The following is a 56337-nucleotide window of genomic DNA, read 5'->3' on the forward strand; positions in this document are numbered from 1 at the left end:
ACGATCGAACCCACGCCCAGGTGAACGACGTCCCCCGGCACGAGGTGGGTCACCTCGACGCTCACCTCAGCACCGTCGCGGGTCGTCGCGACCTCGTGCCGGATGCCCGAGTGCATCGCCTCGGCCGCGCGTTCGGCCCGGTACTCGTTGGCGAACCCCAGGCCCACCGAGGCCGCCACGATCGCCCCGATGATGGCGGCGTCGAGCCCCTCGCCCACCACCCCTGACACGAGCGCGGCGCCGAGCAGCAGCCACAGCAGCGGGCTGCGCAGCTGGCGGGCGAGCACCGACCAACCGCTCGCGTGGTGGGAGCGCACGGCGTTCGGGCCGAAGATCGCCGACCGGGAGGCGACCTCGGCCGAGGTCAGCCCTGCCCACCCGGAAGCCAGCGCGTGGAGTGCCGCGTCCGGTGCGAGCGCCGCGGCGACCTCGATCGACGGCGAGCGGGCCGGGTCCAGCGACGACGGGAGCGCGGCCACCGCCGGGCGCCGGGCGGTCACCGAAGGTACCGGCGCGCGCCCGCGAACTCGGCGGCATACGGGCGCGTCGTCACGGGGATGGTCTGGACGCTCTGACCGGTCGCCGGCGCCTGCACCATCTGGCCGGAGCCGGCATACAGCGACACGTGGCGCACGTAGCCCGAGGCCGTGGCGTAGAAGAGCAGGTCTCCCGGCGCTGTCGCACCCGACGGCACCCGGCTGCCCCTGGCGAACTGCGCGTCGGCGTCGCGGGGGATCACCACACCGTGCACCCGGTAGACGAGCGAGGTCAGCCCCGAGCAGTCGAACCCGAAGCCGGAGCGCCCAGCCCACAGGTAGGGCAAACCCGTGAACGACTTCGCAGACTGCACGATCGACACCCCGGTGGCTCGCAACGCGGGCGACGCCACGGCGGTCCTGACCACCGCGGAGAGGTCCACCCGCCGCACGATACCGCCGGGGAGCCCCACCCGCAGCCAGCCGTCGAGCCGTCCGAGCACCGGCAGCCGCGTGCCGTAGCTGACCTCGACCACCCTGGCCGCAGTAGCCGTGTCGGCTCGCAGCCAGGTGGTCCTGGCCACGACGGTCGCGACCGTCGTGGCCGAGGGTGCCGCGGCCGCGGTGAGCTGTCGCAGGGGCACCCATCCCGGGTACCCGCGCGGATCCAGCGGCGTCGGCTGGTCGGGGACGACGACCTTGGCCCACGTGCCGCGGACTGCCGTCACCAGCACCCGGTCACCCAGGAGGGCCTGGGTGTCGGCGCGTCCCTGCAGGCCGCGCCGGTCGGCCAGCGTCATCGTGCCGAGCCAGGAGCGTATGCCGGCCGGTGAGCGCAGCGCTGGAGCGTCGACCGCGCGTGGGGAGGACGACGAACGCCAGATCGTGGCGACCGAGACGGTGACCCAGGCGGGGCGACCGGGGCGAGGCACGGCTCCCGAGGGGGCCGGAGGCGTCGAGGGTACCCGCGTCGTCGGGCCGGCGCTCGTCGGCGCCGCAGTCGCCGGGCCGGTGCTCGTCGGCCCCGACGTCGGCGGCCCCGTGGTCGGCGGCCGCGTGGTCAGGGTCGGAGTTCGCGTGGTGGACGTCGTGGCGGAGGTGGTGCTGCCCGCGGTCGTCTGCGGTGACCGCGGTGGAGATCCCGCGCAGCCCGACAACAGCAGGGCCGTGGCGACGACGGCAGACGCAGCGACCTCCAGGCTCACGGCCCCACGGTGTCGCCGGTGCCGATCCCGCGACAGTGCCAGAGGTCCCGGTTCGCCCGCGACGTCAGGCGCGTCCGCGTCGACGGCAGGATTGGGGTTGACGGCGGGTCGAGGTCGACGGCAGGGTCGAGGTCGGCACCCGGTCAGGCGGGCTCGACCGGCTGGCGCAGGATGGTGCGCAGCCGCTCGGGCGCGGACCGCCGAGGGTCGCCCAGGTACACCTCGTGGTGCCGCCCCCGCGGGCGCAGGTGGGCCGCCGCGATCGCATCGTGGAGCTGGCGCAGCGAAGGCGCCTCCGCGGCATACGGGCCCACGTGCAGCAGCTGGGCACACCGGCCCTCCTCCCACTGCTGGAAGGTGAGCCGGTCCAGTGCGGCCAGGTCCTTCGTGCGGGCCTGCGCGAGGGCTTCGGCGAAGACGGTCGCATCGATCGGTTCGGGTTGCAGCATCATGGCCTGCCAGTGCCACCGGTCGCGGTCGGTCTCAGCCATGGTGCCCATCCCGCGCACCACCCCCTCGACCCCGGACTGCTGGTCGTCATCGACCCACCACAGGGCCTCGAGCGGCATGACCCTCGGCGCGTCGCCGAACGCCTTGCGCACGAGGAAGTGCGCGCCGTAGCTCACGGCGTAGAGCGCCTGGATCGCCTCCGCGAACTCCGGCCCCTCGGGCGCCCCCTGACCCGGGACGATGAGGAAGTCCATGGCCGGCACGTCGACGAACTCGACCCGGCCGCGAGGTGGTCGGTACAGCGTGTCGATCGGAAAGGCTGTCGTGGTCACGGGACCAGCCTCGTCCGCGGGGTGGCTGCCCGCCTGAGTCGAACGTCCCGTGACTGCGGGTCGAGGGTTCGGCTGAGAGCGTTCCGGGTCGGGACCGAGTGTTCGAGTGGGTTTCCACCAGCGAATGCAGCAAACTCGCTGTGTGCAGGAACCACAGTCCGGAGAGCTGGTGGGCGCCCCCGCGTCTTCCAGCACAGGCAGCCTCCGGGACGCCCCCAGGCCCCGGGACCTGGGCGACCTCGGCGACCCCAGCCGCCTCGGCGACCTCAGCCGGTGGCTCGTCGAGGCTTCCCCCGACGGCCTCTGGGTCTTCGACGACGAGGGTCACACGGTGCTGGCCAACGCCCGCATGGCGCAGCTGCTGGGCCGCACTCCCGACGAGATGCCGGGGCTGTCGGTCTTCGAGACGCTCGACGACGAGGGCCAGGCGCAGTTCGCCCTCCACCTGCACGACCTCGAGACCAGTCGCGAGAGCGGCAGCAACCTCGAGTGCAGCCTGCTGCGCAAGGACGGCGAACGATTCTGGGCCCTGGTCAGCCACACCCCCATCAACGACGACGACGGCCGCCACGTCGCCTGGCTGCACCGGGTCACCGAATACAGCGAACAGCGCCGCCTGATCAACACCCTGCAGCGACGCGAGACCCAGCTCGCCGAGGCCCAGCGGATCGCCAAGATCGGCAGCTGGGAGTGGGACGTCGTCAACGACGTCGTGACGTGGTCCGACGAGCTCTACCGGATCTACGGCGTGACGCCGGACGAGGGGTTCGCCCCCAACTACCAGGGCTTCCTCGACCGCATGCACCCCGACGACCGCGACGTCGCCGCCCGGGCCGTGCAACGGGCCCTGGAGGGAGACGGCGAGTTCGAGTTCGACGCCAGGATCTTCCGGTCAGACGGGTCGATCGCGTGGATCCGTGGCCGGGGCCAGGTCGGCACCGACGACACCGGCGCGATCGTCCGGATGGGCGGCACGTCGCAGGACGTCACGGCCACCAAGGACGCCGAACAGGCCCTGGCCCTGCTGACCGCCATGGCCACGGCCGCGAACGAGGCGACCACCCTGGCCGAGGTCATCCCCCAGATCATGGAGCTGGTCACGACCCACACGGGGTGGCAGTCCGTGGCCGCGTGGGTGGTGGACCCGGACGACAACCTGGTGCCCGTGCCGGCCGACACCCGTCCCGTCCCGGACGAGGACCTCGTGGAGGCCCAACGGCTGGCCCACGAGGCCGTCAGCAGCCGGTCGCCGCAGGCCTCGCTGACGACCGAGGGCACCAGCCTCGTGGCCGCCCCCGTGGTCGCGGAGGGCCGGGCCGCCTGCGTCATCGTCATGGACACCCGGGCCAACACACCGCCGACCGAGACCGACGGCCTCACCGTGGCCCGGGCGACGGCGATCTTCGGCCGGGTCGCCGAGCGTGAGCTCGCCGCCGAGAAGCTGCGCCAGGCGCGCGACAACGCCGAGAGCGCGTCGCTGGCCAAGTCGGAGTTCCTGGCGACCATGAGCCACGAGATCCGCACCCCGCTCAACGGCGTGATCGGCCTGTCGGAGCTGCTCGGCCGCACGGAGCTGACCACCCACCAACGCCGGCTCGCCGACGGCATCGACGGGGCAGGTCGAGCGTTGCTCGCCCTGGTCAACGACATCCTCGACCTGTCGAAGATCGAGGCCGGGCGGCTCGAGCTCGAGGCGGTCGACTTCGACCCGCGGGCGATCGTGGAGCAGAGCACCACGCTGATGGCCGAGCGCGCCCGGGCCAAGGACCTCGAGCTCGCCGTGACCTGCCTGCCCGACGTGCCCCGCGCGGTCTGTGGCGACCCGGTGCGCTTCGGGCAGGTCATCTCCAACCTCACCTCCAACGCCGTGAAGTTCACCTCCAGCGGCGAGGTCGTGGTGCGGGCCAGCGTGGAGTCCACCGACGACGACGGCAGCACCACGATCCGCGTCGAGGTGAGCGACACCGGCAGCGGCATGACGCCCGAGGTCAAGGAGCGGCTCTTCACGGCGTTCTCCCAGGGCGACAGCTCGACCACCCGCGAGTACGGCGGCACCGGCCTCGGGTTGGCCATCAGCCGACAGATCGTCGAGAAGATGCACGGCGAGATCGGGGTCAACAGCGAGTCCGGCTACGGGAGCACCTTCTGGTTCACCGCGCGGTTCGAGGCTGCGCAGGAGGTCGAGGACAACCCGTCTCCGCTGCCGGACGTCGCGGGGCTGCGGATCCTCGTCGTCGACGACAACGAGACCAACCGCTTCATCCTCGAGGAGCAGCTGGCCGGGTGGAACATCGAGGCTGCCATCGCCGCCTCCGGTGTCGAGGGCCTCGGCCTGCTCGACGACGCCCACCGGCGCAACGTGCCCTTCGACATCGTGCTGCTCGACTACGTCATGCCCGGTGTCAACGGCGAGCAGTTCGCGCGGATGGTGCGCGGCGACGGCCGCTTCGCCGACACCCGGATCATCCTGCTCACCTCGGCGATGGACCTCGACCCCGCGGTGTTGTCGTCGGCCGGGATCGACGTGTCCCTGACCAAGCCGGTCCTGCCGTCCAGCCTCCTCGACACCTTGGCCAACGTCGCCGGCGACCGCGCCGAGGCCCATGGGGGCGACGGCGCCGAGGGCGCCCAGGCCCGCGCCGGCGCCCGCCCGTCGGCGGGCTCCCGGGGGCACGTGCTCGTCGTCGAGGACAACGAGGTCAACCAGCTGGTGGCCGTCGGCATCCTCGAGAGCCTCGGGTATGCCGTGACCGTCGCCGAGAACGGCCTGGCCGGCTACTACGCCTTCCAGTCGGCCGACGGCAGCTTCGACGCGGTGTTGATGGACTGCCAGATGCCGCAGATGGACGGCTACGACTCGACCCGCATGATCCGGTCGTTCGAGGACGGGCAGTACCACACGCCGATCATCGCGATGACGGCAGCAGCGATCGCCGGGGAGCGCGAGCGGTGCCTCGAGTCGGGCATGGACGACTTCCTCACCAAGCCGGTCGACGTGACCCTGCTGCGCGAGACCCTCGACCGCTGGGTCCCCACGTCTGGGGAGACCCACGTCGACGAGGGCGCCCCCGACACCCGCCGGCTCGCGGCCCTGGCCGACACCACGGTGCTCGACCCCGACAGGCTCGAGGAGCTGCTCGACCTCGACCCGGGCGACCCCTCGATGCTGTTGCGGTTCATCGACCGCTTCGGACCCAACGCGCGGGGCACCCTGGCGGGGATGCGAGAGGCTCGCGAGGCCGGGACCCCCCACGAGCTCGGCCGGTTCGCGCACGCGCTCAAGGGCAGCGCGGCGAACCTCGGGGCGACCCACCTCGCGGCGCTCTGCAAGGAGGTCGAGGACCTCGGCGAGGACGGTGTCGTGGTCGAGCAGCCCGCCCTCGTGGGCGTCGAGCGGGCCCTCGATGCCGCGGTGAAGGCCCTCGAGGCCTTTGCCGTGGTGCTGCGCCGCCAGTCCTGAGCCGCTCGGATCCCCACCAACCCGCAGTCTTTGAGCGATCCGGTGGACCAGGACCCGTCGGATCGCTCAAAGACTCGGGGACAGGACGAAGCCGCCGGTCACAGGGGGAGTGACCGGCGGCTTCGCTGAAAGGGACTTACTCGTGCTGCCAGGTTCCCGTCTGGCTCATGGGCGGGTCTGGGTCCTGCATCGACGGATCACCTTGGGGGTTGGCGACCCGACGTCTCTCAGGCCGACTGGGCGGTGTCCAGACCCACCTGCTGGCCGGCGCTGGTGAGGTACTGACCGGTGCGGGCACCGAGCGCCAGGCGACGGCGCACCTCGCGCATCAGCTCGTCGTTGGTGGCCAGCATCACGGCCTCGTTGTGGTCGATGCCACCCAGCACCGAGAGTCCGCAGCCCTCGGCGGCGCGCAGCGTGATCTCCCGGACGGAGACGCACAGGGCGCGGGACAGGGCCAGCATGTCGTCGGGCTGCGGCCACTCCGGGAGCACCGGGGAGTCGAGGATGCCCTCGAGGGTCCACTCGTCCAGACCGGTCCGCGTGGCCAGCGTCGCGCGGCTCCATCCGAGGACGCGGAGCTGCTCCTGCAGGAACGTGCCGAGGCTGTTGATCACGATGGCTCCAATGGGGGTTGTGAGGGCTACCCCCTGATAGAAGCGTGAAATCGACCCCCGAAACCGTTTTTTTGCCATCCCTTGACCATTGTCTCCTCCGTTCGGCGGAAGGTGCCTCCCCCTAACGTGTCAGCCCCAGCTCTCCTTCTACTGCGTCGGTATGAGCCCCGGGATCTGTGGCGGGTGAGCCTGCAGTGGTGGGAGTGGCCGAGAAGCGGGGCGCCGGGGCCGGTTGGACCAGCGGCGAGCCGGGCACGGCGGCATACACACCCCGCGCGGACAGGTGGGGGTCGGTGCGCGCCTCCTGCACGGTGAGCACGGGCGCGACGCAGGCATCGAGGTCGGCGAAGACCGCCACCCACTCCGAGAGTGACCTGGTCGCGATGCGCTCGCCGAACAACGCCGCCACCCGGGGCCAGTGGGCCGCGTCGAGCTGAGCCGCCCCCACGTCGGAGCCGTCCAGTCCGAGTCCGCGCAGGAACCGGTCGTAGAAGACCGGTTCGATCGCGGCGACAGCGAGCCACCGGTCGTCGGCCGTGCGGTAGCAGCGGTAGAACGGCGCGCCGCCGTCGAACAGGTTGGCCCCCCGCGCTCCCGTCCACAGCCCGGCACCCAGCATCGACTGGTGCATCGACGTCATCGCGGCCACGCCGTCCACGATCGCGGCGTCCACCACCTGGCCCGCCCCCGACTCGCGGGCGTGCCACAACGCGGAGACCACCCCGAGGGCCAGCAGCATGCCGCCACCCCCGAAGTCGCCCAACAGGTTGAGCGGCGGCACGGGGCGGCCGTCGGCCCCCGCGAACGCCTCGAGCACCCCGGCGACGGCGAGGTAGGTGAGGTCGTGACCGGCCAACGCGGCATACGGCCCGTCCTGGCCCCACCCGGTCATCCGGCCGTAGACGAGCCGGGGGTTGCGCTCGAGCGCGACGGACGGCCCGAAGCCGAGCCGCTCGGCGACACCGGGGCGGAACCCCTCGATGAGGATGTCGGCGCGGTCGACGAGCGCGAGCACGAGGGCCAGGCCCTCGGCGGACTTGAGGTCGGCCACGACGGACCGCCGGCCCCTCAGCAGCACGGCATGAGTGGGCCTGAGGTCCTCCTCGGGCCGGTCCACGCGCACGACGTCGGCACCCAGGTCGGACAGCATCATGGCCGCGAACGGGCCCGGTCCGATGCCACCGACCTCGACCACGCGGACTCCCGCGAGGGGGCCCRGACGGCGCGACGAATCGGCCCTCGAATCCATGGGACCGACCGTACCGTCGCTCACTGCCTGAGAATGCGCGCCGGGCCCTGCTCCCGACGCGCCCCCTCGGTCAGAGGACGTCTGAGAGCAGTGCGCGAACCTCGACTTCGCGGTAGCGGCGGTGGCCGCCGAGCGTGCGGATGGAGTTGAGCTTCCCTGCCTTCGCCCAACGCGTGACTGTCTTGGGATCGACCCGGAACAGCGACGCCACCTCCGCGGGGGTGAGCAACTTCTCGACCTCAGTGGTGCGAGTAACCATGACATAACTCCTAGTGCAGGGGACGTCCTCCAATAATCGGACAAGCAGGACGCTTTGGGAACATTCCCAACGGGTCATCCGATATGGCCCGTTGGGACTAGTCACAGGACCACCCTGTGACCGGGCGGGGAGGAATCAGAGGGGCATACGCTTGACCTGGCGCGCGATCCGCGCCACACCCCCGGCCAAACACCCCGAGCTCAAGGAGTCACCACCGTGACCGCGTCCTCGTCGCCCTCCCCCAGCCTGACCATGCCCCCACCGGCCTCTCCCCACCTGTCGCCGACCGACACGTCCGCGCACGAGCAGGTCGTCTTCTGCCACGACCGGCACACCGGCCTCCGCGCCATCATCGGCATCTACTCCACGGCCCTCGGGCCGGCCCTGGGCGGCACGCGGTTCTACCCCTACGAGAGCGAGGACGCCGCCCTGGCCGACGTCCTGCGCCTCTCCAAGGGCATGGCCTACAAGAACGCCGTGGCGGGCCTCGACCTGGGCGGCGGCAAGGCCGTCATCATCGGCGATCCCGCCACCGACAAGACCCCCGACCTCCTGCGCGCCTACGGACGCTTCGTCGAGTCCCTGGGCGGGCGTTACGTCACCGCCTGCGACGTGGGCACCTACGTGGCCGACATGGACGTCGTGAGCGAGACCACGCGGTTCGCGACCGGTCGGTCCGAGGCCAACGGCGGCGCCGGCGACTCCTCCGTGCTGACCGCCTTCGGGGTGTTCCAGGGCCAGCGCGCGGCGGCCCAGCACCGGTGGGGGCAGCCCACCCTCAAGGGACGCACCGTGGGCATCGCTGGGGTCGGCAAGGTCGGCCGCATCCTCGCGGGCCACCTGCTCGACGACGGCGCCCACGTCGTGGTCACCGACGTCAACGAACAGGCCCTGGCAGCCCTCACGGAGCAGTACCCCCAGATCGACGTGGTCGCCGACACGGCCACCCTCGTCACCTCCGACATCGACGTCTACGCGCCCTGCGCACTCGGGGGGGCCCTCGACGACACGACCGTCGAGGCCCTGCGCGCCACCGTCGTCTGCGGCGGCGCCAACAACCAGCTCGTCACGGAGGGCGTGGGCGGCACGGCAGACCGGCTGCGCGAGCGCGGCATCACCTATGCCCCTGACTTCCTGGTCAACGCCGGTGGGGTCATCCAGGTCAGCGACGAGCTGCACGGTTTCGACTTCGAGCGGGCCAAGAAGGGCGCGGCGGCGATCTTCGACCACACCCTCGAGGTGCTCCGGACGGCCGACGAGCGCGGCATCACCCCGGCTGCGGCGGCGGACCACATCGCCGAGGAGCGGATGGCGGCGCGGGAGTCGGCCGGGATCTGGCTGCCCGCACGCTGACCGCGTGGCGCGGGGTCGGTCTGGCGCTGGGTCGCCTGGCGCCGGGTCGTCTGGCGCCGGGTCGTCTGGCGCCGGGTCGTCTGGCGCTGGGCAGTCTGGCACCGGGTCCCTCCGGGAGCTCGGCCCGCGCCGAAAACGGGGTCTTTCGGCGAGGTGAGACGTGGGTCTCGCCACAGAACTTGCGCCGCTCATGTAGCGTTGACCCCACGACATATACACGATTCCCGGGACCGCTCCGCGGAGCCGAGGCACCGACGAGGTGACTCGACGAGGCGATGCCGTCCCGGCAGACGCATGAGGGGGTCACGCCATGGGGCGCGGCCGGGCTAAAGCCAAGCAGACCAAGGTGGCACGGGAGCTGAAGTACTTCTCTCCCAACACCGACCTGACGGCGCTTGAGCGAGAACTGCACGGGTCCTCCTACGCGGAGCCGGAACCTGTTTCCGACAGCTCCGTGGGCGAGGACGAGTACGACGAGTACGGGAAGTGGGCCGCGGGTCAGCAATGACCCGACGACCTGACTGACCACCACCTCATGCGCGGGCCCTCGGGCTCGTGTGTCACCACCGCCGCGCCGCGGCGTGCGGCCATGTCCGTATGCCGCGGCGCTGYGGTCTACGCTCGCGTCATGAGCACTGACACGCGCGCCGAGACGCAGCGCCTGGGTGTGGAGACCACCGGCATCGAGATCATCGACGAGGCCGCGCGCACGGCCCGTCCGAAGGACCTCTTCTGGCCGTGGTTCGCGGCCAACGTCTCCGTCTTCGGGATCAGCTACGCCGGGTTCGTGCTGGGGTTCGGCATCTCCTTCTGGCAGGCCGTCCTGGTCACCGTCGTCGGCGTCGTCGTGTCGTTCCTGCTGTGCGGGCTGATCGCGATCGCCGGCAAGCGGGGCTCCGCGCCGACCATGATCCTGTCGCGCTCGGCCTTCGGCGTCACCGGCCAGAAGGTGCCCGGTGTCATCTCCTGGCTCACCTCGATCGGGTGGGAGACCTTCCTCGCGATCCTCGCCACGCTGGCCACCGCCACGATCTTCAAGCAGCTCGGTTGGGGCGGGGGCACCGGCACCAAGGTGGTGGCCTGCGTCGTCGTGGCCGCGCTGATCGTGGCGGCGTCCGTGGCGGGCTACCACATCATCATGAAGATGCAGTCGTACCTCACGTGGATCACGGGCATCGCGACGATCGTCTACATCGCCCTCACCGTCGACCACGTGAACCTGTCGGCGGTCAACGCCCTCCCGAGCGGCTCCACCGGTGCGGTGGTCGGCGCCCTCGTCCTCGTCATGACCGGCTTCGGCCTCGGCTGGATCAACATCGCCGCCGACTGGTCGCGCTACCAGCGCCGCGACGCCTCGGGCGCCTCGATCGCCGCCTGGAACACCTTCGGCGGCGCGCTCGCCCCGACGGTCCTGGTCATCTACGGGCTCCTGCTGGCCGGTTCCGACCAGAAGCTCCGGGACGGCATCCAGGCCGACCCGATCGGCACCCTCGCGACGATCCTGCCCACCTGGTTCCTCCTGCCCTTCCTCGTGGCGGCGATCCTGGCCCTGGTGAGCGGCGCAGTGCTCGGCATCTACTCCTCCGGCCTGACCCTGCTGTCGCTCGGTGTCCGGATCGCCCGACCGCGGGCCGCCCTCATCGACGGCGTCATCCTCACCGTGGGCACGATCTGGGTGGTGTTCTTCGCCGAGAGCTTCATCAACCCGTTCCAGTCGTTCCTCATCACGCTCGGCGTCCCGCTCGCGTCGTGGGCGGGCATCATGCTCTCCGACCTCGTCCTGCGGCGGCGCGACTACGACGACGACGCCCTGTTCGACGCGCACGGCCGCTACGGGTCGTGGGACTGGATCTCGATCGGCACCATGGTGGTGACCACGGTGCTCGGCTGGGGGCTGGTCATCAACCTGTTCGCCGACGACGCCTCGTGGAACAACTGGCAGGGCTACCTCCTCGGACCGCTCGGGCTCGGCGGCAAGGACGGCAGCTGGGCCTACGCCAACCTGGGCGTGCTGGCCGCGCTGGTGCTCTCCTTCCTGGTGACCCTCGTCGCGCGGCGCGGCACCGTGCGACGCCAGGAGCTCGGTACGTGACCGAGCGCCCGTGGCTCGTGGCGATCGACCTCCAGCGCGTCTTCGGCGACCCGTCGAGCCCCTGGCGCGCTCCGCGGTATGCCGCCGCGGCAGCCAACGTCGTGCGGCTCACCGACGGCTTCGGTGACCACACGGTCTTCACCCGGTTCGTCGCCCCGACCAGCCCCACCGGGGCCTGGGTGCCGTACTACGAGGAGTTCCCCTGGGCACTCGAGCCGCCGGACAGCCGGCTCTACGAGCTGACCGACGACGTCGCGGCGCTGGCCACCCGCACCGTGGTCGCGACCACCTTCGGCAAGTGGACCGACGACCTGCGCCGGGTCGTCGGCGACCAGCCCCCACTCGTCGTGGCCGGGGTGGCGACGGACTGCTGCGTCATCTCGACGGTCCTGGCCGCCGCCGACGCGGGCGCGTCGGTCACGGTCGTGACCGACGCCTGCGCGGGCTCGACCAATGACAACCACCAGAAGGCGTTGGACGTGATGGCGCTCTACGCGCCGTTGGTCAAGCTCGCGACCACCGACGAGGTGCTCGGCTAGAAGCCGCCACCGCCGGCTCCCACGCCGGTCTGCGCGCCGTGGACGCGGGCGAGCTCCCTCGCGGCGTTCACCTGCACCCCCAAGGTCTCCCGGGCGCCGGTACCGCCATGGTCCACACCCACGTCCCGTGGCTGGGGATCGGCACCGTCCCACGCGGCATACCCGGAGAAGAGGCCGAAGGCCGCTTCGGCCAGGTTCACCGCGTCGGCGAGCGCGTGCAGCGCCGCGGGGTCGCACGCGTCGAGGAAGGCTCGCGGGTCGCGGCGCTCACCGATGCTGACGAGTCGCGCGATCGCGCCGGTGTCACCCGGCGCGAGGCGCTGACCCGCCACCAGACCGTCCCGGACGGCGGCCAGGACCAACGCGCGTTGGCGCTCGTCGAGGTGGTCGAGCGCCTCGTGGTGGGCGGCCTGCAGGGCGTCGAGCGACGCCGTGCGCAACAGGTAGCGGTACTGCCTGACGCTCTGGTCCTCGGCGCGCTGAGCTGTCCCCATGCCTGATGCTAAGGGCTGGCGAGGCTCCGTGGGGCCCCCACGGGGGTCGGCTGCGATGTCACGACGATGACCGGGCTGGTGGCGCTGCTCGACTGACGCAGCGGCTCCGGGTCGGAGCCGTCCCACCTGGAGTAGCCCTCGAGGAGCGGTCCGGCGTCGGGGTGGGTGATCACCCGGTGGGCCAGCCGTTCGAGGGCGGCGTCCGTCAGGGCGGAGACGATGATGCCGGGGGTCTGCACCTCGCCGGTGCAGAGCAGGTGTGCGAGCCCGGAGACGTCGTCCACGGTGAGCTCTCGGCCGCTGAGGGTGCGGTCCTGGGACGTGCGGAGGATGTGGGCGCGGATCAGGACGTCGAGCGAGGCCAGGGCGTCACGGTGCACGCCTTCGAGGGAGCGGAGGTCGGCCGTGCGGAGCAGGTAGCGGTACTGGCGGACCTGCGGACGCTCGACCGGGCCGCTCGGCTCGGCCGCAGTGCGACGCTTGAAGATGCTCACCTCTCAGACGGTAGGCAGCGCGGGTCCGGACCGGCTCACCCAGAATGCGCTCTCGGACTCCACCAGAAGGATGAGGCGGTCGGGGCGTTCTGGTGCAGAGTGGACACCCCAATCGGTGACAAACCAGTGCGAGGGGGGGCGACCCGCCCTCAATGACCTCCGAAGGCCGTGTCCGGCGAGCTCGGCCCACCCACGAAGTTGCGGTAGCTCACCCGGTTCATCAGCACGTCGTGCCAGTGCTCGCCGAAGCCACCGTCGGCCCACTCCCCCACCTCGGCGAGCTCGGGGTCGCGACCGTCCCACGCGGCATACCCGCCGAACCGGCCGAACATCGCCTCACTGAGGATGACCGCCCCGGCGAGCGGGGTCAGCACCGCGGGCGGACAGGCGCGCAGGAAGTCACCCGGCCGGCGGCGCTCACCCAACGCCACGAGGTGCGCGATCGGGCCCACGTCGTCGGGGTCGAGCCGCGCCCCGGCAACCAGGCCCTCCTGGACGGCCCGCAGCACCACCGAGCGCCGCGAGCGCCACATCGGCGTCAACGCCTCGACGTGCGCGGCCTCGAGTGCGTCGAGCGGTGCGGTGCGCAACAGGAACCGGTACTGGCGCACCGTCTGGTCCTCGTCATCGGGCGACCACACAGCCCGACGGTAACCCCGGCGCAGCTCCTCGGGGAAGTCGCCGCCAGGGTTTGCCGGGGAGCCCACCATTCGTGCTCGGAGTCCCCGCCGGGCGGCGTTCAGACCGGGGTGAAACCCAAGACGATCGCGAAGACGGCCGCGCCCGCGGCCGCGCCGAGCAGGCCCACCGCCAACCCGGCCAGCCAGCGCGGCGTCAGGCCGTCGGGGCTGCCCGCGAGGACCCATCCTCCACCGCCGGCGACCGCGAGGCACAACGCCATCGACACACCCGTCACGACCCAGATGTCAGTGCTCGAGGTCGGGTCCGACGGCGCGTGGCCCAGCGCGTCCAGCGCCGCGGACGCGACCTCCACCACGAGGGTGAGCGCCAGCCCGGCCACCCCGATGGCGAGCGCGCCGAGCCACCCGACGCCGAGGGACCACGCGATCGTGCTGCTGGAACGTCTGGCCATGGCGTCGAGTGTGGCGCCCGGCCGACACCCGCCGCATGAGGTGGGGTACTCAGCCGGCGGGGTGGTCTCCCACCAGCTGCACGGCACCGCCCTCGACACCCTTGGCGCCCCGGACCACCTCGTGCGCGGCGTCGATGGTGGCGTCCTCGGCCGCGGACACCTCACCAATCGTCCAGGCCGGTATGCCGCGCGCCTCGAGCTCGCGGGTGGCCGCGTCGACCTGGTCGGCCGGGAGCATCGCGACGAAGCCGACTCCCATGTTGAGGGTGCGCTCGAGGTCGGCCCGCGGCACCTGGCCCAGCGACCCGATCGTGGAGAACACCGCGGGCGGTGTCCACGTGGAGCGGTCGAGCCGGGCGAAGACCGTCGGCGGGAGGACCCGCGCGAGGTTGGCCACGAGGCCCCCACCGGTCACGTGCGACAGTGCGTGGACGTCGATCCCGTCGGTGCGGATGAGGTCGAGCAGGTCGGCCGAGTAGACCCGCGTCGGGGTGAGCAGCTCCTCGCCGAGGGTCTGACCGAAGTCGTCCACGTGACGGTCCAGCTGCCAGCCGGCCGAGCCGATCACCTTGCGCACCAACGAATATCCGTTCGAGTGCAGGCCGCTCGAACCGAGCGCGAGCACCACGTCGCCGGGCACGACGCGATCGGGACCCAGCACGTCGGCATACTCCACCACGCCGGTCGCAGCACCCGCCACGTCGTACTCGTCGGGCTCGAGCAGACCGGGGTGCTCGGCGGTCTCGCCGCCCACGAGGGCCACTCGCGCCTGCTCGCACGCAGCGGCGATGCCGGTGACGATCGCGGCGATGCGCTCAGGGACGACCTTGCCGGTGGCGATGTAGTCGGTCATGAACAGCGGCTCGGCACCGCAGACGACGATGTCGTCGACGACCATGCCGACCAGGTCGAAGCCGATCGTGTCGTGCTTGTCGAGGGCCTGCGCGATCGCGACCTTGGTGCCCACGCCGTCGGTGCTGGTGGCCAGCACGGGGCGCGTCATGCGAGCGATCGCCGACGCGTCGAACAGGCCCGCGAAACCACCCAGGCCACCGAGCACCTCCGGGCGGGTGGCTCGGCGGACGCTGGCCTTCATCAGCTCCACGGCCTTGTCACCGGCCTCGACGTCGACTCCGGCGGAGGCATAGGTGATCGGCTCGCTCACGCCGCCCAGCCTAGTGCGCGGGGGCTGACGTATCAGACGCGGCCGTGGGATCCTCCTCATCAGTGGTGCAGGGACCGTTCTCACGAGGGGATAGGCCATGTCCACGACCTACCAGTTCGACCTCTTGCGCACGTACCGCTACCTGCGGCTGGCCATGGTGCTGCTGGTGGTGCTGCTGTTCATCTCCGTGACGATGTACATCAACTCGGCGAACGGTCAGATGCTCCAGTCGATCAGTGCGTCCTACTACACGCCGGTGCGCGCGGTCTTCGTGTCGAGCCTGTGCGCGGTCGGGACCTGCCTGATCGTCTACCAGGGCAACACCGACGTCGAGGACGTGCTGCTCAACGGGTCGGGGTTCTTCGCCTTCATCGTGGGGTTCGTGCCGACGCGGCCCGAGAAGGTCTGCGTGGCCAGCGCGATCCCGCGCGACGTGCGAGACGCGATCAGCAACAACGTGACAGCGCTGATGTCGGTCGCCGTGATCGCCTTCGTCATCGTCATGGGGATCCAGCTGTTCGCGACCCCCGCCTCGGAGAAGGCGCTCTCCAAGGGTGCTGGCGCCGCACTCGCCTTCTCGGTCGTGGCGTTCCTGGGACTCGCGGGCTTCTACGTCGTCAACCGGGGTGCCTTCATGTGCCACGGCCACAACACCGCCGCCATCCTGCTCTTCATCGGGATCGTCGCGGTGGTCTTCGTGAGCGCCCGGGGGCTGGCCTTCAAGCAGGCGAAGGAGGACGGCCGGCCGCCGCGGGCCCACTTCTGGAACCGGTACTTCCTGGGCTTCGTGCTGATGGTGGCCTCGATCGCCGTCATCGCAGTCACCGGGCCGTGGCTGGGCTGGCTCGACCACTGGGTGTTCTGGCTCGAGGCCGTGCTGATCGCGCAGTTCGGGACGTTCTGGCTGACCCAGACCATCGAGCTGTGGCGTGAGCCACGGCGCGAGGACGCCCCCGTCGCCGGTGCGTGACCGCTCCCTCCGCCCTCTCCTCGGGTCGATGTAAACGCGCCGGGAAACCCCGGCGGGTTCACATCGAATCAGCCTGCTCGGCGGCGGGCGAACCTCGAATGCGCAGCGCAGACCTGGTCCATGAACCGGTCTGGCTCCAGGCGCAGCCCCATGAGGGTCATCCGCAGGACCCGGTCGCCGCTGATGACCAGCGCGTTCTGGCGGAACTGGTCGTCCGTCGACGCGACGCCCCACTGGTGCTGCGAGCCGTCGATCTCGACGACGAGTCCGATCTCCTCCCAGGCGACGTCGAGGTAGGCCCGAGTTGCGCCGACCGTCCGGACGGCCTGTCGGGTGGGTTCTGGCAAGCCCCGCCGGCGGCACATCGTCGCGAAGTCGAGCTCTCCCAGGCTCTGCGCACCATCGGCGATGTCCCTGGCCACGGCCGGGATGAACGCTCGACGGGTCCGCCCACGGACGCTCTGGGTGGCGGCCACCAGCTGTGCGCCGGTGACGAGCCGTTGCTGCACAGGCATCACCAGCAGCAGGGCGGCCTGTCGGTCGCTGACCGCCCAGTGGGCGGCCCGCACCGCGGCGATCGCCGGGCCGGTGCGCGGGATCCCCGCAGGAGCGAGCTCGCCGTCGATCCGTCGGACCACCTTGTGCAGGACGAGGTCGTCCACGGGTGGCACGTGCGCATTGTGTTTCACCGACAGGTGGATCCGGTCGTCCTGGAAGCCCGAGAGCCCGGCGATGTGCAGGGCCGTGACGCCGTCGAGCGCGGCAACGCGGATGCCGACCTCCCAGAGCGCACGCCACCGACGGGCCCCGGTGCTGAGGGTGGTCGTGTGGAGGGCCACCGTCTGCCGACCGTGGAGCGCCCACCGCCCGGCGGCGACCTGACGCGCGACGGCATCGCGGTCCCAGCCGTGGCCCCGCAGGTCGGCGCGGGACATCACGCCGTCCGGGGCCGCCAGCCGGAGGCCCTGGAGGTCGGTCCGGGAGCGCCTGTCCATCCCAGGATGGTGCCGAGTTGACCCACCGGGGCCGGGAGTTCTCCACAGGCTCCCCGGCTGTCGATGTAAACGCGCCGGGGATCACCGGCGGGTTTACATCGAACCGGGGGGCTACGGGCGGGTGAGGGCGTCCTCGGCGCCACCGGCGACGCCGAGTGACACCCCGTCCACGTCGACATCGAGGGGCAGCGTCTCGAAGAGGTTCTTGCCGAGCCGGCTCGCGTCCGGCAGCTCCAACGGGTAGGTGCCGGTGAAGCAGGCGGTGCAGAGGGAGTTGCCGGGCTGCTCCGTGGCCGCGACCATGCCCTCCTCGGAGATGTAGCCCAGGGAGTCGGCACCGATCGACGTGCAGACCTCCTCGACCCCGATGCCCGTGGCGATCAGCTCGGCGCGGGTCGCGAAGTCGATGCCGTAGAAGCAGGGCCAGCGCACCGGCGGCGACGAGATGCGCACGTGGACCTCGGCGGCCCCGGCCTCGCGGAGCATCCGCACCAGCGCGCGCTGCGTGTTGCCGCGCACGATGGAGTCGTCGACCACCACGAGGCGCTTGCCCTTGATGACCTCACGCAGCGGGTTGAGCTTGAGCCGGATGCCGAGCTGACGGATCGTCTGCGAGGGTGCGATGAAGGTGCGACCGACGTAGGAGTTCTTGACCAGGCCCTGGCCGTAGGGGATGCCCGACTCCTGGGCGTAACCGATGGCGGCTGGCGTGCCCGACTCGGGGGTCGGCATGACCAGGTCGGCCTCGACGGGGTGCTCCCGGGCCAGCGTGCGGCCCATCTCGACCCGCGACTCGTGCACGCCACGGCCGTTGATGGTCGTGTCAGGTCGCGCCAGGTAGACGTACTCGAAGACGCAGCCCTTGCGGTCGGTCTCGGCGAAGCGCTGGGAGCGCAGGCCGTCCTCGTCGATGACGATCAGCTCGCCCGGCTCCACCTCGCGGATCAGCGAGGCCCCCACGATGTCGAGGGCGGCCGTCTCGGAGGCCACCACCCAGCCGCGCTCGAGGCGACCCAGCACGAGGGGACGGATCCCCTGGGGGTCGCGGGCGGCATACAGGCTGTGCTCGTCCATGAAGACGAAGCAGAAGGCGCCGCGCAGCTTGGGCAGCAGGTCGAGGGCGGCTGCCTCGAGCGAGCGGTCGGGGTCGTCGGCCAGCAGCGCGGTGACCAGCGCCGTGTCGGTGGTGTTGCCGCGTCCGAGCTCGCCGCCCTCGGCGCCGTAACCCTCGGCCCGGCGTTCCTGCACCATCTCGCGCAGCTCGGCGGAGTTGATCAGGTTGCCGTTGTGCGCCAGCGCGACGGTCGACTCCGCGTGCCCGCCGAGGGTGGGCTGGGCGTTCTCCCACGTCGAGCCACCGGTGGTCGAGTAGCGGCAGTGCCCCACCGCCAGGTGGCCCCGGAGCGAGGCGAGGGACCGCTCGTCGAACACCTGGGAGACCAGGCCCATGTCCTTGTAGACGAGGATCGAACGACCGTCGGAGGTCGCGATGCCGGCCGACTCCTGCCCGCGGTGCTGCAGGGCGTAGAGGCCGTAGTAGGTCAGCTTGGCGACGTCCTCGCCGGGAGCCCAGACACCGAAGACCCCGCAGGCGTCCTGCGGGCCCTTCTCGCCGGGAAGCAGATCATGCGAGAGCTGTCCGTCGCCGCGTGCCACGTGGCCCAGTCTCCCACAGTCCCCGGCAGGGACGACCGCCCGTCCGGGCGCGCCGCGACGGGATCAGCTGCGTCGGTCCAGGAGCACGGCCACGACCGCCGCCAGCAGCGCGAAGAGGGCCGCGCCCGTCACGCCGAGGAAGAGCACGGCGCTGGTCACGCTGTAGTCGTGGCCGTAGGTGTTCGCGTCGTCGCCGAAGTAGGCGATCGCCGACCCGGCGATGAAGCCGAGGATGGCGCCGGTGGCGATGAAGGCGACGAAGTTCGGGTAGCGACGAGTGGGTGGCACGCGCTCACGCTACCTGCGCGACGGTCGCGCGACCGGGTCGGGCACCCCATCCGGGACGGGTGCGAGTACGAATAGCAATCATGGAACCCATCTCACGACCACCCGGCACCAAGAGCCAGCGCGCGATGTATGCCGTCAGCGGCGTGCTCGCGGCGGCAGCCGGTATGGCGGTGGGTCACCTCGTCGCCGCGTTCGTGAACCCGGCCGCCTCGCCGGTGCTGGCCGTGGGCTCGACCGTCATCGACGCGACGCCCACGCCGGTCAAGGAGTGGGCGGTCCAGAACTTCGGCACGGCCGACAAGCCGATCCTGCTCGGGAGCGTCACCCTCGTGGTGGTGCTCGCCGCAGCGGCGATCGGGCTGGTGTCGCGCACGAAGCCGAGCCTGGCCAACATCCTCGTCGTCGGCCTGGCCTCGCTGGCCGGCCTCGCCGCGTGGTTCCGGCCCGCCTCCGCGCCGTTCGACATCGTGCCGGCGTTCGTGACGGCCATCGTCGGTGTCCTCACGATCACCGGCCTGCGCTCCCTCATCCCGAACCTGCCCACCCCAGGCGCGGTCACCCACTCGTCCGAGAGCCCTGCGCCCGCCCGCAGGGGTGAGGCGAAGCCCGAGTCGCCGCTGGACCACACGGCATACGCGAAGGGGGAGGCCGGCTCGCCCGCGCGACGCAACTTCCTCCTCGGCGCCGCCGGCGTCACCGTGGGCGCTGCCGCGCTCGGAGCGCTCGGCCAGAAGCTCGCCGCTCCCGCCACGCTGCCGTCGTCGGTGGCGCTGCCGACGCCGCAGAACACCCTCCAGCCGCTGCCCACCGGGCTCGAGGGCAAGGTCAAGGGCATCAGCCGGTTCCGCACGCCGGCCAACGACTTCTACCGCGTGGACACCGCCCTGGTCATCCCGCGGATCGACGTCGACAACTGGAAGCTCGAGATCGTGGGCAAGGTCGACAACAAGCTCACGATCACCTTCGACGAGCTGCTGAAGATGCCGATGATCGAGAAGGACATCACCCTCAACTGCGTCAGCAACGAGGTCGGCGGTCCCTACATCTCCTCGACCCGCTGGCTCGGCGTGCGGGTGCGCGACCTGCTCGAGCGCGCCGGCATCCAGGACGGGGTCGACCAGATCCTCAGCGAGTCCACCGACGGCATGACGATCTCGACGCCGATCGAGGCGCTGACCGACGACCGCGACGCCCTCATCGCGGTGGCCATGGACGGCGAGCCGCTCCCTGCGCGGCACGGGTTCCCGGCGCGCATGGTGACGCCGGGCCTCTACGGCTTCGTGGGCGCCACCAAGTGGGTGACCAAGCTGACCGCGACCACGTATGCCGCGGAGCAGGCCTACTGGACCAAGCGCGACTGGTTGACCGACGGCACCGTCAAGACCCAGGCACGGATCGACACGCCCGCTGGCCTGGCGACCTACCCGGCCGGCAGGATCGCCGTCGGTGGGGTGGCCTGGGCCCAGCGACGCGGAATCACCGAGGTCGAGGTGCGCGTGGACGAGGGCCCGTGGCAGAAGGCCACCCTCGGTCCCGACGGGGGTACCGACTACTGGCGTCAGTGGTTCTGGGTGTGGGATGCCACGCCGGGCCGGCACGACCTGACGGTCCGCGCGAAGGACGGCACGGGTGAGTTCCAGACCGAGAAGCGGGCCGACCCGTTCCCCGGCGGCGCCTCCGGGTGGCACTCGGTCGTCGTCATCATCTCCTGACCCGCCTCCCCCAAGCCCCTGCGGGCGGGACGTGCACGCGCAGCCCCGCCCGCAGGCTCCTGGCTCCCGCTGTCGCACGTCTGGTCGTGCGACGCCGGGAGCCTTCGTGCCCGACCCGGCCGCAGCTCCAGGCCGGGTCGTGACTGTTTGGTCGGCACGAATCCCGTTCGGAGAGAAAAACTTTCGCGTCGTCCAATCCACCCCGTGGGCAGGTCCGAATACCGGGTGTCAGACAGTCCACACCAAGGAGCCACCATCATGCGACTCGCACGCCGCAGCACCATTGCTGCCCTCAGCCTTGCCCTTCCGCTCAGCCTCGCCGCCTGTGGGAACTCCGGTTCCGACACCGCAGCGTCGTCCACCTCGTCCTCCCCGATGTCGTCGTCGAGCTCGTCCTCGACCACGACCGAGGACATGGCGGCCAAGCCCTTCGGCGCCGGCTGCTCCGCGGTCCCCGCCGACGGCAAGGGTTCCTTCTCCGGCATGGCCACCGACCCGGTCGCCACCGCCGCCAGCAACAACCCCGTCCTGTCGACCCTCGTCACCGCGGTGACCGAGGCCGGTCTCGGCGAGACCCTGAACTCGGCCAAGGACATCACCGTCTTCGCCCCGACGAACGACGCCTTCGCCGCCGTTCCGAAGGCCACGTTGGACGCCGCGATGAAGGACCCCAAGGGTCTGCTCACCAAGGTGCTCACGAACCACGTGGTCCCCGGCAAGCTCACCCCCGAGATGCTCGCGGGCGAGCACAAGACCCTCGGCGGCGGCACCATCACGGTGACCGGCTCCGGTGAGTCGTTCAAGGTCGGCCAGGCCAACGTGATCTGCGGCAACGTGCAGACCGCGAACGCCACGGTCTACATCATCGACGGCGTTCTCCTCCCCGGCTGAGGCTGAATCAGCGATGATGGTGCCCATGGCAGCTACCCCCTCAGGCCCTCAACCGTCCTGGGGAGGCGCTGCCGTGGGCACCGACCTCGCCGGCCTCCTCCGAGCGAGCGCCCTGGGTGACGAGAACGCCTTCGCCCAGCTGTACGACGCGGTGTCGGCCCGGATCTACGGGCTGGTGCTCCGCGTGGTGCGGGACCCGGCGCAGTCGGAGGAAGTGGCCCAGGAGGCCTTGCTGGACATCTGGCGCACCAGCGCCCGGTTCGACCCCACGCGGGGCAGCGCGGTGAGCTGGATGCTCACCATCGCCCACCGCAAGGCGGTCGACCGGGTGCGGTCCGCGCAGGCGTCCACCGACCGTGAGGACACCTACGGCTCGCGGAACCAGGAACGCACCTACGACGAGACCGCCGAGACGGTCGAACGTCGCCTGGACGCCCAACGAGTGCGCCACGCCCTGGACTCGCTTACACCGACCCAGCGCAGCGCGGTCGAGCTCGCCTACCTCGGCGGCTACACGCACACCGAGGTGGCCTCCCTCCTGGAAGTGCCCTTGGGCACCGCCAAGACCCGAATACGTGACGGACTTATCCGCCTGAGAGACACCCTGGGGGTGCAGTCATGAGTGCCGACATCCACGGACTGGTCGGCGCCTATGCAGTCGACGCCATCGACGAGCAGGAGCGCAGCGACTTCGAGCTGCACCTCGCCGAGTGCCCAGAGTGCCAGGCGGAGGTGGCCTCGCTGCAAGAGGCCGCGACCCAGCTCGCCCTGATGAGCGAGACCGCACCTCCCTCGTCGATGCGCGAATCCGTGCTGGCCGGCATCAAGATGGTCCGCCCGCTCCCCCCTCTCGAGGCGCAGTCCCGTGGCCCAGTCGCCTCTGGACCCGTTGGCGGATCCTCGTCCACGGCTGATGCGCCGACCCGGGCTGACTCCACCGTCGTGCAGTTCCGGCCGCGGCGTCGGGTGACCGCCTGGCTCGCCAGTGCGGCTGCAGCGGCCGTCCTGCTCGTCGGGGGCATCGCGTGGAGCCCGTGGGACAACAACGGCGGCGGCAACGTCAGTGCCACCGAGCAGGTGCTCGAGGCCAAGGACGCCCAGCGCTACGAGAAGGTCATCGGCGGCGCCAGGGCGACGATCGTGCGCAGCGCCTCCCTCGGCAAGGCCGTGATCATCGCCGACCACATGCCGGCGGCGCCCGACGGCAAGGACTTCCAGCTCTGGTTCGACCAGCCCAACCGCGGCATGGTCAGCGCCGGCGTCATGCCCCACGGGTCGGCCGACACCGTGACGGTGCTGCTCGACGGAGACGCTGCGACGGCCACCGGCGCGGGGATCACCATGGAACCGGCCGGCGGCTCGAGCGCACCGACCACCGCACCACTGGCCCTCTTCAGCTTCTCCTGACTCATCCCACTTCTGGCCACCCGTGCCGCACCCAGGGCCGATCCGGCCCCTCAGGTGCGAGACGGGTGGCCAGAAGTGCAGGTGGGGGAGCTCATCGGAGGCCGGGGAGTCTCCCGGCCACGTCCTCCAGCACCGACTCACTGCCCGCGTAGACACCGTCCGGTCGGGGCCAGTGCGTCACGACGTCGGTGAAGCCCAGCTCCCCGGCGCGCCCGACGAGCTCGACGAAGAGCTCCGCGCTCTCCAGCGAGAACCGCGGCGCCCCGTCGAGCGACAGGTAGCGGTCGAGGGGGGTGGTCCTGGCCGTCTCGGCCTCGACCGTGTCGAGCCGGTCGGCGAGCTCGCGGATCCCGTCCCACCAGGCCTCCAGCGTGTCGCCGCCCTTGCCGTACGTCACCCAGCCCTGGCCGAGCCGGGCCGCGAGCCGGAGCGACCGCGGCCCGTTCGCCGCGACGACGAACGGCACTCGCGGTTGCTGCAGCGGCCCAGGCAGGGTGCGCGCGTCGACGGTGCGGTAGTGGGCACCGTCATGGTCGACGTGGTCCTCGCGGAAGAGCCGGTCGAGCACCTCGACGAACTCGTGGAACCGGTCGACACGCTCCTTCACGGTCTGTTCCTCGCCGAGGATCCGTGCGTCGAGGTCACCTCCAGTCCCCAGGCCGCAGAGCAGCCGACCCGCCGAGATGTCATCCAGGGCAAGGAGATCCCGCAGGAACACGTAGGGGTGGCGGTAGTTCGGTGAGCTGACGAAGGTGCCCAGCTTGATCGTCGAGGTAACCGTCGCGGCAGCCGTGAGCGTGGGCAGCGCACCGAACCACGGCGCGTCCGGCAACCCGGCCCACACCAGGTGGTCGTAGGTCCAGGCGTGGTCGAAGCCGTACTCCTCCGCCCGCCGCCACAGCGGGGCGGCGTCGGTCCAGCGGAGCTCAGGGAGGATCGTGATGCCGAAGCGCATGCGGCGAGCGTATGCCGCGTGGTGACCACGCGGCATACCGTGCGCAGGCCCTGCGGCCGGCTCGGTGCGCCGTCGCGGCGCCTAGTGGAGCGGAAGACGGTAGACGACGTTGATGTCGTGGGCGGAGACCCACACCGCCTCGTCGTCCGCCGCCACGCTCCCGCTGCCGCCGGGCGGTCCGTACCTCGCGACCACCGTGTCGGTCGCCGGGTCGATCTTCGCCACGAGCGCGTCGCTGACCCGCGCCCAGACGAACCCGCCGCCCACGGCGAGGTCACCACCGTCGACCGGCCCGCTGTCGACCTTGATCGTCGCCGTCACCGCATTGGTCGCTGGGTCGACGCGGGAGACCGTGCCGTCGAGGTTGTTCTGCACCCAGACCGCTCCCTCACCCACCGCGAAGAAGCGGGCGCCGGCGCCCACCTTCACGGTGGCCACCGTCTTCTGGGTGCGCGGGTCGAGCCGCAGGAGCACCCCGAGGGTCGGGTCGGTCAACCACAGGCCGCCGAGGCCGGCGCGCGCCGCGACCACCGTCTCGGGAAGGTGCGTCATCGACACCACCCGGTTGGTCTTCGGGTCGATGCGCAGCAGCTGGCGATCGGGCGCGCTCCCGACCACCCAGACCGCTCCTTCGCCGCTGGCCACCGACCCCTCCTCCGCAATCACGAAGCCGGGCAACAGGATCTGCGCCACGACCTTCCCGGTGGCGGGGTCGATCCGCAGCAGCTTCGACGGTGACGAGCAGACGCCTACCCACAACGACTCGTGCCCCACGTCCATGGCCGTGCAGGTCGCCCCGACCACCTTGACGCCCGCCAGCTCCTTGCCCGTCCGGCCATCGAGCTGTTGGACGACGCCTGAGCCCAGAGTGGTCCACGCGTGACCGTCGACCACCTGCACCCAGTCGGCGTCGTAGACGGGGAGAGCCGAGCCGCCGGACTTGGTGATGTCCGTGACCGGCGGCCACCCCGGGGTCGTGGGTGGCTTGGCACTCGCAGAACCGGTGCTCACCCGGCTCGACGGCGTGGCGCCTTCCGCGGCGCACCCGGTGGCCACGAGACAGGCTGCGACGATCCCCGCGGCGGTCCGGAGACGGCCGCCTCTCGGTCGTGAACCCCAACGCATGGTGGCCTCCTCCGGCGTGCGGGCCGATGCCTCCACTCTCGCGGACGCCAGGAGACGCGGCATCCGTGAAACCGCGTAGTGACGAAGCCCCGGGAGGTCCGGCAACGACCGTCGCCGCGCGCCCACCACGCGGCACCCCTCTCCGGCCCGCGTGGGAGGCTGGGGACCATGAAGGCCACCATCCTCAACGCCCCTCGCGACATCCGCGTCGACGACGTCCCCGACCCGACGATCATCAAGCCCACCGACGCCGTGGTGCGGGTGACCGCCGCCTGCGTGTGTGGCAGCGACCTGTGGCCGTACCGAGGCATCAACGACGTGACCGAGCCGACGCGGATCGGTCACGAGTTCGTGGGCATCGTCGAGGAGGTCGGCGCCGAGGTGCGCAGCATCCGCCCGGGCGACTTCGTCGTGGCGCCGTTCATGTACTCCGACAACACCTGTCCGCACTGCCGGGTCGGCATCCAGTCGCGGTGCTCGGCGGGCGGGTTCTGGGGCGGGAACGACCGCGACGGCGCGATGGTGGACGGCGGGCAGGGCGAGTACGTGCGCGTCCCCCTGGCCGACGGCACGCTCGTCTCCACCCGGGAGGTGCCGGACGACAGCCTCGTGCCCAGCCTGCTGAGCCTGTCTGACGTCATGGGCACGGGCTGGCACGCCGCCGTGGCCGCCCGCGTGCAGGAGGGCGACACCGTCGTCGTCGTGGGCGACGGAGCCGTCGGGCTCAGCGGGGTCCTGGCCGCGGCCCGGATGGGCGCCGAGCGCATCATCGCGATGTCACGCCACGAGCCGCGGCAACGGATCGCCCGCGAGTTCGGGGCCACCGACGTCGTCGAGGTCCGCGGGGACGACGCGGTCACCGCCGTCAAGGAGCTCACCGAGGGGGTCGGCGCCGACGCGGTGCTGGAGTGCGTCGGCACCAACGAGTCGATGTCCACGGCCATCGCGGCCGCCCGCCCGGGCGCGACCGTGGGCTACGTCGGGGTGCCGCACGGCATCGAGTACCCGGTGCGGGACCTGTTCGTGCGCAACGTCGGCATCGCCGGCGGCATCGCCCCGGCCCGGCAGTACCTGCCGCAGCTGCGCGACGACGTCCTCTCCGGGGCGATCAACCCCGGGCTCGTGTTCGACCTCGAGGTGCCGCTGTCCGAGGTGGCGGAGGCCTACGCGGCCATGGACGAGCGCCGGGCGATCAAGTCCCTGGTGCGTCCCTGACGCCGTGCAGGACTTCCGGATCGAGGTCGACGAGCACGGCGGGAGCACCGTCCTCGTCGACGGCTACCCGCAGTCCTACGTCAGCCTCGATGACCCCGAGCTGCTCGTCTTCGGCTACGTCCAGCACCTCGGCGCCGTCCTCGACTCCCTGCCCGACGGGCCCGTCGCGGTGACCCACGTCGGTGGCGCTGYGATGACGCTGCCGCGGTACGTGCAGGCCACCCGACCGGGCTCCCCCCAGATCGTGCTCGAGCCGGATGCCCCGCTGACGGAGCAGGTGCGTCGGGAACTGCCGCTCCCGCGCGGGCACCGGATCCGCGTGCGCCCCCAGCCGGGACGCGAGGGAGTGGCAGCGCTCAAGGACTCGAGCGCTGACGCCGTCGTCGTCGACGCGTATGCCGAGAGCCAGGTGCCCGCCGACCTCACCAGCTCGGAGTGGTTCGCCGACGTGGCACGGGTGTTGCGGCCCGGCGGGGTGCTCGTGATGAACACCGCCGACGAGCCCGACCACCGACACGCAGCGCGGGTGCTGGCCGGTCTGTCCCAGCACCTGCCCCACACTGCCGCCCTCGCCCAGGTGGACATCTGGAAGCGACGGCGGTTCGGCAACCTCGTGCTCGTCGGTTCACGGCAACCGTTGCTCCTGGGTTCGATCATCCGCAGCGTCGCCCGTGGGGCCTTCCCCAGCACCGTGCTGGAGGGAGCTGCCCTGACACGGGCGCTGGGGTCGGGACGGCCGTTCACCGACGCGGACGCCGTGCCGAGCCCCCGACCGCCGACCGCGCCCGGCGAGTGGCGACTGCGCTGACACCTGATGGGACGACCCGTGCGCAACCCGCTCCGAGCGCCGATGATGGGCCGGTGCCCCCACTGACGCTGCCTTCCCCCCGCACCCCTGATCCGCGCGACGCCCCACCCCTGCGCTGGGGCATCCTGGCACCCGGCGGGATCGCCCACTCCTTCGCCACGGCGCTGCGGGCAGCGTCGGGCCAGCAGCTCCAGGCGGTCGCCTCCCGAAGCCTGGACCGCGCACAGGGCTTCGCCGACGAGTTCCGGGTCGCCAAGGCCTACGGGTCGTACGACGAGCTGGTCGCCGACCCGGACGTCGACGTGGTCTACGTCGCCTCCCCCCACTCCGAGCACCGCGCCCAGGCGATGCTCGCGACCGCGGCCGGCAAGCCGGTGCTCGTCGAGAAGGCCTTCGCGCGCAACGCCACCGAGTCACGCGAGATCATCGAATCTGCCTCTGCTGCAGGCGTTTTCGCGATGGAGGCGATGTGGACCCGGTTCCTTCCGCACATGGACGTGGTCCGCCGGTGTCTCGAGGACGGTCTGCTCGGCGAGGCGCACACCGTGCACGCCGACCACGGGCAGCGCCTCTACCCCAACGGACCGGCACGGCTGTCGGAGCCGTCGCTGGCCGGCGGGGCCATGCTCGACCTCGGGATCTACCCGGTGTCCTTCGCACACTTCGTGCTGGGCGACTTCGTCGACGTGACCGCCAGCGGTCGGCGCACCGACAAGGGGGTGGACTCGCAGGCCTCGATCGGGGTCACCAGCAGCAGTGGCGCGATGGGCGTGCTCGGGACGACGATGCTCACCGCCACCCCGACGACGGCAGCGGTGTGCGGCACGCAGGCACGGCTCGAGATCGACGGCCCGTTCTACGGCCCGAGCGCCGTGGTCCGGCTGGTGGCCCCCGACGGCACCGAGCTCGACCGCTTCACCAACGCCGACACCCGGCACGGGCTGCACTTCGAGGCGGCAGAGGTGGCCCGGCAGGTCACCTCAGGGGCCCTCGAGTCACCCTTGATGCCGCTCGGCGAGACCCTGACCATCATGGACGCGCTCGACGACGTCCGCGCCCAGATCGGGGTCCGCTTCCCCGGCGAGTGAGCCGGCTCAGTTGAGCCGTTCGCGGTCGCGGGTGTGTCGCAGGTACCTGCTGAGGAACCAGGCCACCTCGCCCGCACTCACCACCAGGACGGCCAGGAACACCCAGAACTCGACTCCCGACTCGGAGTCCGTCTTCAGGAGCAGGACCAGGGCCACGAGCCCGACCAGTGCGCTCACCCCCAGCTGGAGGAGGAGGTGCTGGCGCTGCTGGTCTGGTGTCGGCGTCGTCATGGGGCTAGAACGTATCGCCCCGGCGCCAGGCCATCTCCTGCAGCTCGAAGGAGTTGCCGTCGGGGTCGGCGTACTCCGCACCCTTGACGCCGCCGCCGAAATCGTGGACCTCGCTCACGTCCACCCCCCGGCTGACGAGCTCGGCCCGCGCCGCCTCGATGTCTTCCACCACGAGGTGCAGCCCCCGGATGCTCCCGGGCTCCCCCTGGTAGACCTCGAGTCCCGTCCCGAAGCCGATCGAGCAGCCCGACCCCGGCGCCGTCAGCTGGACGATGCGCACGCCCTCGGCGGGCTGCACGTCGACGTCCTTCGTGAAGCCGAGCGTGTCGGCGTAGAACGCGATGGACCGCTCGACGTCGGCGACGGGTAGCGGGACCAGCTCGAGCTTCATCTGCATGCGGATCGGACTCCTTGGGTCGGGTGGTGGTCAGGCGAGTGGGAGGTATGCCGCGAGGTCGGCCCGGTGGCCGCTCACCCGGAGCGTGCCGGACTCCCAGGCGGCGTCCCAGGTCAGCGCGCCCGTCGCCACCGCGAGCCAGGTGTGGGCGTCGGTCTCGATGACGTTGGGCGGCGTGCCCCTGGTGTGGGTGGTGCCGCTGATGCACTGGACCGCCCCGAACGGCGGGACCCGCACCTCGACGCTGCGCCCCGGGGCGACGACGGACAGCTCCTCCAGCGTGTAGCGCACGGCCGTCGCGAGGTCCGGCCGCGCGGTGGCCTCCCCCTGCGAGCGCCAGACCTCCACCGCGGCACGCCCGGCGGCGACGGGAACTCGGCGACGCGGCGGCATACCGGCATCGTCGCACGGCCCACCCACACCCGGTGACGGCACCGCGTCCACCCGTTCGGTGGAGGAGAATGGGTCCTTCTACCCATTGGCGCTGTCAGATCCCCGACGTACTGTTCAAGGCGGGGACACCCAGGGGTCGGACGGCCCGGACGCGCGGGGGATGCGCGACCGGGCCGCTCGCATGTCCGGGTGGTTCAGGCGTGGTCGGGCAGGATCGCCCAGACGCTCGCCCCGCCGAGTGGCGAGGTGTCAATGCCCATCCGACCGCCGTGGGCCGCGACGATCCGCTGGCACGTGCTCAGGCCGATGCCCAGCCCTTCGACGTGGTCCTGGCTGCCGCGCTCCATGAGGCCGAAGACCCGGTCGCGCTGCTCCGGGGGCACGCCGGGGCCGTCGTCGTCGACGGCGAGGCGCCACCCGCCCGTGACGGGCTCGACGGTGATCGCGATGCGCGCCGCACGCCCACCGGCCGAGCTGAACTTCACGGCGTTGGCGACGAGGTTCTGGACCAGCGCCCGCAGCAGGGTCTGGTCGGCGGTGACGACCGGCACCTCACCCACCTCGACAATGGCGCCCGCTGCGCGCACCTGGGCGCTGAGGTCGTCGAGGACGTCGGCGACGAGCAGGCCGACGTCGACCTGGGTGGGGCGGAGCCGGCCGCCGACCTGCGCGTAGTCGAGCAGGTCGGAGATGAGGTGCTTCATCCGTTGCGCCGACAGCTCGGCCCGTCCGAGGGCCTGGGCGACCTCGGACTCCCTGTCGAGGGACTCGCTGTCGGCAGCCATCTCGAGGAACCCCGAGAGGGCAGCCAGGGGGTTGGCGAGGTCATGGCTGACCTGCCCGGCGAACTGGGCCAGCTGCTCGTTCGACCGGGCCAGCTCGCGGGCCGTGCGCCGCAGCTCGAGGACGTCGACGACCTGACGGGCGAGCACGTCCAACCCGTGCGCAGCCTGTGCGCCCAGCTCACCGGTCGAGTCGTCGAACACGCAGAGCGTGCCGATGACGACGCCGTCGGGGGTGATCAGCGGGCTGGACGCGTAGAAGCGCACCTTGGCGACCTCACCGGTGACGAACGGGTTGTCGGCGAAGCGTGCGTCATCACGGGCGTCGAACACTTCGATGCGGCGCGCCTGGTCGAGGACGACCGCGCACATGGAGTCCTCCCGCGCACAGACGCCGGGCGAGAACCCCACCGCGGCGATCTGGTGCTGGGACCGGTCGTCGATGATGTTGACGACCGCCGTGGGCACGCCGCAGAGGATGGCCGCCAGCTCGACGAGCCCCTGCAGGTCCGGCTCGGCGGCAGCGCCCAGCACGTCGTACTGCTCGATGACCTGGCGTCGCGCCAGGTCGCCGACTGATCTCACGCCCTGCTCCTCGTGTTCGCCCCCGAGAGGACCAAGCCTACCCAGCGCAGCGAACCAGGCTGGGGTGCTTGGCCTTTCACCCGCCGAAGACCGACCGAAGAGTGGAGGTGTGTGCAGTGCGGAGCTCGTCGAGCGACACCGAGAACTGGCCCTGGACGTCGAGGCCGTCGGTCTCGTCGTCCACCACTCCGATGCGGGCGTGCACCTGGCCGCGGGCAGTGCACATGTCGGTGAACCGCACCTCCTCCGAGCGGGGCACCGACACGACGACGCGGGCGGTGGACTCGCTGAAGAGGGCGGTGAAGACGTCGATGCCGTCGCGTTCGCAGACCGCGTCGAGCCAGATCCGGGCCCCGGTGCCGTAGCGCATCGTCGCCTCGGCCAGCGCGATCGCCAGTCCGCCGTCGGACAGGTCGTGGGCCGCGTCGACCAGGCCGTCACGGCTGGCGTTGACGAGGATCTCGCCGAGCAGCTGCTCCGCCGCCAGGTCGACCTTCGGCGGCAGGCCCCCGAGGTGGCCGTGCACGACGTGCGCCCACTCGCCACCGGCCAGCTCGTTGCCGGTGGTGCCGAGCAGGTAGATGACCTGGCCCGGGGTCTTCCACCCGGAGGGCGTGCGGCGGGCGACGTCGTCCATCACCCCGAGCACGCCGATGACCGGCGTGGGGTGGATCGCGACGTCACCGGTCTGGTTGTAGAAGCTGACGTTGCCGCCGGTCACGGGGATGCCGAGGGCCTTGCACCCTTCGGCGATGCCCTTGACCGCCTCGCGGAACTGCCACATCACGCCCGGGTCCTCCGGAGAGCCGAAGTTGAGGCAGTCGGTCACGGCCAGCGGCGTCGCCCCGGCGGTCGCCACGTTGCGGTAGGACTCCGCGAGCGCGAGCTGCGCGCCGGCATACGGGTCGAGCTTGGCGAACCGGCCGTTGCAGTCGGTCGAGACCGCGACGCCACGACCGGTCTCCTCGTCGACGCGCACCACTCCCGCGTCGTCGGGCATCGCGAGCGCGGTGTTGCCGAGCACGTAGCGGTCGTACTGGTCGGTGACCCACGACTTGTCGCACAGGTTCGGGGAGGCCAGCAGGGTGAGCAGGTCGGACTTGAGTCCGGAGCCGTCCACCGGGCGCCCGAGCGTGTCAGTGCCGTTGCCCTGCAACGCATCGAGGTATGCCGGCCGCTCGAGTGGGCGGTGGTAGGTCGGCCCCTCGTGGGCGACCGACCGCGGCGGGACGTCGACGATGACCTCGCCGTGCCACGTGATGACGAGGTGGTCGCCATCCGTGACCTCACCGAGCACGGTGGCCTCGACGTCCCAGCGATCGGTGATCGCCATGAACTCGTCGAGCTTGCCGGGCTCGACGACCGCCATCATGCGTTCCTGGCTCTCCGACATGAGGATCTCCTCAGGCCGCAGCGACGCGTCGCGCAGGGGCACGCGGTCGAGCTCGATCTGCATGCCGCCGTCGCCGTTGGAGGCCAGCTCGCTCGTCGCGCAGGACAGGCCGGCCCCGCCGAGGTCCTGGATCCCGTCGACCACGTGCGCGGCATACAGGTCGAGGCAGCACTCGATGAGCACCTTCTCGGCGAACGGGTCGCCCACCTGGACGGCAGGTCGCTTGGTGGGGCCACCCTCGTCGAACGTCTCGGAGGCGAGCACCGAGACGCCGCCGATGCCGTCGCCGCCGGTCTTGGCGCCGAAGAGGATCACCTTGTTGCCGACCCCGGACGCCTTCGCAAGGTGGATGTCCTCGATCCGCATCGCCCCCACGCAGAGGGCGTTGACCAGGGGGTTGCCCTGGTAGCAGTCGTCGAAGACGACCTCGCCGCCGATGTTCGGCAGGCCGATGCAGTTGCCGTAGCCCCCGACGCCCGCGACGACCCCGGGCAGCACCCGCTGGGTGTCGGGGTGGTTGAGGTTGCCGAACCGCAGCGGGTCCATGATCGCGATCGGGCGCGCCCCCATCGACATGATGTCGCGGATGATGCCGCCGACCCCGGTCGCGGCGCCCTGGTAGGGCTCGACGTAGGACGGGTGGTTGTGGGACTCGACCTTGAAGGTCACCGCCCAGCCGTCGCCGATGTCGACGACGCCGGCGTTCTCGCCGATGCCGACGAGCAGCTTCTCGCGCATCTCGTCGGTGGTGTTCTCGCCCCAGAGGGAGAAGTGCACCTTGGAGGACTTGTAGGAGCAGTGCTCCGACCACATCACGGAGTACATCGCCAGCTCGGCGCTGGTGGGGCGTCGGCCCACGATCTCGCGGATGTTCGCGTACTCGTCGGCCTTCAGGCCGAGCTCGACCCACGGCTGGTCGACGTCGGGGGTCTGCGCCGCGTGGGCGACGGTGTCGAGGACGGGCTTGTCGACCGGGGCGGTCGTGGGGTGCGCGGTCATGCGGTGGCCAGTGCCTTCAGGACGGAGGTGAAGAACGGGAGCCCGTCGGTCGAGGGGCCGTAGCCCTCCTCGATGCAGTGCTCGGGGTGGGGCATCAGCCCCACGATGGTGCCGCGGTCGTTGGTGATGCCCGCGATGGCGCGGTAGGAGCCGTTGGGGTTGTCACCGGCATACCGGAAGACGACGCGCCCCTCGCCCTCGAGCTCGTCGAGCGTGCGCTCGTCGGCCACGAAGCCACCCTCGCCGTTCTTGAGGACGATGGTGATCTCCTGACCCGCCTCGAAGTCGGAGGTCCAGGCCGTCGAGGCGTTCTCGACGACGAGGCGCTGGTCGACGCAGTTGAACTTGCGGTGGTCGTTGCGGATCAGCGCGCCGGGGAGCAGGTGCGACTCGCACAGCACCTGGAACCCGTTGCAGATCCCGATCACGGGCAGGCCACCCTGGGCGGCGGGGATGAGCGCGTCCATGACGGGCGCGAAGCGGGCGATGGCACCGCAGCGGAGGTAGTCGCCGTAGGAGAAGCCGCCCGGGAGGATGACCGCGTCGACCCCCTTGAGGTCGGCGTCGCCGTGCCAGAGGGTGACCGCCTCGGCACCGACAGCCCGCACGGCGCGGGCCGCGTCACGGTCGTCGAGCGAGCCCGGGAACGTGACGACCCCGACCTTCACTGGTCGGGGTCCTCTGCCGCACGCACGCTGACGACGTCCTCGATCACCGGGTTCGAGAGCAGCTTCTCGGCTGCTTCCGCCGCGGCCGCGAGGTGCTCGTCAGTCACCTCGCCGTCGACGGTGAGGACGAACCGCTTGCCCTGCCTCACGTCGGTGAACTGCTCGAAGCCGAGCCGGGGGAGCGCCCCGTTCACGGCCTGCCCCTGGGGGTCGAGGATCTCTGGCTTCAACATGACGTCGATGACGACGTGGCCCATTCGGGTGTCTCCTGGGTTGCAGCGGGGTGGTGCAGGGGAAGGAAGCACGCGCAGTCTATCCGCGCCCACGCCGTGCGTATGCCGCGCGGTCACCCGGCGGACGTCCCTCCCGTCGTGAGCAGCGGAACCTTCTCAAGCGGGTCGCCACGCGGGACACTCGTGCCATGTCGATGGCCCAATGGTCCACCCGCATCGGCGCCGCGATGTACCGGCGGCTGAACGGTCGCGCCATGGGCGGCACGAAGGACGCCCCGGTGGTCATGCTGACCACCCCCGGTCGCCGCAGCGGCACGCCGCGCTCGACCTGTGTCAGGGCGATCCGCCAGCCTGACGGCTACCTCGTGTGGGGCACCGCGTCGGGCAGCCCGCGCGACCCCGACTGGTTCCGCAACCTGCGGGCAGCCGGCGCGACCGACCTGCAGGTGCGCGACGAACGCGTGCGCGCGTCGGCCCGCGAGCTGCACGGCTCCGAGCGGGACGCGGCCTGGAACGACGTCATCCTCGCCAAGCTCCCGGGGGTGGCGAAGTACGGCCGCAAGGCCGGCCGAACCATCCCCGTGGCACTGCTGACACCCCGCTGACCGTCCTGCGGCTGCCACACCTGGGCCGTGGCGGGTGCCGGCTCACCCAGCCGTGAAGGTGCGCCCCGTCAGCCGCTCGTAGGCCTCCACGTACTTGGCGCGGGTGCGTTCGAGCACGTCGTCGGGCAGCGGCGGCGGGGCCTGGCCGGAGGCCTTGTCCCACCCGCTCGCCGGGGAGGTCAGCCACTCGCGGACGAACTCCTTGTCGAAGGACGGCTGGGTGTGGCCGGGCTCCCACTGGTCGGCCGGCCAGAACCTCGACGAGTCAGGGGTCAGGACCTCGTCGGCCAGGACGAGCTCGTCGCCCTCGAGGCCGAACTCCACCTTGGTGTCGGCGATGAGGATGCCACGCGCGGCGGCGATCTCGTTGCCCCGGGCCAGGATGCGAGTGGTCAGGTCGCTGGCGCGCTGGGCGGTGCGCTCGCCGACGGCGGCCACCACGTCGGCATACGGCATCGGCTGGTCGTGCTCCCCCACGGGCGCCTTCGTCGACGGCGTGAAGACCGGCTCAGGGAGCCGCGACCCGTCGACGAGCCCCTCAGGGAGCCGCACGCCGCTCACGTGACCGTCGGCCTGGTACTCCCGCAGCCCACCACCGGTGAGGTAGGCGCGGGCGACGCACTCGACCGGGAGCATCTCCAGGCGTCGCACCAGCACGGCCCGCCCGGCGACCTCAGCCGGCACCTCGGTCGAGACGACGTGGTTGGGCACGAGGTCCTCGAGCTGCTCGAACCACCACAGCGACAGCTGGGTCAGGACCGCGCCCTTGTCGGGAATCGGCGTCTCGAGGATGAAGTCGAAGGCCGAGAGCCGGTCGCTGGCGACGAGCAGCAGCTGGTCGTCGCGAGCCGCGCCCGAGGGGTCGAGTGGGGCGTAGAGGTCGCGGACCTTGCCCGAGTAGACGTGGGCGTAGCCGGGAAGGTCGACGGGCACGTCGGGCTGGGAGGACGTCATGGCCGACATCCTCCCAGCCGTTGAACCCACGCGGTGCCCCCAGGTCGTCACTCCAGCCTGGTTTGGAGGCCACCCGACCACCGCAGAGCAACGAGTGGGCAAGGTTGGTCGGCTTGACTTGAAGTGTACTTGAACTTCCACACTCGTGCCCATGCCCATCGCCACCCCCGACGCCGCAGACACAGACACCCCCGCACGCGCCGCCTCCCTGCTGGACCGGGCCCACCTCCCCTTCGCCCTGGGAGCGGTCGCACTGGTCACCCTGGGGGCGTTCGAGAACCGCGCCACCATGACGGTCCTGCCCACCGTCGCCCGCGACCTGGACGGGCTGTGGTTGTTCGGGGCGGCGAGCGCCGCCCCCCTCGTGTCCTTCGTCGTGGTGACGGTGGTCGCCGGGGCGTGGGCCGACCACCGAGGACCGGTGCGACCCCTACAGGCCGGGATKCTGGTCTTCGCCGCGTCGCAGGTCGCGATGGCCCTCGCCCCGGGGATGGCCGTCTTCGCCCTGGGCCGGTTCGGGTCGGGGATCGCCGAGGCGCTGATGGACGTCTCGCTCACCGTCCTGCTCGCGCGCACCATGCCCGAGGAGCTGCGGGCCAAGGTGTTCGCGGCGTTCGCCGCGGCGTGGGTGCTCCCGTCGCTGGTCGGCTCGCCGATTGCCGGGCTCCTCACCGAAGCGCTCTCGTGGCGGTCGGTCTTCGCGATCGGCGTCGGGCTGCTGCCGGCCGCGTGGTTCCTGCTCCGGCGCGCCATGCGCGCCGAGGGCGCAGCCACCACCCCCGCGGAGGCGACGAAGGCGTGGACGCGCCGCGAGCACCGCGCCGTGCGCGCCGCCGCCCTCGCTGCCGCGGGGCTGGCCGCCCTCACCGCAGGCGGGTCGCTCCTGGGTCGCTCCGGTCCCGTGGAGCTGCTCGGCCTCGCGCTGGCGCTGGCGGGCACCGCCTGCACGCTGCCCGCGGTCCGCACGGTCCTGCCGGCCGGGACGCTGCGGTTCGCCCGCGGCATACCCGCGCTGGTGGCGCTGCGCGGACTCGTCGCCGCGGCCTTCGGCACGGCTGGCAGCCTACTGCCCCTGATGCTGACGACCATCCACGGCCTGGGGCCGGCCGCCGCGGGCGCGAGCCTCACCGTCACCGGCCTCTCGTGGGCGGCCGGGTCGCAGCTGCACGGTCTCGATGTGGTGCAGCGACGGGTGCCGGCCGTGCGGCGCCTGGCGATCGGGTTCGCCCTCATCACCGTCGGCGTCCTCGGGCCGGCCCTGACGAGCCTCGACGCCTTGCCCGTCGTCGCCGGGTTGGCGCTCTGGGGGGTCGCCGGTCTCGGCATGGGAATCGTCTCACCCACGCTCTCGACCCAGCTGCTGCTCTTCGCGCCGGTGGGCGACCAGGGTCGGATCACCGCCGCGTCGAGCCTCACGGCGTCAGTCGCCCAGGCGGTCKGGCTGGCCGCGGCGGGAGCCCTCATCGCGTGGCAGGCGCCAGACCTTCCGGGGTGGCTGTTCGCGACGACGCTGGCCGCCTGCGCGGCCGTGGGCGCCGTGGGGGTGGCCGCCGCGCGCCGAGCGGGCTGACCCAGCCTCCACCTCTGGCCACTGGTGTCCCACCGGGACCCCAGGACCTGGCCTTGGTGCCCCACCGGTGGCCAGACGTCGGGTGGTCTCGCTCAGCCGACGTGCAGCTCCTCGCGCTCGGCGGCCAGGGCGATGTCGGTGCGGTGGTGCGACCCCTCGAGCTCGATCTGGTCGACTGCCTCGTAGACGCGCTCCCTCGCCTGGGTGAGGCTGTCGCCGAGCGCCACGACCGACAGGACCCGGCCCCCGGCGGAGACCAGCGTGCCGTCGTCGGAGTGCGCGGTGCCCGCGTGGAGCACGTACACCGACGGCACGTCAGAGGCCTCCTCGAGCCCCGTCACCGGGTCACCGGTGCGAGGAGTGCCGGGGTAGTTGTGCGAGGCGACGACCACCGTCACGGCGTGCTGGTCGGACCAGTGCAGCGCGCCCACGCCATCGAGAGCGCCGGTGGCGGCCGCCCGGAGCAGGCCGCCGAGAGGGGTCTGGAGCCGGGCCAGCACCACCTGGGTCTCGGGATCGCCGAACCGCGCGTTGAACTCGATGACGCGCGGGCCGCGCGGAGTGACGGCCACCCCGATGTAGAGCACGCCGGAGAACGGCGTGCCGCGGCGGGCCATCTCGTCGACCGTCGGCTGGGCGACCCGGGTGACGAGCTCGTCCACCAAGGACCCCGGCGCCCAGTCGAGAGGGCTGTAGGCACCCATCCCGCCGGTGTTCGGGCCCTGGTCGCCGTCGCCCACCCGCTTGAAGTCCTGGGCTGGCGCGAGGGGCACGACCGTGCTGCCGTCGCACAGGCAGAAGAGCGAGACCTCGGGCCCGTCGAGGAACTCCTCGACCACCACGACACCACCCTCCTTGGCCAGGCACGACTCGGCGTGGGCGAGCGCCTCGGCGCGGTCGTTGGTCACCACGACCCCCTTCCCCGCAGCCAGCCCGTCGTCCTTGACCACGTGGGGAGCGCCCAGTGCGTCCAGCGCGTCGGCGACCTCGTCCAGCGTGGTGCAGACGCGCGCCATCGCGGTGGGCACGTCCGCGGCGGCCATGACCTCCTTGGCGAAGGACTTGCTGCCCTCGAGCTGGGCGGCTTCGGCCGATGGCCCGAAGACCGCCAGACCGGCGTCCCGCACGACGTCGGCGACCCCCGCGACGAGCGGAGCCTCGGGCCCGATCACGACCAGGTCGACGGTATGCCGGCGGGCCAGCTCCACGATGCCCGCACCGTCGAGGACGCCCCCGGGGAGGGCCTCGCAGAGGGCGACGGCGTCCATGCCGGGGTTTCCCGGGGCCACGATGACCGCGTCCACCTCCGGGTCGGCGCCGAGCGCCTTGACGATGGCGTGCTCGCGGGCACCGGAACCGATCACGAGAACCTTCACGGGGTCCAGCGTAGAGAGTCCAGCAGGAGCCAGCCGACCGGGCCGCGCGAGCGGCGGCGACGCCGGGGCGCGGCGACGCGGCGACGGGGCGGACCGAAGGAAGAGGGCCGGCGGAAGTGGGCCGGACATGAGTGCGCGGCGTCCCGGGGAGGCAGGGGGGACATCTCCCGGGGACGCCGCGCAGCCGACGTGCGGTCGCCTGGCGGGGGAACCTGCAACCATGCACGTGGGTCGACGCTGTCGACTGGTTCAAGAGTGGACCATGGTTGGCCGGTAGGTAAAGCCCATTCGTGTCGGACTTGCGCCATTGACGGAATCTCGCCAGAGCGTGAGCATGAGGACATGTCGGGCGACAGTCGGACGGACGAGGCCACCCACGCGGCGGCCGCGGGGGTCACCGACGCCGTCCTCACCAACGGTCTGATCGCGGGGATGGGGGTTGGGGTGGGGGCAGGCATCGACCTCGACGGGGATGTCGACGAGCTGGAGGGCACCGTCACCCGGGTCTTCCTCGCCGTGCTGCAACACCAGGAGCCGACGCGGTCGCTGCTCATCGCGCAGGGCATGAAGGCACCGTTGGTCGACCACTCCCTCGAGGTGCTCGGCAGCAGGGGGCTGGTGCGGCTCCACGAGGGCGGGGCGATCGAGGTCATTCCCCCTGACATCTCCCTTCCTGCCTTGGCGCTGGACTACGAGCGTCGGGCTCGCGAGACCCGGTCCGCCGCCCACGAACTCGCCCAGGTGTACTTCCAGGCGAGATCGGCATCCCGGACCCCCGACGTGGGGACGGTGCGGATCCTCAACTCCTTGGACGAGATCGCCGCGGTGACCGCCGAGGCGGTGGCCGCCGGCACCCAGCGGATCCGCACGTTCCGGTCCCTGTCGCCGCGCACGCGGGCGCTCTTCGCCAGCCCCGTGCACAGCCACGAGGAGCCGAGCCGCGGGGTCGGGGGCACCGTGCTCGACTACACGACCGTCTACGACACCGACGTCCTCGAGATCGACGGCGCCCTCGAGATCCTCGAGGCACGCGAGCGCGGCGGCGAACGGTTCCGGTTCACCTCGGCGGTGCCGTTCTCGGCGGTCATCGTCGACGAGGCCGTGGCGATCGTCGACGTCAGTGCCTTCGACCCGTCGGGCTTCGGCTCGGCGGTGATCCGCGCGCGGTCGATGGTGCTGGCGTTGATCGCCCTCTCCGACCACCTCTGGGACCTGGGTTCGCCGCTCGACACGGGCGGACCCGTCACTGAACGCCGCGACCAGCTGATCCTCTCGCTGCTCGCCGCCGGGGCGCCCGACGCGACGATCGCCCGCCAGGCCGGGGTGTCGCAACGAACCGTCGAACGGCGGGTCAGGGCCCTGATGGACCAGCTCGGCGCGGGCACCCGGTTCCAGGCCGGGGTCCAGGCCGCCCGCCGCGGAATGGTCTAGTGCGCCGCGAGGTCCGCGCTGCTCGCTAGACTCGTGCGTTCTCCCCGTGGGGACCGGGCCACCCGTCGTTCCATCGACGACGAGCGCGCCACCAACGACGAACGAGAAAGCAATGCACCGTGACGGGACCGGACCACTCGAGCGCCAAGGCGTCCAGCGCCGAGGTCGCCCGTGAGATCGCCATCGAGCAGGCACACGTCGATCTCGTCTACGCCGAGCTCACCAAGGCCCAGGCCAGGGCCGGCCTGATCGAGGCCGACGGGCTCGCGCGCGGTCGCACCGACCGCACCGGCGACGTGCGCGACGAGGAGCTGACCGGGTTGTTCGAGCGCGACGCCCTCGTCTTCAACGCGGCGCGACGACGCTCCACCCTCGACACCCAGTACGAAGGCCTGGTGTTCGGCCGGCTCGACCTCGACCACGCGCTGTCCGACGACGCGAAGCCGTCCGACCGCGAGACGCGCTACATCGGCCGGCTCGGCGTGCGGGACGACGACTACGAGCCCTTGGTGGTCGACTGGCGCGCTCCCGCGGCGGCTGCCTTCTACCGCGCCACCCCGGTCGAGCCAATGGACGTGCTGCGCCGTCGGGTGCTGCGGTGCAAGGGTCCCGACGTCGTGGGGGTCGAGGACGACCTCATGGTGCCCGAGGCGCCCGACGACCTCGTCGTCGTCGGCGACGGCGCCCTCCTGGCGGCCCTGACCCGCAGCCGCGGCGCGCAGATGCGCGACATCGTCGCCACGATCCAGCGCCACCAGGACGAGGCCATCCGCGCCTCGGCCCGAGGCATCACCGAGATCACCGGTGGCCCGGGCACGGGCAAGACGGTGGTCGCCCTCCACCGCGCGGCATACCTCCTCTACTCCGACCGGCGCCGCTTCGAGGCTGGCGGCATCCTCGTGGTCGGGCCCTCGTCCGCCTACACCGCCTACATCGAGCGGGTGCTGCCGTCCCTCGGTGAGGAGTCGGTCACCCTGCGCTCGCTCGGTGACGTCGTCGACGGGGTCACTGCCCTGCGGCTCGACACCCCGGAGGTCGCCTCCATCAAGGGCTCGCTCGCGATCCGCCGCCTCCTCGCGCGCGCCTCCACCGACGTGCCGCCGGACGCCCCCGAGTCGTTCCGCGCCTTCGTCAACGGCAAGGCGGTGCGCGTCGACGCACCGGTGCTCGACCGCATCCGCGCCCAGGTGCTGCGCAACCACCAGCGCAACCTGTCGGCGAAGGCCGTGCAGAGCGCCCTGGCCGAGGCGGCCTGGGCCAGCGTGCGCGACGGCGACCGGGCCGAGTTCATGGACCGCTTCGAGGACCACCTCGAGGTCGACGCCTTCCTCGCCGCCTGGTGGCCGCAGGTCGACCCGCGCGAGGTGCTGCTCTGGCTCGCCGACCCCGAGCGGGCTCGCCAGCACGGCCAGGGCGTCCTGTCGCCGCAGGAGTGCGACCTGTTCGCGGCGTCGATGCAGCACGCCCTCGAGGTCGGCAGCTGGTCGGCCGCCGACGCCGCCCTGATCGACGACCTGGCCGCGCGGCTCGGACCGGTGCAGGACGGTCCGGCAGAGGAGCGCGGCTTCTACGAGATCGAGGAGTTCGAGGACGTCTCGCAGTTCGGCGTCGCCGAGGTCCGGGCCGGGCTCGACTCCCGCGCGGTGGGCACCAAGTCGTCGCGCACCGCCCCGACCGACCCCCGCGAGCTCCTGCTCCAGGGCCGCATCGAGGGCCCGGGCGAGTACGCCCACGTCCTCGTCGACGAGGCCCAGGACCTCTCACCCATGCAGTGGCGCATGCTCGGCCGCCGTGGGCGCTACTCCTCGTGGACGGTCGTCGGCGACGCGGCGCAGGCGTCGTGGCCCGACGCCGTCGAGGCGGGAAGGGCGCGCGAGGAGGCCTTCGGCACCCAGGAGCGCCGGCTGTTCCACATGGACACCAACTACCGCAACGCCCGCGAGATCTTCGACTACGCGGCCGAGGTCGTGCGAGCCCAGGTGCCCGACGCCGACATCCCCCAAGCGGTCCGGGAGGCCGGTGTCGAGCCGGTGGACGTGACGGTCGACCCGGGTGGTTGGCGTGCGGCCGCCACGTCGGCCGTCGAGGCGTTGCTCGACGAGGTCGAGGGTTCGATCGCCGTCATCACCCCGAGTCGGTATGCCGCCGAGCTGGCCGAGCTGGGCTCGCTCAGTGACCGGGTCGGCGTCATCGACCCGATGTCCACGAAGGGCCTCGAGTACGACGCCACCGTCATCGTCGACCCTGACGAGGTCGCCGCGGAGTCGCCGGGTGGGGTGCGGGTCCTCTACGTCGCGCTCACCCGCGCAGCCCACCGGATGACGGTGCTGCGCCCCGCCTAGCCGGACCGCAGGGTTCGGAAGACGGCCTTCCACGGAGCGGCGGTGGCGCTCGCGAGCACTGCTGCCCCTGCACGGATCTCGTCAGCCACGCGGGCACACTCGGCCTCGGCGGCGGCCACCAGCTCGGGCGGGTAGCCGTAGCGGACCTGGTGCTCCGCGAACTCGTCCTCGTCGTCGACGTACCAGCTGCCGTCGAACCTGCGGACCACGTCGAGGTCGAGGTCGACCGCCGTCACGAGGTCGCCGTCCCAGACCGCGGGGGTGGTGATGTCGACGTAGAGCTCGAAGGCCTGCTCGGGGTGCTCGGCGTAGAACATCGCCGTCATGCCCCTGCCCCGCGGGACGAGCAGGACGTTGTCGGTCACGCTCACGAACGAGTTCGGCCCGCCGGACCACTGGTTGCCGGCCGGGTCGCCCAGCCAGTCGCCGTGGTCGTCGGCGCCGAGGTAGACGAGGTGGGCGCCGTGGTGCCGCTTGCCACCCCACTTCGTGTACCGCCCCCGGACCGGCTGCCCGGGCGCAAAGCGCGCGTCGGGTGCCGCCGACCCGGTCATCGACCGACCCTCCAGCTCAGGCGCCGAGCAGCGAGTGCCGGCTGATGATCTCGTCTCTGCCGGGGCCGACCCCGATCGCCGAGACCCGCGCGCCGATGAGCTCCTCGAGCCGCAGCACGTAGGCCTGGGCGTTGGGCGGCAGCTCCTCGAAGGTGCGGCAGGTGGAGATGTCCTCCCACCAGCCGGGCAGGTCCTCGTAGATCGGCTTGGCGTGGTGGAAGTCGGTCTGGTTGACCGGCATCTCGTCGTGCCGCACACCGTCGACGTCGTAGGCGACGCACACCGGGATGGTGTCCAGCCCGGTGAGCACGTCGAGCTTGGTGACGACGAAGTCGGTCACGCCGTTGATGCGTGTCGCGTAGCGGCCGACGACGGTGTCGACCCAGCCGCAACGGCGGGGACGTCCGGTGGTGGTGCCGTACTCGGCCCCGGTCTTGCGCAGGAACTCGCCGTTCGCGTCGTTGAGCTCGGTCGGGAACGGACCCTCACCCACCCGGGTCGAGTAGGCCTTGAGGATCGCGATGACGGTGGTCACGCGGGTCGGCGGGATGCCCGACCCGGTGCACGCCCCGCCCGCGGTCGCGTTGGACGACGTCACGAACGGGTAGGTCCCGTGGTCGACGTCGAGGAGCGTGGCCTGCCCCGCCTCGAGCAACACGGTCTTGCCCTCGTTGAGGGCCTGCTCGAGCACCAGTGAGGTGTCGGCGACCATGGGACGCAAGCGCTCGGCATACCCGAGCAGCTCGTCCATCACCTCGTCGACCTCGACGGCGCGGCGGTTGTAGATCTTGGCGAGGACCTGGTTCTTGAGGGCCAGCGCCGCCTCGACCTTCTGGCGCAGGATCTTCTCGTCGAACAGGTCCTGCACCCGGATGCCGTTGCGCGCCATCTTGTCGGCGTAGGTCGGGCCGATGCCCCGGCCGGTGGTGCCGATCTTGCGCGACCCCAGGAACCGCTCGGTGACCTTGTCGAGCACCCGGTTGTAGGGGGCGATGATGTGGGCGTTGGCGCTGACGAGCAGCCGGGAGGTGTCGACACCCCGGGCCTCGAGGCCGTCGAGCTCCTCGAAGAGCACGGCGAGGTCGACCACGACACCGTTGCCGATGATGGGCGTGCACGTCGGGGTGAGGATGCCCGACGGGAGCAGGTGCAGCGCGTACTTCTCCCGCTTGCCGTCCTTCTCGATGACGATGGTGTGGCCGGCGTTGTTGCCGCCGTTGAACTTCACGACGTAGTCGACGTCGCTGCCCATCAGGTCGGTGGCCTTGCCCTTGCCCTCGTCGCCCCACTGGGCGCCCACGAGCACGATTGCCGGCATACCCGCACCTCTCTGTGTCTGCGTCCGTCACGGTGGTCATGCAGCAGGCCCCGTGGTGTTCGCACGGGGCCCGTACCGGGAAAGGCTACCGGTCGCCGTGCCCCACCGGGGAGCCGAGACCGCCCGTGGACGCCGCCAGCCCGAGCTGGAACCGGGTCTGCACCCCGTGCCTGGCCATCAGTCCGGCCACCCGCCTGCGCACCGTGCGGAGGCTGCACCCCAGGTAGCGGGCGATCGACTCGTCCTTGAGCCCGAGCCCGAGGAGCTTGAGGAGCCGCTGGTCGTCGTCCTGGCCGTCGTCCCGGCCGTCGGCCCCATCGCCGTCGGGCGCCACCGGCAGCGCGCGGTCGAAGGCGCGGTCGAACAGCTGGATGAAGGCCGCCACGAGCATCGGGTCGCGCACCACGACGTACGCGGAATGCGGGTTGCCCCACTCACTCACGGCCACCACGGAGTGCTCGTCGAAGATGGCGAACTCGCTCGGCGGCGCCAGTGACAGCCGCTGCTCCTCACCGGCGGCGGCGAAGGAGCGCACCCATCCCCGGCCCGCTTCGGTCTCCATGATGTCCATCGGGTAGATCGTGCGTTGCCGGAAGCGCCCCTCGGCCAGGAGGTCCTGGTTCAGCCGGTAGTTCTCCTGCTCCACGCCGACACCGACGTCGATGACCATCGTGCAGACCCGGCTCAGCTCGGTGGTGTGCTCGATGAGGTAGCGCAGCAAGGGAGCCGCCATGTCGGGGTGCAACGGTTCGAGCACGCCTCCCGACTGGGGGGACTGCGCCGTCCCGGTCTGGGCGGTCAGCTCGTAGAGGGCGTAGCGCACCTCGGCCAGCTCGGCCCGGCGCGCCTCGATCTGCTCCTCGCTCCGCTCGAGGATGCCCATCAGGCGGTCGAAGGGGTCGGTGAAGAGCCGCTCCACCTCGTGCGTGCGGTCATTTCCGCTGGTCACAGGCCTACACTCCCCGCGCGTGACATCATCTGTCCTTTGGCAGCATAGTGCCACCCCAATCTCATCGGGGTCATGCAGAATGGCGGGACGCCTCTCGTCAGGCGGCAGGGGACGACACGACGGGACGGCACACGTGGACCTCGGTCCACGGCAGGGGGCGACGCCGGGCGACTGGATCCGCAAGGGTCCCATCGCCCGGCGTCACTGTTTCCCGGGTCGGGCGACCCGGCGGCATACCGGGTGCGCAGGCGACGCGTCAGAGACCGAGCTCGCGCGCCCCGGTCATCGAGGAGTCCCGCAGGAACTGCGCGCACCGCAGCTCCTCCTCGGTCTCGCCGATCGCGCCGGCGGCACGCGACAGCGCGGCGAGGGCGCGGAGGAACCCGCGGTTCGGCTCGTGCTCCCACGGCACCGGCCCCTGACCGCGCCAGCCGTTCTTGCGCAGCGAGTCGAGCGCGCGGTGGTAGCCGGTGCGGGCGTAGGCGTAGCCCTCGACGCTGCGTCCGTCCGCGAGCGCGTCTTCCGCCAGCGTCGCCCAGGCCAACGACGAGGTCGGGTATGCCGCGGCCACCTGGTCGGCGGCCACGCCCTCCTCGAGCTTCGCAGCTGCGGGGTCGACGGGGAGCTCGGTGGGCGGGATGCCGAGGAGGTTGTCCGTCATGCGTGGGTGCCGGCCGAACGGAGGTTCTCGCAGGCCTCGACGACACGGGCCGCCATGCCGGCCTCGGCCTCCTTGCCCCAGGCGCGGGGGTCGTACTGCTTCTTGTTGCCGACCTCGCCGTCGATCTTCAGGACGCCGGCATAGTTGGCGAGCATGTAGCCGGCCACCGGACGGGTGAACGCGTACTGGGTGTCGGTGTCGACGTTCATCTTCACGACGCCGAAGTCGACGGCAGCGGCGATCTCCTCGGCCGTCGAGCCGGACCCGCCGTGGAACACGAGGTCGAACGGTCGGGCGTCGGCGCCGAGCCCGAGCTCGCGCGCGGCGGCCTCCTGCGCGGTCTTGAGGATCTCGGGGCGCAGCTTGACGTTGCCGGGCTTGTAGACGCCGTGGACGTTGCCGAAGGTCAGGGCGGTCAGGTAGCGGCCGTTCTCCCCCGCGCCGAGGGCCTTGATGGTGGCCACCGCGTCTTCGGGGGTCGAGTAGAGCTTGTCGTCGATCTTGCCCTCGACGCCGTCCTCCTCACCGCCGACGACACCGACCTCGATCTCGAGGACGACGTGGGCGGCCTTGGTCAGCGCGAGCAGCTCACGGGCGATCTCGAGGTTCTCGTCGAGCGGCACCGCGGAGCCGTCCCACATGTGCGACTGGAACCACGGCGTGCCACCGGCCTGCACGCGCTCGGCGCTGGCGGCGAGCAGCGGGCGGACGAAGCCGTCGAGCTTGTCCTTGGGGCAGTGGTCGGTGTGCAGGGCGATGTTGACGTCGTACTTCTTGGCGACCTCGTGGGCGTAGGCTGCGAGCGCGAGCGACCCGGTCACCATGTCCTTCACCGTCGGGCCCGACAGGTACTCGGCGCCACCGGTGGACACCTGCACGATGCCGTCGCTGCCCGCCTCGGCGAAACCGCGGATCGCGGCGTTGAGGGTCTGCGACGACGAGATGTTGATGGCGGGGTAGGCGAACGAGCCGGCCTTGGCGCGGTCCAGCATGTCGGCGTACACCTCGGGGGTGGCGATGGGCATGAAAGTCTCCTTCGACTTGCGGGGGTGCGTCTCTGCGGCGTCGTCCTGGCGTCGCCGCCGATCTTTGCACGACCCGAGCGCGACCGGACACCCGTGTCTCAGGGTGGTCCTCTCGTCTGAGGGTGGTCTTCTCGCAACCTGAGCACCCCCAGGGGCGCTCAGGTTGCGCGGTGGGGGAGGGCGGCCCGGCGTTCGACGAGGAGGGCGCGTTCCGCATCGTTGCCGCAGCGCTCGATGGCCAGCGCGTATGCCGCGTCAGCGGCCTCGACGTCGCCGGCTCGGGCCAGCAGCTCCGCGCGGACCGACGGCAGCCGGTGGCTGTGGGCGAGGTCCGCGTCCAAGCCCTCCAGCGCGGCCAGTCCCTCACGAGGGCCCTGTGCCTCGGCGACCGCCACCGCGCGCGCCAGCCGGGCACTGGGTGTCGGGGACAGTGCCACCAGGTCGTCGTAGCGCGCCACGATGCGGTCCCACCGGGTTGCGTCGGCACTGGGCGCGGTGGCGTGCTCGACCGCGATCCTGGCCTGCACGGCATACCCGGCGGCCTGGACGGTCAGCGGACCCCGGAGGGCCGGCGATGACGCCAGCGCCACCCCCTCGTCGATCTCGTCACGGTGCCACCGGGAGCGGTCCTGGTCGGGGAGCAGGACGATCGCGCCGTCGGGGTCGACCCGGGCGTCGCGCCGGGAGTGCTGCAGGAGCATGAGGGCCAGCAGGGCGACCAGCACGGGTTCGTCGGGCCGCAGCCCGAGGACGACCCGCACCAACCGGATGGCTTCTCCCGCAAGGCCGGTGCGCAGGGCGTCGGGGCCTGATCCGGGCGCGTAGCCAGCGGTGAAGGCGAGGTAGGCGGTCTGCGCGACGGCGTCGAGGCGGTCCGGCAGGACGTCAGCGGAGGGGACCGCGAACGGGATGCCGGCAGTGACGATCTTGCGCTTGGCCCGGGTGACCCGAGCCGCCATCGTGGCCTCCGGCACGAGGAAGAGCCGGGCGATGTCGGCGGTGCTCACGCCGAGGACGAGCCGCAGGGCCAGGGCGCTGGCGGCGGCAGGGTCGAGGGCCGGGTGGGTGCACATGAGCACCAGGCGAAGGAGGTCGTCCTCCACCAGGCCACCGGGGTCCGCGAGCACGGGCGAACCCTCCTTCCCCTCGGCCTCCACGACGAGCAGGGGCACCTTGCGCTGCGCCATGGACTCGGCCCGCAGCCGGTCCAGGACTCGTCGCCGGGCTGCCGTGTGGAGCCAGGCGACCGGGTTGTCCGGGATGCCGTCGCGGGCCCACCGTCGAGCCGCCGTCTCCACGGCGTCGCCCAACGCGTCCTCGACGAGGTCCAGCCGGCGGAACCGCGCGAGGAGCAGGGACGTGAGGCGTCCCCACTCCTCGCGCACGACGGTCGCGAGCGCCTCCGCTGCCGCGTCGGTCGTCGCCCCCTGCGCGTCGGTCACCGGCTCACAGGCTCTCGTAGCCCTCCACGCCCACCACGGAGCGGATCTCGATGGTGTAGGCCCGTGGCAGCAGCCTGGCTGCCGCGATGGCAGCGTCGAGGTCGGGCAGCTCCACGTCGTAGTAGCCCCCGATCTGCTCGGTCAGCTCGACGAAGGGCCCGTCGGTGACGAGGTCCGAGGAGCCGTCGCGCCTGACCGTCGTCGCCAGGTCGGCGTCGCTCAGTGCCGCGCTGGAGAGCCTGCGGCCGTGCTGCTCGACGTACGCCTCGAACGCGTGGTGAGCGTCGAAGTACTCCTGCCGCACCGCCTCGTCGGTGCCGTCCCAGTGGCCCGGCTCGTAGGCGATGAGGACGACGTACCTCATGTCTCGCGGTCTTCGGGCTTCACGACGCGACGCACCTGGACCCCGTCACCGAGCGCGGCGATGATCTGGCAGCAGTCGACCAGGTCGTCCACGTCGTCGGTCTCCACCTGGTAGAAACCGCCGACCTGCTCGGTCACCTCGGCGAACGGCCCCTCGGTCGCGGGACCGCCCCCCGGCGGGATACGCCGACCCTCGCTCGTGGCGTGGAGCTCGGCACCGCCGGTGATCTTGTGGCCCCGTTTGCCGAGCTCCTCCGCGAAACGGTTGTACTCGGCATACCCGGCCTCGCGCTTGTCCGCGCTCATGGTGGTCCACCAGCGGTCGGCATCGCCGACGATCAGCACGACGTACTCGGTCATGGCCGCCTCACATGCCCTCGACGAGCTGGCGGATCTCGATGGCGTCGTGGAACGGCGTCGCGAGCAGTCGGCCGCAGACCTTCGCCAGGTCGTCGACGTCCGAGGTCTCCACGACGTAGTAGCCACCGACCTGCTCGGCGCTCTCGGCGTAGGGGCCGTCGGTCAGCGAGACGTCGTCGACCGACGACCCGCGGACCACGCGTGCCTGTCCCGACGGCGTCAGCTGGGCACCGCCGGTCATCGTGTGGCCGCGCTCGGCGAGGAGCTGCACGAACTCGCCGTGGGCCGCGGTGAGGGCGGTGCGCTCCTCTACGGAGGCCGACGCGTAGCGGGTTTCGTCGGCCGGCAGCAGGACGATGTACTGGGTCATGGCGGTTCCTCTCATCGGTGGGTGCTTCCACCCTGGTGACGAGCGAGCGGGGTGCTAATCGACAGCCTGCCCGAAGATGTTGCGTCGCACCCAGGCATGCATGGCAATTGCCGCGGCGGCACCCGCGTTGATCGACCTCGTCGAGCCGAACTGCTCGATGTGCAGCACCACCGCGCAGGCCTCGCGCATGGGCGCGGACAGCCCGGGGCCCTCCTGCCCGAAGACGAGGACGCACTCCCGCGGCAGGTCGTACGTCTCGAGGGGCACCGACCCGGGCAGGTTGTCGATCCCGATGAGCGGTATGCCGCGTGGCTGCCCGTCGGCGCCGGCGGTGCCACCGGCGCCGGCTGTGGCTGCCCACGCGACGAGCTCCTCGACGGTCGGGTGGTGGTGCTCGTGCTGGTAGCGGTCGGTGACCATCGCCCCGCGGCGGTTCCAGCGACGCTTGCCGACGATGTGGAAGGCCTTGGCGTTGAAGGCGTTCGCGGTCCTGATGACCGAGCCGATGTTGAAGTCGTGGCCCCAGTTCTCGACCGCGACGTGGAAGTCGTGGCGGTGGGTGTCGAGGTCCGCGACGATCGCGTCGTGCCGCCAGTAGCGGTAGGCGTCGACGACGTTGCGGCGGTCGCCGTCACGCAGCAGCTCCGGGTCCCAGTGGTCGCCGACCGGCCACTCCCCCGGCCACGGCCCGACGCCGACCTCGTAGTCCTCCCCGTGCACCACCAACGGCAGCTGGCGGCCCTTCCCCTCGTGGGAGCTCATGGGCCAAGCCAACCACGAGGCCGTCGGGGAGGACCCGGGCGGACCCCCACGCTCGGGGCGATCGGGGCGGCGCCCTCGAGCTCAGCAGGGCTCGCCCGGGCGCGGTCAGACCCCGGTCAGCTCGCTCACCGTCACGAACCGCAGGTGCTTGGCGAGCACCGCCTCGAGCAGGTGCGGGAGGGCGGCCACGGTCGCGGACCGATCGATCTTCTGCGGGTGCGGGCCGTCGAGATGTCCTCCGTCGTGGCAGAGCAGGATCGAGCCGGGGCGCGCCCGCGCGGCCATGGCGGCGACTGCCGTGGCCGGCGTGCCCAGGGCCAGGTGGTGCTCGAGGCAGTCGCTCCAGAAGATGCTGCGCGACCCCTCCCGGCGCAGGACGCCCGCCACCGCGCCGCTGGTCCAGCCGTGCGGGGGCCGGAACAACCGGTTCGGCGGCGCGCCCGCGCGCGCGAGGCTCTGGGCGCAGCGGTCGACCTGACCCTGGACGACGCGCAGCGGCTGTCGGTCGAGCCAGAGGTGGTCCTGGCTGTGGTTGGCCACCTGGTGGCCGCGCCGAATCACCTCGGTCACCAGCTCGCGGTGATCGACGACGTTGCGCCCGATCATGAAGAACGTGGCCGGCACGCCGAAGTGCTCGAGGACCTCCAGGACCTGCGGGGTGGAGGCAGGGTCTGGACCGTCGTCGAAGGTGAGGGCGACCATCCGCTCCCGCGTGGCCACGACGCTGATCGACCGGGGATCCACGCGCAGGCGCGACTGCGGGTCGGCGGTGTGCTGCTGGCCTCCTGCGGGCGCGGCTCCCGGTAACAGCGCGCTGGCGAGACCCGTTGCGAGCGCGCCCGTCAACAGGGCTCTGCGCGTCGGCTGCGACCTACCCATCGGCTCACCCCCCGGGTGTGCGCTGGCCCCATCCCCCGACGGGTCCTGATCCGACGGTCCCACGCGCGGCGCTGGACGCGCGACCATCGTGCAGATCGATGCCAGACCGTGATGGTGCGGCGGGGCTGCGCGAAACCACCGCGTCGCTCGGTGACCAGGACAGGCGGCGACCAGGACAGGCGGTGACCAGGACGGGTGGGCACTTCTACTCAAGCGGTGGGCACCCCGGGCGAGGCACGCTCGACCCATGGACCCCCGCGCCCTCGCTGCCGCCACCCCCGCCGACCGCAACCGCGTCGTCGACTTCCTGCGCGCCGCCGCCATCCTGACAGTCGTCCTCGGTCACTGGCTGATGGCCGCGGTGATGGTGCAGGACGGCAGGCTGGTGCCGAACGCCGTGCTCAACATCGCACCCTGGAGTCACCCGCTGACCTGGGTCTTCCAGGTGATGCCGTTGTTCTTCATCGTCGGCGGCTACGCGAACGGCCTGTCGTGGCGCTCGGCCCGGCGCCGCGGCGACACCTACGCCACCTGGCTCAGGTCACGCCTCCAGCGCCTCGCCACACCGGTTCTCCCCCTCCTCCTCGTGTGGTTGGCGATCGCCTCCGTCGCGTATGCCGCCGGCCTACCGGGCGCCACGCTGCGCACCGCCTCGCAGGTGGCGCTCGTGCCCACCTGGTTCCTCGCCGCCTACATCGTCGTGGTGGCCGTGGCACCGGCCCTGCTCACCCTCTGGGAGCGATTCGGCTGGTGGAGCGTCGCAGGCGGGGTCGTCGCAGGCGGCCTGGTCGACTGGTGGAGCATCGCGGGCGACAACCACTGGATCGGGTTCGCCAACTACCTGTTCGTCTGGGCCACCGTGCACCAGCTCGGGTTCGCCTGGCTCGACGGATCGTTGGCAGGCAGTGCGCGGCGGATCGCGCTGGCCGCCGTCGGACTCCTCGGTCTGGTCACGCTCGTCTGGGCGGGCCCGTACCCCGTGTCGATGATCGGGGTCGACGGAGCGGTGCTGAACAACTCCTATCCGACGCGGGTCACGCTCGCCTTCCTCGGGATGTTTCAAGCAGGGTTGGTGCTCTTGGCCGAGCGTCGACTGGCGCTGCTGCTCGAACGGCCGAAGCCGTGGGCCCTCACCGTCGTCGTGAACGTGCGCATCATGTCCCTCTACCTCTGGCACCTCACGGCCATGGTCCTGGTCATCGGGTTGTCTTTGCTGGCAGGGGGATTCGGGCTCCGCGCGACTCCACTCACGGGCTACTGGTGGGCGACCAGGCCGGTCTGGTTCGCGGTGCTCGCCGCGGTCACAGCCGGTCTGGTGCTGGTCTTCGGCAGGTTCGAGAAGCCCCTCCACGACCAACGCCCCGCCCCCGCCCTCTGGCGCCCGGCGCTCGCGACCGCGGCCGTCTGTGGCGGCCTCGGCGTGATGGCGGCGACCGGGATCGTCTCTCGGGACGGTGTGCACTGGGTCTGGCCGCTGCTGCCGATCGCCGCGGTGGTCGGGCTGGGTGTCGTCCCGCTGCCCGGCCGAAAACCGGTTGCCCCCCACGACACGGCTCTGCTGCCATGAACGAGTGACACCGCACCACCAGCCGTGTCACCCACCGCAGTGACCCACCAACGGCAGTAACCACCAACCCTCGAACAGGAAGTCGACCGATGCGAGCAGCTTTCACGTCCCGCCAGGTACCCACCTATCGAATGGATGTGAAGGCCAGTGCGAGCTGGAAGTACGACCACCCTGAGCCTGGGGATCGTGGCGCATGTTGACGCCGGCAAGACCAGCCTGACCGAACGAGTCCTCTACGAGGCCGGGGTGCTCGACCATCCCGGCAGCGTCGATGCGGGCGACACGCAGACCGACAGCATGGCGCTGGAGCGCCAACGCGGCATCACCATCCGCTCCGCCGTCGTCTCCTTCGAGTGGCACGCGACGACCGTCAACCTCATCGACACCCCTGGCCACTCCGACTTCATCGCCGAGGTCGAGCGCGCCCTGACCGTGCTGGACGCCGCGGTGCTCGTCGTCTCCGCCGTCGAGGGCGTGCAGGCCCAGACCCTGGTGCTGATGCGCGCCCTGCAGCGACTGGGCCTGCCCGTCGTCGTCTTCGCCAACAAGATCGACCGCGCCGGCGCCGACCCCGACCGGGTCCTCGGCGAGATCACCGCCCGCCTCAGCCCCGAGGCCTTCGCCCTCGGGCAGGTGAGCGACGCGGGAACCCGCGGCGCGGCATACCTGCCGTTCGAGATGGGGACGACCGAGCTCCGCGAGCTGCGCGCCACGGTGCGCGGCGCCACCGCCCACCCGGTGCTCTTCGGGTCGGCGATCACCGGCGCCGGAGTCCACGAGCTGCTCGACGCCCTCACGGTCCTTCTCTCCGCGGGGACGCACGACGGGGCCGGGCGGCCCGGTGGCACGGTCTTCAAGGTCGAACGCGGGGACGGCGGGCGGACCGTACTGGCGCGCGTGCGCTCGGGATCGTTGCGCGTGCGCGACCGCGTGGAGGTCGACGGACGTCCGGCGGAGAAGGTCACCGGCCTGCGCGTCTTCGACCGCGGTCGGCTGGTGCGCGTCGACGAGGTGCCAGCCGGCCGGATCGCGGCAGTGAGCGGCTGGTCGTCCGCTCGCATCGGCGACCGGTTCGGCCCGGTGCCGGCACCCGGTGGGCCCTCTGAGCAGTTCACCCGGCCCACCTTGGAGACCGTCGTCGACCCGGTGCGACCCTCGGACGTCGTGGCGATGTATGCCGCCCTCGGCGAGCTCGCCGACCAGGACCCCCTCATCGACCTGCGCCGCGACGACGGACGGCGAGAGGTCGCCGTGTCGCTCTACGGCGAGGTGCAGAAAGAGGTCATCGCGGCGGTGCTCGCCGACGACTACGGCATCGAGGTGACCTTCCGGCCGACCACGAGCATCTGCGTCGAGCGCGTGGCTGGCCCCGGCGAGGCGGTCCAGCTGATCGGCACGACCCCCAACCCGTTCCTCGCCACGGTGGGTCTGCGCGTGGAGCCCCTGCCCGTCGGTGCTGGCCACGAGTTCGCCCTCCAGATCGAGCTCGGGTCGATGCCCCCGGCGTTCTTCACCGCGGTGCGGGAGGGCGTGGCGGCCACCCTCGAGGAGGGCGTGCACGGCTGGGCCATTCCCGATGCCCGCGTCGTGATGACCCACTCCGGCTACTACCCGCGACAGAGCCACGCGCACGCGACGTTCGACAAGGCGATGTCGAGCACCGCCCAGGACTTCCGGAGCCTCACCCGGCTCGTGCTGGCCGAGGCGTTGGTGCGGGCCGGCACCGTGGTGTGCGCCCCGGTGCACCGGTTCGAGCTCGAGGTGCCCGAGGACACCCTCGGGTCGGTGCTGGGAGAGCTGTCCCGGCACCAGGCCGTGCCGCTCGAGACCACCCTGCGGGGCCGCGCCGCCGTGCTGGTCGGCGAGGTGCCGGCCGACGCGGTCCACGGGGTGCAGCAGCGCATCCCGCACCTGACCCGGGGGGAGGGCGTCTTCACCTCGGGTCTCGACCACTACGCCCCGACCACCGGCGCCCCGCCGCAGCGCGGGCGCGCGCAGCCCGACCCGTTCGCCCAGATCGGCGACTGGGCGAGGATCCAGCGCAGCTGGCCCGCCGGCTAGCGAGGTCTCAGGGACCTCTCAGGTGAGGATTCGGGCGGGAATGCGCCCACGGCATACCCTTTCCCCCATGCATTCACTCAGCACCAACTGGATGGACCCCCAGTGGCTCCTGGACCACTTCGGCTCCCAGTTCTTCTGGGTGAGCGTGGCGATCGTCTTCATCGAGTGCGGGCTGCTCTTCCCGATCCTGCCCGGCGACTCGCTGCTCTTCGCCATCGGCCTGTTCATCAGCACGGGCGATTTCTCGATGAACCTCCTCGTGGCCCTGGTGGTGCTGAGCATCGCCGCGTTCGCGGGCAACGTCGTCGGTTACGAGATCGGGCGTGCGGTGGGTCGACCCCTCTACGAGCGCGACGGAAGAATCCTCAAGAAGAAGTACTTCGACGACAGCCACGCGTTCTTCGAGAAGCACGGCGCCAAGGCCCTGGTCATCGGACGCTTCGTGCCGATCGTGCGCACCTTCATCACCGTCGTCGCCGGGGTGAGCCGGATGGAGCGGCGGCACTTCTTCCTGTGGAGCGGAGTCGGTGCGGTCCTGTGGGTCTGGGCCGTGACACTCCTCGGATACTTCCTCGGCAACTCCTTCCCCGCCCTCAAGGACCACCTCGAGCTGGCCATCATGGCCATCGTGGCCGTGTCGGTGATCCCGATGGTGGTCGAGCTGATCCGCGCCCGGCGTGGCCGCACCACCACCGAGGAGATCATCGAGGAGACCGGCGAAGCCGCGGACGACCTGCGCGACGACCGCGTCTGACGCGCGGCCCGCAGCTCACCCCTGACCACGGCGGCCAGCGACGGCTGGTACTGGGCCCGGCTGCGCGGATGACGGCTACTCCGGGGTGTTCGGGGTGTCCCGGCCGAGCCGGAAGCGGGTGGTCACCCCCTCGTACATGAGGTGGGCCGTCAGCCCCTCCTTGGCGTGCGGGAGGTTGTGGCAGTGGTCGAGCCAGAGCCCGGGGTTGTCGGCGACGAAGGCCACGTCGAACGTCTGGTTGTTGCCGACCTCGAGGCTGTCGGTCCACCACGGGCTGCCGGTGGCCTTGACCCCGTCGCGGGCGAGCACGACGACGTGGTGTCCGTGCAGGTGCATCGGGTGGGTCTCGCCCGAGTGGTTGTCGATGTGGACCACCACGACGTCACCCTCGGAGACCATGAACATCGGCGCGCCCGGGAACATCTTCCCGTTGACCGTCCAGTGCACTCCCGGCTTGCCGTTCACGAACCCCGGTCGGCGGCCGATGCTGTAGGTGAACCGGCGATCGGGGCTCTGCGCGTCGAGGCCGAGCGGTGCCGGTGAGCCGTAGGTCAGGAGGTCCACGACGCCGGTCGGTGCGCGGGTCGCCGGAGTTGCGCTGGCGGAGCTGCCGGGGGGTGCGAGCACGAGCGCAGCCCCTCCCATCTCGACGCGCACCGCGGCGCCCGAGGCAGGCACCTGCACCCGGAGGTCGACCCGGCCGCCAGCGGCGAGGGCCACCTTCTTGCCCTCGACCGGAGTGGGCTGGTTGACCTCCGTGCCGTCGACGGCTGCCACCTCGTACGGGCCGCCGCTCACCCACACAGGCATGATTCCGTTGTCGGTGTTGACGATTCGCACCCTCGCCCACCTCCCGGCAGGGACGTCCACCGGCACGTCGCCGGCACGGCCCTGCACGGCCCGCCGCCCGGCATACAGGTGTGCC

The 56337-nt window shown here is 71.5% G+C and carries 57 protein-coding genes (2 of these 57 running past the window's edge); 20 read left to right on the forward strand and 37 right to left on the reverse strand.

The window, feature by feature from the left end; genetic code table 11:
- The 3 genes from mgtA to AC1DX8_RS03610 all read right to left on the reverse strand — a co-directional run.
- Positions 1 to 500 carry the start of a magnesium-translocating P-type ATPase gene (gene mgtA, locus AC1DX8_RS03600; RefSeq protein WP_477628536.1) on the reverse strand. 2170 nt of this gene lie to the left of the window's left edge, so only the first 500 of its 2670 coding nucleotides appear in the window; its start codon is at positions 498 to 500; the stop codon falls past the left edge of the window.
- On the reverse strand, positions 497 to 1681 hold the full coding sequence (locus AC1DX8_RS03605; RefSeq protein WP_477628537.1) for a C40 family peptidase: 1185 nt from the start codon (positions 1679 to 1681) through the stop codon (positions 497 to 499). The genes mgtA and AC1DX8_RS03605 overlap by 4 nt, the downstream gene beginning before the upstream one ends.
- Before the next feature lie 143 nt (positions 1682 to 1824).
- Positions 1825 to 2463 carry a GyrI-like domain-containing protein gene (locus AC1DX8_RS03610; RefSeq protein WP_477628538.1) on the reverse strand — a complete coding sequence of 213 codons (639 nt, stop codon included), beginning with the start codon at positions 2461 to 2463 and terminating at the stop codon, positions 1825 to 1827.
- A 142-nt stretch (positions 2464 to 2605) separates the two neighbouring features.
- On the opposite strand from AC1DX8_RS03610, the gene AC1DX8_RS03615 reads away from it, so the two are divergent.
- Positions 2606 to 5923, forward strand: coding sequence for a response regulator (locus AC1DX8_RS03615; RefSeq protein WP_477628539.1), 3318 nt, complete (start codon positions 2606 to 2608; stop codon positions 5921 to 5923).
- A gap of 227 nt (positions 5924 to 6150) precedes the next feature.
- Here AC1DX8_RS03615 and AC1DX8_RS03620 read toward each other — a convergent pair whose 3' ends face one another.
- From AC1DX8_RS03620 to AC1DX8_RS03630, 3 genes are all read right to left on the reverse strand, one after another.
- Complete coding sequence (locus AC1DX8_RS03620; RefSeq protein WP_477628540.1) at positions 6151 to 6540, reverse strand: hypothetical protein; 390 nt, start codon at positions 6538 to 6540, stop codon at positions 6151 to 6153.
- Between the two features lie 121 nt (positions 6541 to 6661).
- The gene (locus AC1DX8_RS03625) at positions 6662 to 7789 is read right to left on the reverse strand and encodes a CaiB/BaiF CoA transferase family protein (protein ID WP_477628541.1); all 1128 of its coding nucleotides are present in this window, start codon (positions 7787 to 7789) and stop codon (positions 6662 to 6664) included.
- 70 nt (positions 7790 to 7859) lie between these two features.
- Positions 7860 to 8048 carry a BldC family transcriptional regulator gene (locus AC1DX8_RS03630; protein ID WP_056922026.1) on the reverse strand — a complete coding sequence of 63 codons (189 nt, stop codon included), beginning with the start codon at positions 8046 to 8048 and terminating at the stop codon, positions 7860 to 7862.
- Positions 8049 to 8264: 216 nt separating this feature from the next.
- On the opposite strand from AC1DX8_RS03630, the gene AC1DX8_RS03635 reads away from it, so the two are divergent.
- From AC1DX8_RS03635 to AC1DX8_RS03650, 4 genes are all read left to right on the forward strand, one after another.
- Positions 8265 to 9401: a Glu/Leu/Phe/Val dehydrogenase dimerization domain-containing protein gene (locus AC1DX8_RS03635; protein WP_477628542.1), complete on the forward strand. Its 1137-nt coding sequence runs from the start codon at positions 8265 to 8267 to the stop codon at positions 9399 to 9401.
- Positions 9402 to 9711: 310 nt separating this feature from the next.
- Positions 9712 to 9909 carry a DUF3073 domain-containing protein gene (locus AC1DX8_RS03640; protein ID WP_477628543.1) on the forward strand — a complete coding sequence of 66 codons (198 nt, stop codon included), beginning with the start codon at positions 9712 to 9714 and terminating at the stop codon, positions 9907 to 9909.
- Between the two features lie 120 nt (positions 9910 to 10029).
- The gene (locus AC1DX8_RS03645) at positions 10030 to 11493 is read left to right on the forward strand and encodes a purine-cytosine permease family protein (RefSeq protein WP_477628544.1); all 1464 of its coding nucleotides are present in this window, start codon (positions 10030 to 10032) and stop codon (positions 11491 to 11493) included.
- A complete protein-coding gene (locus tag AC1DX8_RS03650) occupies positions 11490 to 12032 on the forward strand; it encodes a cysteine hydrolase family protein (protein WP_477628545.1) in 543 nt (180 codons plus the stop codon). The genes AC1DX8_RS03645 and AC1DX8_RS03650 overlap by 4 nt, the downstream gene beginning before the upstream one ends.
- Here the strand turns inward: AC1DX8_RS03650 and AC1DX8_RS03655 are convergent.
- The 5 genes from AC1DX8_RS03655 to purM all read right to left on the reverse strand — a co-directional run bounded on the left by AC1DX8_RS03655 (position 12029) and on the right by purM (position 15278).
- The gene (locus AC1DX8_RS03655) at positions 12029 to 12526 is read right to left on the reverse strand and encodes a hypothetical protein (RefSeq protein ID WP_477628546.1); all 498 of its coding nucleotides are present in this window, start codon (positions 12524 to 12526) and stop codon (positions 12029 to 12031) included. The two genes, AC1DX8_RS03650 and AC1DX8_RS03655, sit on opposite strands and share 4 nt — an antisense overlap.
- Before the next feature lie 8 nt (positions 12527 to 12534).
- A complete protein-coding gene (locus tag AC1DX8_RS03660) occupies positions 12535 to 13020 on the reverse strand; it encodes a hypothetical protein (RefSeq protein WP_477628547.1) in 486 nt (161 codons plus the stop codon).
- A gap of 149 nt (positions 13021 to 13169) precedes the next feature.
- On the reverse strand, positions 13170 to 13661 hold the full coding sequence (locus AC1DX8_RS03665) for a hypothetical protein (RefSeq protein ID WP_477628548.1): 492 nt from the start codon (positions 13659 to 13661) through the stop codon (positions 13170 to 13172).
- A gap of 98 nt (positions 13662 to 13759) precedes the next feature.
- Positions 13760 to 14113, reverse strand: coding sequence for a hypothetical protein (locus AC1DX8_RS03670; RefSeq protein ID WP_477628549.1), 354 nt, complete (start codon positions 14111 to 14113; stop codon positions 13760 to 13762).
- 49 nt (positions 14114 to 14162) lie between these two features.
- The gene (purM, locus tag AC1DX8_RS03675) at positions 14163 to 15278 is read right to left on the reverse strand and encodes a phosphoribosylformylglycinamidine cyclo-ligase (protein ID WP_477628550.1); all 1116 of its coding nucleotides are present in this window, start codon (positions 15276 to 15278) and stop codon (positions 14163 to 14165) included.
- Between the two features lie 97 nt (positions 15279 to 15375).
- Between purM and AC1DX8_RS03680 the strand changes: the two genes are divergently transcribed.
- On the forward strand, positions 15376 to 16248 hold the full coding sequence (locus AC1DX8_RS03680; RefSeq protein ID WP_477628551.1) for a hypothetical protein: 873 nt from the start codon (positions 15376 to 15378) through the stop codon (positions 16246 to 16248).
- Positions 16249 to 16316: 68 nt separating this feature from the next.
- Here the strand turns inward: AC1DX8_RS03680 and AC1DX8_RS03685 are convergent, their stop codons facing one another.
- From AC1DX8_RS03685 to AC1DX8_RS03695, 3 genes are all read right to left on the reverse strand, one after another.
- Entirely contained in the window at positions 16317 to 17243 is a 927-nt protein-coding gene (locus tag AC1DX8_RS03685; RefSeq protein WP_477628552.1) for a hypothetical protein, read from the reverse strand.
- Between the two features lie 111 nt (positions 17244 to 17354).
- A complete protein-coding gene (gene purF, locus AC1DX8_RS03690; RefSeq protein ID WP_477628553.1) occupies positions 17355 to 18899 on the reverse strand; it encodes an amidophosphoribosyltransferase in 1545 nt (514 codons plus the stop codon).
- Positions 18900 to 18962: 63 nt separating this feature from the next.
- Positions 18963 to 19187 carry a hypothetical protein gene (locus AC1DX8_RS03695; RefSeq protein ID WP_477628554.1) on the reverse strand — a complete coding sequence of 75 codons (225 nt, stop codon included), beginning with the start codon at positions 19185 to 19187 and terminating at the stop codon, positions 18963 to 18965.
- A gap of 80 nt (positions 19188 to 19267) precedes the next feature.
- Between AC1DX8_RS03695 and AC1DX8_RS03700 the strand changes: the two genes are divergently transcribed.
- The 4 genes from AC1DX8_RS03700 (at position 19268) to AC1DX8_RS03715 (ending at position 23197) form a co-directional block, all read left to right on the forward strand.
- On the forward strand, positions 19268 to 20899 hold the full coding sequence (locus AC1DX8_RS03700; protein ID WP_477628555.1) for a molybdopterin-dependent oxidoreductase: 1632 nt from the start codon (positions 19268 to 19270) through the stop codon (positions 20897 to 20899).
- Positions 20900 to 21157: 258 nt separating this feature from the next.
- Positions 21158 to 21790, forward strand: coding sequence for a fasciclin domain-containing protein (locus tag AC1DX8_RS03705; protein ID WP_477628556.1), 633 nt, complete (start codon positions 21158 to 21160; stop codon positions 21788 to 21790).
- Positions 21791 to 21815: 25 nt separating this feature from the next.
- Positions 21816 to 22412 carry an ECF RNA polymerase sigma factor SigK gene (gene sigK, locus AC1DX8_RS03710; protein ID WP_477628557.1) on the forward strand — a complete coding sequence of 199 codons (597 nt, stop codon included), beginning with the start codon at positions 21816 to 21818 and terminating at the stop codon, positions 22410 to 22412.
- A complete protein-coding gene (locus tag AC1DX8_RS03715; protein ID WP_477628558.1) occupies positions 22409 to 23197 on the forward strand; it encodes an anti-sigma factor in 789 nt (262 codons plus the stop codon). The genes sigK and AC1DX8_RS03715 overlap by 4 nt, the downstream gene beginning before the upstream one ends.
- Before the next feature lie 91 nt (positions 23198 to 23288).
- Here the strand turns inward: AC1DX8_RS03715 and AC1DX8_RS03720 are convergent, their stop codons facing one another.
- Both AC1DX8_RS03720 and AC1DX8_RS03725 read right to left on the reverse strand, forming a co-directional pair.
- Positions 23289 to 24152, reverse strand: coding sequence for an LLM class flavin-dependent oxidoreductase (locus AC1DX8_RS03720; RefSeq protein ID WP_477628559.1), 864 nt, complete (start codon positions 24150 to 24152; stop codon positions 23289 to 23291).
- Between the two features lie 81 nt (positions 24153 to 24233).
- A complete protein-coding gene (locus tag AC1DX8_RS03725; protein WP_477628560.1) occupies positions 24234 to 25208 on the reverse strand; it encodes a Vgb family protein in 975 nt (324 codons plus the stop codon).
- A gap of 237 nt (positions 25209 to 25445) precedes the next feature.
- On the opposite strand from AC1DX8_RS03725, the gene AC1DX8_RS03730 reads away from it, so the two are divergent.
- From AC1DX8_RS03730 to AC1DX8_RS03740, 3 genes are read left to right on the forward strand one after another with little or no spacing between them, the layout of a single operon-like run.
- Positions 25446 to 26492 (forward strand): zinc-dependent alcohol dehydrogenase family protein, encoded by a 1047-nt coding sequence (locus AC1DX8_RS03730; protein WP_477628561.1) that lies wholly within the window; start codon positions 25446 to 25448, stop codon positions 26490 to 26492.
- Positions 26493 to 26496: 4 nt separating this feature from the next.
- Positions 26497 to 27300 (forward strand): spermidine synthase, encoded by an 804-nt coding sequence (locus AC1DX8_RS03735; RefSeq protein ID WP_477628562.1) that lies wholly within the window; start codon positions 26497 to 26499, stop codon positions 27298 to 27300.
- 53 nt (positions 27301 to 27353) lie between these two features.
- Positions 27354 to 28388 carry a Gfo/Idh/MocA family protein gene (locus tag AC1DX8_RS03740; RefSeq protein ID WP_477628563.1) on the forward strand — a complete coding sequence of 345 codons (1035 nt, stop codon included), beginning with the start codon at positions 27354 to 27356 and terminating at the stop codon, positions 28386 to 28388.
- A 6-nt stretch (positions 28389 to 28394) separates the two neighbouring features.
- Here AC1DX8_RS03740 and AC1DX8_RS03745 read toward each other — a convergent pair whose 3' ends face one another.
- The 7 genes from AC1DX8_RS03745 to purS form a co-directional block, all read right to left on the reverse strand.
- Positions 28395 to 28619, reverse strand: a complete 225-nt coding sequence (locus AC1DX8_RS03745) for a hypothetical protein (RefSeq protein WP_477628564.1) — start codon at positions 28617 to 28619, stop codon at positions 28395 to 28397.
- A gap of 4 nt (positions 28620 to 28623) precedes the next feature.
- A complete protein-coding gene (locus AC1DX8_RS03750; RefSeq protein WP_477628565.1) occupies positions 28624 to 29016 on the reverse strand; it encodes a VOC family protein in 393 nt (130 codons plus the stop codon).
- 30 nt (positions 29017 to 29046) lie between these two features.
- Complete coding sequence (locus AC1DX8_RS03755) at positions 29047 to 29409, reverse strand: sterol carrier family protein (protein ID WP_477628566.1); 363 nt, start codon at positions 29407 to 29409, stop codon at positions 29047 to 29049.
- A gap of 194 nt (positions 29410 to 29603) precedes the next feature.
- A complete protein-coding gene (locus AC1DX8_RS03760) occupies positions 29604 to 30776 on the reverse strand; it encodes a sensor histidine kinase (RefSeq protein ID WP_477628567.1) in 1173 nt (390 codons plus the stop codon).
- A 76-nt stretch (positions 30777 to 30852) separates the two neighbouring features.
- Positions 30853 to 33168 (reverse strand): phosphoribosylformylglycinamidine synthase subunit PurL, encoded by a 2316-nt coding sequence (gene purL, locus AC1DX8_RS03765; RefSeq protein ID WP_477628568.1) that lies wholly within the window; start codon positions 33166 to 33168, stop codon positions 30853 to 30855.
- Positions 33165 to 33836, reverse strand: a complete 672-nt coding sequence (gene purQ, locus AC1DX8_RS03770) for a phosphoribosylformylglycinamidine synthase subunit PurQ (protein WP_477628569.1) — start codon at positions 33834 to 33836, stop codon at positions 33165 to 33167. Before purQ ends, purL begins: the two co-directional genes overlap by 4 nt.
- Positions 33833 to 34093, reverse strand: a complete 261-nt coding sequence (gene purS / locus AC1DX8_RS03775; RefSeq protein ID WP_477628570.1) for a phosphoribosylformylglycinamidine synthase subunit PurS — start codon at positions 34091 to 34093, stop codon at positions 33833 to 33835. The genes purQ and purS overlap by 4 nt, the downstream gene beginning before the upstream one ends.
- A 164-nt stretch (positions 34094 to 34257) precedes the next feature.
- Here purS and AC1DX8_RS03780 point away from each other — a divergent pair, with 164 nt between their 5' ends.
- Positions 34258 to 34674, forward strand: coding sequence for a nitroreductase/quinone reductase family protein (locus AC1DX8_RS03780; protein ID WP_477628571.1), 417 nt, complete (start codon positions 34258 to 34260; stop codon positions 34672 to 34674).
- Positions 34675 to 34716: 42 nt separating this feature from the next.
- Here the strand turns inward: AC1DX8_RS03780 and AC1DX8_RS03785 are convergent, their stop codons facing one another.
- A complete protein-coding gene (locus AC1DX8_RS03785; RefSeq protein ID WP_477628572.1) occupies positions 34717 to 35628 on the reverse strand; it encodes a phosphoribosylaminoimidazolesuccinocarboxamide synthase in 912 nt (303 codons plus the stop codon).
- A gap of 151 nt (positions 35629 to 35779) precedes the next feature.
- On the opposite strand from AC1DX8_RS03785, the gene AC1DX8_RS03790 reads away from it, so the two are divergent.
- Positions 35780 to 37198, forward strand: coding sequence for an MFS transporter (locus AC1DX8_RS03790; RefSeq protein ID WP_477628573.1), 1419 nt, complete (start codon positions 35780 to 35782; stop codon positions 37196 to 37198).
- Positions 37199 to 37290: 92 nt separating this feature from the next.
- Here AC1DX8_RS03790 and purD read toward each other — a convergent pair whose 3' ends face one another.
- Positions 37291 to 38574, reverse strand: a complete 1284-nt coding sequence (gene purD, locus AC1DX8_RS03795) for a phosphoribosylamine--glycine ligase (protein ID WP_477628574.1) — start codon at positions 38572 to 38574, stop codon at positions 37291 to 37293.
- Positions 38575 to 38916: 342 nt separating this feature from the next.
- On the opposite strand from purD, the gene AC1DX8_RS03800 reads away from it, so the two are divergent.
- Both AC1DX8_RS03800 and AC1DX8_RS03805 read left to right on the forward strand, forming a co-directional pair.
- Positions 38917 to 40005, forward strand: coding sequence for a response regulator transcription factor (locus tag AC1DX8_RS03800; protein WP_477628575.1), 1089 nt, complete (start codon positions 38917 to 38919; stop codon positions 40003 to 40005).
- Positions 40006 to 40124: 119 nt separating this feature from the next.
- Positions 40125 to 42347, forward strand: coding sequence for a HelD family protein (locus tag AC1DX8_RS03805; protein WP_477628576.1), 2223 nt, complete (start codon positions 40125 to 40127; stop codon positions 42345 to 42347).
- Here AC1DX8_RS03805 and AC1DX8_RS03810 read toward each other — a convergent pair.
- The 11 genes from AC1DX8_RS03810 to AC1DX8_RS03860 all read right to left on the reverse strand — a co-directional run bounded on the left by AC1DX8_RS03810 (position 42344) and on the right by AC1DX8_RS03860 (position 51030).
- Positions 42344 to 42901, reverse strand: a complete 558-nt coding sequence (locus AC1DX8_RS03810; RefSeq protein ID WP_477628577.1) for a DUF402 domain-containing protein — start codon at positions 42899 to 42901, stop codon at positions 42344 to 42346. The two genes, AC1DX8_RS03805 and AC1DX8_RS03810, sit on opposite strands and share 4 nt — an antisense overlap.
- Positions 42902 to 42917: 16 nt before the next feature.
- Complete coding sequence (locus AC1DX8_RS03815) at positions 42918 to 44219, reverse strand: adenylosuccinate synthase (RefSeq protein WP_477628578.1); 1302 nt, start codon at positions 44217 to 44219, stop codon at positions 42918 to 42920.
- A gap of 85 nt (positions 44220 to 44304) precedes the next feature.
- Entirely contained in the window at positions 44305 to 45168 is an 864-nt protein-coding gene (locus AC1DX8_RS03820; RefSeq protein ID WP_477628579.1) for a hypothetical protein, read from the reverse strand.
- 256 nt (positions 45169 to 45424) lie between these two features.
- Positions 45425 to 45829 (reverse strand): DUF3151 domain-containing protein, encoded by a 405-nt coding sequence (locus AC1DX8_RS03825; protein WP_477628580.1) that lies wholly within the window; start codon positions 45827 to 45829, stop codon positions 45425 to 45427.
- The gene (fbaA, locus tag AC1DX8_RS03830) at positions 45826 to 46854 is read right to left on the reverse strand and encodes a class II fructose-bisphosphate aldolase (RefSeq protein ID WP_477628581.1); all 1029 of its coding nucleotides are present in this window, start codon (positions 46852 to 46854) and stop codon (positions 45826 to 45828) included. Before fbaA ends, AC1DX8_RS03825 begins: the two co-directional genes overlap by 4 nt.
- Before the next feature lie 158 nt (positions 46855 to 47012).
- The gene (locus tag AC1DX8_RS03835) at positions 47013 to 48296 is read right to left on the reverse strand and encodes an RNA polymerase sigma factor (RefSeq protein WP_477628582.1); all 1284 of its coding nucleotides are present in this window, start codon (positions 48294 to 48296) and stop codon (positions 47013 to 47015) included.
- A 4-nt stretch (positions 48297 to 48300) separates the two neighbouring features.
- A complete protein-coding gene (locus AC1DX8_RS03840) occupies positions 48301 to 48660 on the reverse strand; it encodes a YciI family protein (RefSeq protein WP_477628583.1) in 360 nt (119 codons plus the stop codon).
- Positions 48657 to 49019: a YciI family protein gene (locus tag AC1DX8_RS03845; RefSeq protein WP_477628584.1), complete on the reverse strand. Its 363-nt coding sequence runs from the start codon at positions 49017 to 49019 to the stop codon at positions 48657 to 48659. Before AC1DX8_RS03845 ends, AC1DX8_RS03840 begins: the two co-directional genes overlap by 4 nt.
- 7 nt (positions 49020 to 49026) lie before the next feature.
- Positions 49027 to 49389: a YciI family protein gene (locus AC1DX8_RS03850; protein WP_477628585.1), complete on the reverse strand. Its 363-nt coding sequence runs from the start codon at positions 49387 to 49389 to the stop codon at positions 49027 to 49029.
- Positions 49390 to 49443: 54 nt separating this feature from the next.
- Positions 49444 to 50151 carry a TrmH family RNA methyltransferase gene (locus AC1DX8_RS03855; RefSeq protein WP_477628586.1) on the reverse strand — a complete coding sequence of 236 codons (708 nt, stop codon included), beginning with the start codon at positions 50149 to 50151 and terminating at the stop codon, positions 49444 to 49446.
- A 105-nt stretch (positions 50152 to 50256) separates the two neighbouring features.
- A complete protein-coding gene (locus tag AC1DX8_RS03860) occupies positions 50257 to 51030 on the reverse strand; it encodes a polysaccharide deacetylase family protein (RefSeq protein WP_477628587.1) in 774 nt (257 codons plus the stop codon).
- Between the two features lie 247 nt (positions 51031 to 51277).
- Between AC1DX8_RS03860 and AC1DX8_RS03865 the strand changes: the two genes are divergently transcribed.
- The 3 genes from AC1DX8_RS03865 to AC1DX8_RS03875 all read left to right on the forward strand — a co-directional run bounded on the left by AC1DX8_RS03865 (position 51278) and on the right by AC1DX8_RS03875 (position 55412).
- A complete protein-coding gene (locus tag AC1DX8_RS03865; protein WP_477628588.1) occupies positions 51278 to 52597 on the forward strand; it encodes an acyltransferase family protein in 1320 nt (439 codons plus the stop codon).
- A 147-nt stretch (positions 52598 to 52744) separates the two neighbouring features.
- Positions 52745 to 54658, forward strand: a complete 1914-nt coding sequence (locus AC1DX8_RS03870; RefSeq protein WP_477628589.1) for a GTP-binding protein — start codon at positions 52745 to 52747, stop codon at positions 54656 to 54658.
- Positions 54659 to 54725: 67 nt separating this feature from the next.
- The gene (locus AC1DX8_RS03875) at positions 54726 to 55412 is read left to right on the forward strand and encodes a DedA family protein (RefSeq protein ID WP_477628590.1); all 687 of its coding nucleotides are present in this window, start codon (positions 54726 to 54728) and stop codon (positions 55410 to 55412) included.
- 75 nt (positions 55413 to 55487) lie between these two features.
- On the opposite strand, the gene AC1DX8_RS03880 is transcribed toward AC1DX8_RS03875, so the two are convergent.
- A protein-coding gene (locus tag AC1DX8_RS03880) for a multicopper oxidase family protein (protein WP_477628591.1) crosses the window boundary here: on the reverse strand, positions 55488 to 56337 show its 3' portion. It continues 686 nt past the right edge of the window; 850 of the gene's 1536 nt are visible here — the last part of the coding sequence; its start codon lies beyond the right edge, outside the window — the gene reads right to left on this strand; it ends in the stop codon at positions 55488 to 55490.

It is taken from the genome of Pedococcus sp. P2_A3 (assembly GCF_056405035.1).

Coding starts and splice junctions, on each gene's coding strand:
- AC1DX8_RS03640 (WP_477628543.1), top strand. CDS start 9,712: ATGGGGCGCGGCCGGGCTAAAGCCAAGCAGACCAAGGTGGCACGGGAG.
- AC1DX8_RS03860 (WP_477628587.1), bottom strand. CDS start 51,030: ATGGGTAGGTCGCAGCCGACGCGCAGAGCCCTGTTGACGGGCGCGCTC.
- AC1DX8_RS03630 (WP_056922026.1), bottom strand. CDS start 8,048: ATGGTTACTCGCACCACTGAGGTCGAGAAGTTGCTCACCCCCGCGGAG.
- purL (WP_477628568.1), bottom strand. CDS start 33,168: ATGACCGCGCACCCCACGACCGCCCCGGTCGACAAGCCCGTCCTCGAC.
- AC1DX8_RS03855 (WP_477628586.1), bottom strand. CDS start 50,151: ATGAGCTCCCACGAGGGGAAGGGCCGCCAGCTGCCGTTGGTGGTGCAC.
- AC1DX8_RS03755 (WP_477628566.1), bottom strand. CDS start 29,409: ATGCCGCCGCGTCGCCGAGTTCCCGTCGCCGCCGGGCGTGCCGCGGTG.
- AC1DX8_RS03685 (WP_477628552.1), bottom strand. CDS start 17,243: ATGGACAGGCGCTCCCGGACCGACCTCCAGGGCCTCCGGCTGGCGGCC.
- AC1DX8_RS03780 (WP_477628571.1), top strand. CDS start 34,258: ATGTCGATGGCCCAATGGTCCACCCGCATCGGCGCCGCGATGTACCGG.
- AC1DX8_RS03800 (WP_477628575.1), top strand. CDS start 38,917: ATGTCGGGCGACAGTCGGACGGACGAGGCCACCCACGCGGCGGCCGCG.
- AC1DX8_RS03845 (WP_477628584.1), bottom strand. CDS start 49,019: ATGACCGAGTACGTCGTGCTGATCGTCGGCGATGCCGACCGCTGGTGG.
- AC1DX8_RS03720 (WP_477628559.1), bottom strand. CDS start 24,152: ATGCGCTTCGGCATCACGATCCTCCCTGAGCTCCGCTGGACCGACGCC.
- AC1DX8_RS03865 (WP_477628588.1), top strand. CDS start 51,278: ATGGACCCCCGCGCCCTCGCTGCCGCCACCCCCGCCGACCGCAACCGC.
- AC1DX8_RS03810 (WP_477628577.1), bottom strand. CDS start 42,901: ATGACCGGGTCGGCGGCACCCGACGCGCGCTTTGCGCCCGGGCAGCCG.
- sigK (WP_477628557.1), top strand. CDS start 21,816: ATGGCAGCTACCCCCTCAGGCCCTCAACCGTCCTGGGGAGGCGCTGCC.
- AC1DX8_RS03705 (WP_477628556.1), top strand. CDS start 21,158: ATGCGACTCGCACGCCGCAGCACCATTGCTGCCCTCAGCCTTGCCCTT.
- AC1DX8_RS03840 (WP_477628583.1), bottom strand. CDS start 48,660: ATGAGGTACGTCGTCCTCATCGCCTACGAGCCGGGCCACTGGGACGGC.
- fbaA (WP_477628581.1), bottom strand. CDS start 46,854: ATGCCCATCGCCACCCCCGAGGTGTACGCCGACATGCTGGACCGCGCC.
- AC1DX8_RS03785 (WP_477628572.1), bottom strand. CDS start 35,628: ATGACGTCCTCCCAGCCCGACGTGCCCGTCGACCTTCCCGGCTACGCC.
- AC1DX8_RS03745 (WP_477628564.1), bottom strand. CDS start 28,619: ATGACGACGCCGACACCAGACCAGCAGCGCCAGCACCTCCTCCTCCAG.
- AC1DX8_RS03715 (WP_477628558.1), top strand. CDS start 22,409: ATGAGTGCCGACATCCACGGACTGGTCGGCGCCTATGCAGTCGACGCC.
- AC1DX8_RS03850 (WP_477628585.1), bottom strand. CDS start 49,389: ATGACCCAGTACATCGTCCTGCTGCCGGCCGACGAAACCCGCTACGCG.
- AC1DX8_RS03815 (WP_477628578.1), bottom strand. CDS start 44,219: ATGCCGGCAATCGTGCTCGTGGGCGCCCAGTGGGGCGACGAGGGCAAG.
- AC1DX8_RS03750 (WP_477628565.1), bottom strand. CDS start 29,016: ATGCAGATGAAGCTCGAGCTGGTCCCGCTACCCGTCGCCGACGTCGAG.
- AC1DX8_RS03645 (WP_477628544.1), top strand. CDS start 10,030: ATGAGCACTGACACGCGCGCCGAGACGCAGCGCCTGGGTGTGGAGACC.
- AC1DX8_RS03825 (WP_477628580.1), bottom strand. CDS start 45,829: ATGACGGACAACCTCCTCGGCATCCCGCCCACCGAGCTCCCCGTCGAC.
- AC1DX8_RS03730 (WP_477628561.1), top strand. CDS start 25,446: ATGAAGGCCACCATCCTCAACGCCCCTCGCGACATCCGCGTCGACGAC.
- purS (WP_477628570.1), bottom strand. CDS start 34,093: ATGGGCCACGTCGTCATCGACGTCATGTTGAAGCCAGAGATCCTCGAC.
- AC1DX8_RS03875 (WP_477628590.1), top strand. CDS start 54,726: ATGCATTCACTCAGCACCAACTGGATGGACCCCCAGTGGCTCCTGGAC.
- AC1DX8_RS03680 (WP_477628551.1), top strand. CDS start 15,376: ATGTCCACGACCTACCAGTTCGACCTCTTGCGCACGTACCGCTACCTG.
- AC1DX8_RS03670 (WP_477628549.1), bottom strand. CDS start 14,113: ATGGCCAGACGTTCCAGCAGCACGATCGCGTGGTCCCTCGGCGTCGGG.
- AC1DX8_RS03655 (WP_477628546.1), bottom strand. CDS start 12,526: ATGGGGACAGCTCAGCGCGCCGAGGACCAGAGCGTCAGGCAGTACCGC.
- AC1DX8_RS03700 (WP_477628555.1), top strand. CDS start 19,268: ATGGAACCCATCTCACGACCACCCGGCACCAAGAGCCAGCGCGCGATG.